The sequence below is a fragment of the Brevundimonas sp. NPDC055311 genome, from assembly GCF_053645695.1.
Map to the genome: position 1 here is coordinate 888,547 of NZ_JBSHMV010000002.1, position 55,731 is coordinate 944,277.

At 68.6% G+C, this 55,731-nt stretch carries 52 protein-coding genes, 1 tRNA gene, 1 other RNA gene and 1 pseudogene (2 of these 55 cut by a window edge); 37 read left to right on the forward strand and 18 right to left on the reverse strand.

The genetic code is table 11. From position 1 onward, the window contains the following. Positions 1-309, reverse strand: the 5' portion of a protein-coding gene (locus tag ACWIDZ_RS10065) for a chromosomal replication initiator DnaA (RefSeq protein WP_125899924.1). The gene continues 63 nt to the left of window position 1, outside the view; only the first 309 of its 372 coding nucleotides appear in the window; the start codon lies at positions 307-309; the stop codon falls past the left edge of the window. Between the two features lie 373 nt (positions 310-682). On the opposite strand from ACWIDZ_RS10065, the gene ctrA reads away from it, so the two are divergent. The 4 genes from ctrA (at position 683) to ACWIDZ_RS10085 (ending at position 6,016) form a co-directional block, all read left to right on the forward strand. After that, positions 683-1,384: a response regulator transcription factor CtrA gene (ctrA, locus tag ACWIDZ_RS10070; protein ID WP_003165857.1), complete on the forward strand. Its 702-nt coding sequence runs from the start codon at positions 683-685 to the stop codon at positions 1,382-1,384. Positions 1,385-1,833: 449 nt separating this feature from the next. Then, entirely contained in the window at positions 1,834-4,524 is a 2,691-nt protein-coding gene (gene ppdK, locus ACWIDZ_RS10075; RefSeq protein ID WP_453989532.1) for a pyruvate, phosphate dikinase, read from the forward strand. A gap of 219 nt (positions 4,525-4,743) precedes the next feature. Further along, entirely contained in the window at positions 4,744-5,277 is a 534-nt protein-coding gene (locus ACWIDZ_RS10080) for a porin family protein (protein ID WP_453989533.1), read from the forward strand. Between the two features lie 211 nt (positions 5,278-5,488). Further along, a complete protein-coding gene (locus ACWIDZ_RS10085; RefSeq protein WP_453989534.1) occupies positions 5,489-6,016 on the forward strand; it encodes a porin family protein in 528 nt (175 codons plus the stop codon). Between the two features lie 75 nt (positions 6,017-6,091). Here the strand turns inward: ACWIDZ_RS10085 and ACWIDZ_RS10090 are convergent, their stop codons facing one another. The 10 genes from ACWIDZ_RS10090 to ACWIDZ_RS10135 all read right to left on the reverse strand — a co-directional run bounded on the left by ACWIDZ_RS10090 (position 6,092) and on the right by ACWIDZ_RS10135 (position 14,225). Next, on the reverse strand, positions 6,092-6,358 hold the full coding sequence (locus tag ACWIDZ_RS10090) for a hypothetical protein (protein WP_291777814.1): 267 nt from the start codon (positions 6,356-6,358) through the stop codon (positions 6,092-6,094). A gap of 98 nt (positions 6,359-6,456) precedes the next feature. Continuing rightward, positions 6,457-7,602: a beta-ketoacyl-ACP synthase III gene (locus tag ACWIDZ_RS10095; protein ID WP_453989535.1), complete on the reverse strand. Its 1,146-nt coding sequence runs from the start codon at positions 7,600-7,602 to the stop codon at positions 6,457-6,459. 149 nt (positions 7,603-7,751) lie between these two features. Beyond that, on the reverse strand, positions 7,752-9,815 hold the full coding sequence (locus tag ACWIDZ_RS10100; protein ID WP_453989536.1) for a capsular polysaccharide biosynthesis protein: 2,064 nt from the start codon (positions 9,813-9,815) through the stop codon (positions 7,752-7,754). 70 nt (positions 9,816-9,885) lie between these two features. Further along, complete coding sequence (locus ACWIDZ_RS10105; RefSeq protein WP_453989537.1) at positions 9,886-10,704, reverse strand: HpcH/HpaI aldolase/citrate lyase family protein; 819 nt, start codon at positions 10,702-10,704, stop codon at positions 9,886-9,888. Beyond that, complete coding sequence (locus ACWIDZ_RS10110) at positions 10,704-11,381, reverse strand: SDR family NAD(P)-dependent oxidoreductase (RefSeq protein ID WP_453989538.1); 678 nt, start codon at positions 11,379-11,381, stop codon at positions 10,704-10,706. Before ACWIDZ_RS10110 ends, ACWIDZ_RS10105 begins: the two co-directional genes overlap by 1 nt. 63 nt (positions 11,382-11,444) lie before the next feature. Next, positions 11,445-12,341: an ROK family protein gene (locus ACWIDZ_RS10115; RefSeq protein WP_453989644.1), complete on the reverse strand. Its 897-nt coding sequence runs from the start codon at positions 12,339-12,341 to the stop codon at positions 11,445-11,447. Further along, positions 12,338-12,832: a GAF domain-containing protein gene (locus tag ACWIDZ_RS10120; RefSeq protein WP_453989539.1), complete on the reverse strand. Its 495-nt coding sequence runs from the start codon at positions 12,830-12,832 to the stop codon at positions 12,338-12,340. Before ACWIDZ_RS10120 ends, ACWIDZ_RS10115 begins: the two co-directional genes overlap by 4 nt. A gap of 18 nt (positions 12,833-12,850) precedes the next feature. After that, entirely contained in the window at positions 12,851-13,606 is a 756-nt protein-coding gene (locus ACWIDZ_RS10125; RefSeq protein ID WP_453989540.1) for a hypothetical protein, read from the reverse strand. Positions 13,607-13,797: 191 nt separating this feature from the next. Beyond that, the gene (locus ACWIDZ_RS10130) at positions 13,798-14,070 is read right to left on the reverse strand and encodes a hypothetical protein (RefSeq protein WP_343830858.1); all 273 of its coding nucleotides are present in this window, start codon (positions 14,068-14,070) and stop codon (positions 13,798-13,800) included. An 82-nt stretch (positions 14,071-14,152) separates the two neighbouring features. Next, positions 14,153-14,225 (reverse strand) — tRNA-Ile (locus ACWIDZ_RS10135). A gap of 189 nt (positions 14,226-14,414) precedes the next feature. Here ACWIDZ_RS10135 and ACWIDZ_RS10140 point away from each other — a divergent pair. The 5 genes from ACWIDZ_RS10140 to rnpB all read left to right on the forward strand — a co-directional run bounded on the left by ACWIDZ_RS10140 (position 14,415) and on the right by rnpB (position 19,004). Next, a complete protein-coding gene (locus ACWIDZ_RS10140; protein ID WP_338576500.1) occupies positions 14,415-15,185 on the forward strand; it encodes an SIMPL domain-containing protein in 771 nt (256 codons plus the stop codon). Between the two features lie 152 nt (positions 15,186-15,337). Beyond that, positions 15,338-17,137, forward strand: a complete 1,800-nt coding sequence (sppA, locus tag ACWIDZ_RS10145) for a signal peptide peptidase SppA (RefSeq protein ID WP_453989541.1) — start codon at positions 15,338-15,340, stop codon at positions 17,135-17,137. 121 nt (positions 17,138-17,258) lie between these two features. After that, a complete protein-coding gene (locus tag ACWIDZ_RS10150) occupies positions 17,259-17,582 on the forward strand; it encodes a hypothetical protein (RefSeq protein WP_291777845.1) in 324 nt (107 codons plus the stop codon). Positions 17,583-17,592: 10 nt separating this feature from the next. Next, positions 17,593-18,354: an N-acetylmuramoyl-L-alanine amidase gene (locus ACWIDZ_RS10155; RefSeq protein ID WP_453989542.1), complete on the forward strand. Its 762-nt coding sequence runs from the start codon at positions 17,593-17,595 to the stop codon at positions 18,352-18,354. A gap of 259 nt (positions 18,355-18,613) precedes the next feature. Then, positions 18,614-19,004, forward strand: an RNA gene (gene rnpB, locus ACWIDZ_RS10160) — RNase P RNA component class A. A gap of 28 nt (positions 19,005-19,032) precedes the next feature. Here the strand turns inward: rnpB and ACWIDZ_RS10165 are convergent. Further along, entirely contained in the window at positions 19,033-20,124 is a 1,092-nt protein-coding gene (locus ACWIDZ_RS10165; RefSeq protein WP_453989543.1) for an FkbM family methyltransferase, read from the reverse strand. 305 nt (positions 20,125-20,429) lie between these two features. On the opposite strand from ACWIDZ_RS10165, the gene ACWIDZ_RS10170 reads away from it, so the two are divergent. From ACWIDZ_RS10170 to ACWIDZ_RS10220, 11 genes are all read left to right on the forward strand, one after another. Continuing rightward, positions 20,430-20,906, forward strand: coding sequence for a division/cell wall cluster transcriptional repressor MraZ (locus ACWIDZ_RS10170; protein ID WP_291777851.1), 477 nt, complete (start codon positions 20,430-20,432; stop codon positions 20,904-20,906). Next, on the forward strand, positions 20,903-21,865 hold the full coding sequence (gene rsmH, locus ACWIDZ_RS10175; RefSeq protein ID WP_453989544.1) for a 16S rRNA (cytosine(1402)-N(4))-methyltransferase RsmH: 963 nt from the start codon (positions 20,903-20,905) through the stop codon (positions 21,863-21,865). The genes ACWIDZ_RS10170 and rsmH overlap by 4 nt, the downstream gene beginning before the upstream one ends. After that, complete coding sequence (gene ftsL / locus ACWIDZ_RS10180) at positions 21,862-22,260, forward strand: cell division protein FtsL (RefSeq protein WP_338576488.1); 399 nt, start codon at positions 21,862-21,864, stop codon at positions 22,258-22,260. The genes rsmH and ftsL overlap by 4 nt, the downstream gene beginning before the upstream one ends. Beyond that, a complete protein-coding gene (locus tag ACWIDZ_RS10185; protein WP_453989545.1) occupies positions 22,257-24,035 on the forward strand; it encodes a peptidoglycan D,D-transpeptidase FtsI family protein in 1,779 nt (592 codons plus the stop codon). The genes ftsL and ACWIDZ_RS10185 overlap by 4 nt, the downstream gene beginning before the upstream one ends. Beyond that, on the forward strand, positions 24,032-25,489 hold the full coding sequence (locus tag ACWIDZ_RS10190; protein ID WP_453989546.1) for a UDP-N-acetylmuramoyl-L-alanyl-D-glutamate--2,6-diaminopimelate ligase: 1,458 nt from the start codon (positions 24,032-24,034) through the stop codon (positions 25,487-25,489). The genes ACWIDZ_RS10185 and ACWIDZ_RS10190 overlap by 4 nt, the downstream gene beginning before the upstream one ends. Further along, positions 25,482-26,921 (forward strand): UDP-N-acetylmuramoyl-tripeptide--D-alanyl-D-alanine ligase, encoded by a 1,440-nt coding sequence (locus tag ACWIDZ_RS10195; protein WP_453989547.1) that lies wholly within the window; start codon positions 25,482-25,484, stop codon positions 26,919-26,921. Before ACWIDZ_RS10190 ends, ACWIDZ_RS10195 begins: the two co-directional genes overlap by 8 nt. Continuing rightward, positions 26,921-28,030 carry a phospho-N-acetylmuramoyl-pentapeptide-transferase gene (mraY, locus tag ACWIDZ_RS10200; RefSeq protein WP_286949962.1) on the forward strand — a complete coding sequence of 370 codons (1,110 nt, stop codon included), beginning with the start codon at positions 26,921-26,923 and terminating at the stop codon, positions 28,028-28,030. Before ACWIDZ_RS10195 ends, mraY begins: the two co-directional genes overlap by 1 nt. A gap of 4 nt (positions 28,031-28,034) precedes the next feature. Then, positions 28,035-29,513: a UDP-N-acetylmuramoyl-L-alanine--D-glutamate ligase gene (gene murD / locus ACWIDZ_RS10205; protein WP_453989548.1), complete on the forward strand. Its 1,479-nt coding sequence runs from the start codon at positions 28,035-28,037 to the stop codon at positions 29,511-29,513. Next, positions 29,510-30,691: a putative lipid II flippase FtsW gene (ftsW, locus tag ACWIDZ_RS10210; RefSeq protein WP_291777877.1), complete on the forward strand. Its 1,182-nt coding sequence runs from the start codon at positions 29,510-29,512 to the stop codon at positions 30,689-30,691. The genes murD and ftsW overlap by 4 nt, the downstream gene beginning before the upstream one ends. Positions 30,692-30,704: 13 nt before the next feature. Next, entirely contained in the window at positions 30,705-31,790 is a 1,086-nt protein-coding gene (murG, locus tag ACWIDZ_RS10215) for an undecaprenyldiphospho-muramoylpentapeptide beta-N-acetylglucosaminyltransferase (RefSeq protein WP_453989549.1), read from the forward strand. Positions 31,791-32,038: 248 nt separating this feature from the next. Next, positions 32,039-33,169, forward strand: a complete 1,131-nt coding sequence (locus ACWIDZ_RS10220; protein WP_453989550.1) for a mechanosensitive ion channel family protein — start codon at positions 32,039-32,041, stop codon at positions 33,167-33,169. A 1-nt stretch (position 33,170) separates the two neighbouring features. Here the strand turns inward: ACWIDZ_RS10220 and ACWIDZ_RS10225 are convergent, their stop codons facing one another. The 5 genes from ACWIDZ_RS10225 to ACWIDZ_RS10245 form a co-directional block, all read right to left on the reverse strand. Continuing rightward, positions 33,171-34,301, reverse strand: coding sequence for a DUF2336 domain-containing protein (locus ACWIDZ_RS10225; protein WP_453989551.1), 1,131 nt, complete (start codon positions 34,299-34,301; stop codon positions 33,171-33,173). Continuing rightward, on the reverse strand, positions 34,298-35,731 hold the full coding sequence (locus ACWIDZ_RS10230; protein ID WP_453989552.1) for a hypothetical protein: 1,434 nt from the start codon (positions 35,729-35,731) through the stop codon (positions 34,298-34,300). The genes ACWIDZ_RS10225 and ACWIDZ_RS10230 overlap by 4 nt, the downstream gene beginning before the upstream one ends. Before the next feature lie 172 nt (positions 35,732-35,903). Beyond that, the gene (locus ACWIDZ_RS10235) at positions 35,904-36,899 is read right to left on the reverse strand and encodes an ABC transporter substrate-binding protein (RefSeq protein WP_453989553.1); all 996 of its coding nucleotides are present in this window, start codon (positions 36,897-36,899) and stop codon (positions 35,904-35,906) included. A 751-nt stretch (positions 36,900-37,650) separates the two neighbouring features. Further along, a complete protein-coding gene (locus ACWIDZ_RS10240) occupies positions 37,651-39,192 on the reverse strand; it encodes a S10 family peptidase (RefSeq protein ID WP_291777896.1) in 1,542 nt (513 codons plus the stop codon). 187 nt (positions 39,193-39,379) lie between these two features. Continuing rightward, positions 39,380-41,197: an ABC-F family ATP-binding cassette domain-containing protein gene (locus ACWIDZ_RS10245; RefSeq protein ID WP_453989554.1), complete on the reverse strand. Its 1,818-nt coding sequence runs from the start codon at positions 41,195-41,197 to the stop codon at positions 39,380-39,382. A 97-nt stretch (positions 41,198-41,294) separates the two neighbouring features. On the opposite strand from ACWIDZ_RS10245, the gene ACWIDZ_RS10250 reads away from it, so the two are divergent. The 7 genes from ACWIDZ_RS10250 to ACWIDZ_RS10280 all read left to right on the forward strand — a co-directional run bounded on the left by ACWIDZ_RS10250 (position 41,295) and on the right by ACWIDZ_RS10280 (position 47,582). Next, the gene (locus ACWIDZ_RS10250) at positions 41,295-41,888 is read left to right on the forward strand and encodes a hypothetical protein (protein ID WP_453989555.1); all 594 of its coding nucleotides are present in this window, start codon (positions 41,295-41,297) and stop codon (positions 41,886-41,888) included. A gap of 47 nt (positions 41,889-41,935) precedes the next feature. Continuing rightward, positions 41,936-42,526: a TetR/AcrR family transcriptional regulator gene (locus ACWIDZ_RS10255; RefSeq protein WP_312220329.1), complete on the forward strand. Its 591-nt coding sequence runs from the start codon at positions 41,936-41,938 to the stop codon at positions 42,524-42,526. Then, on the forward strand, positions 42,523-42,861 hold the full coding sequence (locus ACWIDZ_RS10260) for a DMT family transporter (protein ID WP_453989556.1): 339 nt from the start codon (positions 42,523-42,525) through the stop codon (positions 42,859-42,861). Before ACWIDZ_RS10255 ends, ACWIDZ_RS10260 begins: the two co-directional genes overlap by 4 nt. Positions 42,862-42,905: 44 nt before the next feature. After that, on the forward strand, positions 42,906-43,391 hold the full coding sequence (locus tag ACWIDZ_RS10265; RefSeq protein ID WP_291777912.1) for a YcgN family cysteine cluster protein: 486 nt from the start codon (positions 42,906-42,908) through the stop codon (positions 43,389-43,391). Positions 43,392-43,458: 67 nt separating this feature from the next. Then, positions 43,459-45,867: an ATP-binding protein gene (locus ACWIDZ_RS10270; protein ID WP_453989557.1), complete on the forward strand. Its 2,409-nt coding sequence runs from the start codon at positions 43,459-43,461 to the stop codon at positions 45,865-45,867. 121 nt (positions 45,868-45,988) lie between these two features. After that, on the forward strand, positions 45,989-46,444 hold the full coding sequence (locus ACWIDZ_RS10275) for a hypothetical protein (protein WP_453989558.1): 456 nt from the start codon (positions 45,989-45,991) through the stop codon (positions 46,442-46,444). Further along, complete coding sequence (locus ACWIDZ_RS10280) at positions 46,344-47,582, forward strand: DNA-packaging protein (protein WP_453989559.1); 1,239 nt, start codon at positions 46,344-46,346, stop codon at positions 47,580-47,582. The genes ACWIDZ_RS10275 and ACWIDZ_RS10280 overlap by 101 nt, the downstream gene beginning before the upstream one ends. Positions 47,583-47,815: 233 nt before the next feature. On the opposite strand, the gene ACWIDZ_RS10285 is transcribed toward ACWIDZ_RS10280, so the two are convergent. After that, on the reverse strand, positions 47,816-48,517 hold the full coding sequence (locus tag ACWIDZ_RS10285) for a DUF805 domain-containing protein (protein ID WP_291777964.1): 702 nt from the start codon (positions 48,515-48,517) through the stop codon (positions 47,816-47,818). A gap of 163 nt (positions 48,518-48,680) precedes the next feature. Between ACWIDZ_RS10285 and ACWIDZ_RS10290 the strand changes: the two genes are divergently transcribed. The 10 genes and pseudogenes from ACWIDZ_RS10290 to ACWIDZ_RS10335 form a co-directional block, all read left to right on the forward strand. Then, positions 48,681-49,292 (forward strand): DUF2460 domain-containing protein, encoded by a 612-nt coding sequence (locus ACWIDZ_RS10290; RefSeq protein ID WP_338576430.1) that lies wholly within the window; start codon positions 48,681-48,683, stop codon positions 49,290-49,292. Positions 49,293-49,295: 3 nt separating this feature from the next. Continuing rightward, on the forward strand, positions 49,296-49,979 hold the full coding sequence (locus ACWIDZ_RS10295) for a baseplate hub domain-containing protein (protein WP_453989560.1): 684 nt from the start codon (positions 49,296-49,298) through the stop codon (positions 49,977-49,979). Positions 49,980-50,010: 31 nt separating this feature from the next. After that, positions 50,011-50,394 (forward strand): peptidase P60, encoded by a 384-nt coding sequence (locus ACWIDZ_RS10300; RefSeq protein ID WP_453989645.1) that lies wholly within the window; start codon positions 50,011-50,013, stop codon positions 50,392-50,394. Further along, positions 50,391-50,638, forward strand: a pseudogene (locus tag ACWIDZ_RS10305) (baseplate megatron protein TIM-barrel domain-containing protein). The gene ACWIDZ_RS10300 and the pseudogene ACWIDZ_RS10305 overlap by 4 nt, the downstream one beginning before the upstream one ends. Positions 50,639-50,677: 39 nt before the next feature. Then, complete coding sequence (locus ACWIDZ_RS10310; RefSeq protein WP_453989561.1) at positions 50,678-51,004, forward strand: hypothetical protein; 327 nt, start codon at positions 50,678-50,680, stop codon at positions 51,002-51,004. Between the two features lie 17 nt (positions 51,005-51,021). Further along, positions 51,022-51,540: a hypothetical protein gene (locus tag ACWIDZ_RS10315; RefSeq protein ID WP_453989562.1), complete on the forward strand. Its 519-nt coding sequence runs from the start codon at positions 51,022-51,024 to the stop codon at positions 51,538-51,540. Between the two features lie 166 nt (positions 51,541-51,706). Beyond that, positions 51,707-52,645, forward strand: coding sequence for a DnaJ C-terminal domain-containing protein (locus ACWIDZ_RS10320; protein WP_453989563.1), 939 nt, complete (start codon positions 51,707-51,709; stop codon positions 52,643-52,645). Positions 52,646-52,696: 51 nt separating this feature from the next. Then, positions 52,697-53,857 carry a phosphoserine transaminase gene (locus ACWIDZ_RS10325; protein ID WP_453989564.1) on the forward strand — a complete coding sequence of 387 codons (1,161 nt, stop codon included), beginning with the start codon at positions 52,697-52,699 and terminating at the stop codon, positions 53,855-53,857. A gap of 90 nt (positions 53,858-53,947) precedes the next feature. Beyond that, the gene (locus ACWIDZ_RS10330) at positions 53,948-55,243 is read left to right on the forward strand and encodes an adenylosuccinate synthase (RefSeq protein ID WP_291777984.1); all 1,296 of its coding nucleotides are present in this window, start codon (positions 53,948-53,950) and stop codon (positions 55,241-55,243) included. 76 nt (positions 55,244-55,319) lie between these two features. Then, positions 55,320-55,731 carry the 5' portion of a response regulator gene (locus ACWIDZ_RS10335; RefSeq protein WP_346485685.1) on the forward strand. Its footprint extends 395 nt past the window's final position, so the window shows 412 of its 807 coding nt (coding positions 1-412); its start codon is at positions 55,320-55,322; its stop codon lies beyond the right edge, outside the window.

Here is a 55,731-nt window from a genome sequence, read left to right on the forward strand (position 1 = left end):
CGACCCCTCCAGGCCGTCCATCAGGGCGTCGTAGTCGGGCCGGTCGCGCTCGTCCTCGGCCCAGCGGCAGGCGGCGCCGGCCGTCGCCCGGTTCAGGCCGAAGGCGTGGGCCACCCGCTCCAGCGGCCAGCCGAAGGAGACGTGCGCCAGATACATGGCCGACCAGCGCGCGCGACACGCCCTGGGCCGCACCCGCTCGCGCCGCGTCATCTCGGCGACAGGCACGCCCAGGGCCAGACCCGACAGCGACAGGGCCGCGTCCGCCCGGATGCGGTCGCCCTCCGTCACCGGCACGCGATAGGGTTCCATGATCTGCGCTTCCTCCCGCCATTCCTGTGGATGCCGCCATTATGAGTGCGTCGGGCGGTTGGGTTAGGAATGTTGTCCTATGAAACGTCAGAAACGGTCGCTTCGACAGGCGGGGCACGGCATTGACGGAGGCGGTTGTGCACGCCCCCTGTGGAAGACGCGTCAGACGTCAACAGGGGAATGAGGGGGTGGAGCCGAATAAATTAACGAATCCTTGACTCGGGACTCTGGACGGCGATTCGCAAATCACCTTAGGCGTTTCATATCGGGATGCGTTAACCCTTCTTAAGGTTTTGGCCCGTTAACGTTGGAACAAGGTTACCCGGCCGCATGCCATGTGCGGCCATCCTAAGCTTTGCCTGGAGGGGCATGAATGCGCGTCCTGTTGATCGAAGACGACCACGCGACGGCTCAAAGCATCGAACTGATGCTGAAGTCGGAAGGGTTTAACGTCTACACCACCGACCTGGGTGAGGAAGGCATCGATCTGGGCAAGATCTATGACTACGACCTCATTCTGCTGGACCTGAACCTACCGGACATGAGCGGCCTCGAGGTTCTGCGTCAGCTGCGCAACGGCAAGATCAATACGCCGGTGATGATCCTCTCGGGCAGCCATGAGATCGACACCAAGGTCAAGACCTTCGGCGGCGGCGCCGACGACTATCTGACCAAGCCCTTCCACAAGGACGAACTGATCGCGCGCACCCACGCCGTGGTCCGCCGCTCCAAGGGCCACGCCCAGGCCATCATCCACACCGGCGAGATCGCGGTGAACCTGGACGCCAAGACCGTCGAGGTGAATGGCCACCGCGTGCATCTGACCGGCAAGGAATATCAAATGCTGGAGCTGCTCTCCCTGCGCAAGGGCACGACCCTGACCAAGGAGATGTTCCTGAACCACCTGTATGGCGGCATGGACGAGCCCGAGCTGAAGATCATCGACGTCTTCATCTGCAAGCTGCGCAAGAAGCTGGCGACGGCTGCGGGCGGCAAGCACTACATCGAGACCGTCTGGGGCCGCGGCTATGTCCTGCGCGACCCGGCCGAAGGCGCGATCACCGTCGCCGCCTGAACGGATCCGGCCTGAGCCTCCACTCAGGACGCACGGAATGCAAACGCCCGCCGGGAAACCGGCGGGCGTTTTCCTTTGGCTGAATTCACCTTGTGTGTTGGCGCAGATGCCTGATTTCCGCTCATCCCGGCGGACGCCGGGATCCAGTGCTTTGGCTTCAGGCTCCGGGCTCCGCTGTCAGGCCTCAGTTTGGCTTACTCACTGGGTCCCGGCGTCCGCCGGGATGAGCGGGGATGAAAAGGGCAAGACCCGCATCTGATATGGAGCCGGCATTTTTCTTTGGCCGCTCCGGGGCTTGGACGAGGTTAGGGCAGGGCAGGGGCGCCAAACGATACATCCCCTCACGGATTGTTACGCCTTCGGCCTCGCCTTCGCAGGTGCAGCGCGCTAGTGAAACCCCGCATAAGGCGGGACTCAACCTCGCAAAACCACGGTTCAGGAACTACGAAATGACCAAGTGGGTGTACGGCTTCGGCGGCGGATCCGCCGATGGCGACGCGTCGATGAAGAACCTTCTGGGCGGCAAGGGGGCGAACCTGGCCGAGATGTCGTCCCTCGGCCTGCCGGTGCCGCCCGGCTTCACCATCACCACTGAGGTCTGCACCTGGTATTACGCCAACCAGGAAACCTATCCGTCCGACCTGACCGATCAGGTCAAGGCGGCCCTGGCCCACGTCGAGGGCGTGGTGGGCAAGACCTTCGGCGACGCGGCCAACCCCCTGCTGGTGTCGGTGCGCTCGGGCGCCCGCGCCTCCATGCCGGGCATGATGGACACGGTCCTGAACCTGGGCCTGAACGATGAGACGGTCGAGGGCCTGGCCAAGCTGTCGGGCGACCGCCGCTTCGCCTTCGATTCCTACCGCCGCTTCATCACCATGTATTCCAACGTGGTGCTGGGTCTGGGTCACGACTATTTCGAAGAGGTGCTGGACGACCATAAGGATCGTCTGGGCGTCTCGGTCGACACCGAACTGACCGCCGAGAACTGGGAGAAGGTGGTCGCGGACTACAAGGCCCTGGTCGAGCGTGAGCTGGGCAAGCCCTTCCCGCAGGACCCGCAGGCCCAGCTGTGGGGCGCCGTCGGCGCCGTCTTCGAAAGCTGGATGAACGACCGGGCGAAATTCTATCGCCGCATGCACGACATCCCCGAAAGCTGGGGCACGGCCGTCAACGTCCAGTCGATGGTGTTCGGCAACATGGGCGAGACCTCGGCCACGGGCGTCGCCTTCACCCGCAACCCCTCGACCGGCGAGAACAAGCTGTATGGCGAGTTCCTGATCAACGCCCAGGGCGAGGACGTGGTGGCGGGCATCCGCACGCCGCAGTCCCTGACCAAGGCGGGCCGCGAGGAAATGGACGAAACGGCTCCCTCGATGGAAGAGGCTATGCCCGAGGTCTTCGCCCAGTTCGTCGACGTGGTGGGGCGGCTGGAAAGCCACTACCGCGACATGCAGGACATCGAGTTCACGGTCGAACAGGGCCGTCTGTGGATGCTGCAGACCCGCAACGGCAAGCGCACGGCCAAGTCGGCGCTGAAGATCGCCGTGGACCTGGCCTCCGAGGGCGTCATCTCTCAGGACGAGGCGGTCAGCCGCGTCGAACCGGCCGCGCTGGACCAGCTGCTGCACCCGACGCTGGACCCCAAGGCGGCGCGCACCGTGGTCGCGGCGGGTCTGCCTGCCTCGCCGGGCGCGGCGACCGGCAAGATCGTCTTCGACGCTGACGAGGCTGAACGTCTGGGCCAGCAGGGCGACGCCGTCATCCTGGTCCGTGACGAGACCTCGCCGGAAGACATCCACGGCATGCACGCGGCGCGCGGCATCGTCACGGCGCGCGGCGGCATGACCAGCCACGCGGCGGTGGTGGCGCGCGGCATGGGGCGCCCCTGCGTCTCGGGCGCGGGCGAGATCGCCATCAATGAGAAGGCCGGAACCTTCACCGCGCGCGGCCGCACCTTCAAGGCGGGCGAGGTCATCACCATCGACGGCGGCAAGGGCGAGGTGCTGGACGGCGCCGTGCCCATGATCGAGCCGGAGCTGACGGGCGACTTCCAGACCCTGATGGGCTGGGCCGACGGCATTCGTCGCCTGAAGGTCCGCGCCAACGCCGAGACGCCGCTGGACGCCAAGACGGCGCGCGGCTTCGGCGCCGAGGGCATCGGCCTGTCGCGCACCGAGCACATGTTCTTCGACGAGGCCCGCATCGCCGCCGTGCGCGAGATGATCCTGGCCGACGACGAGGCGGGCCGCCGCGTGGCCCTGGCCAAGATCGCCCCGTTCCAGAAGGCCGATTTCGTCGAGCTGTTCACCATCATGAGCGGCCTGCCGGTGACGGTGCGTCTGCTGGACCCGCCGCTGCACGAGTTCATTCCGCACACCGACGCCGACATCGACGCCCTGGCGGCGACGCAAGGTCTGGATGCGGCCAAGCTGAAGCGCCGCGCCCGCGAACTGCATGAGACCAACCCCATGCTGGGCCACCGCGGCTGCCGCCTGGGCGTGGCCTATCCTGAAATCTACGAGATGCAGGTCCGCGCCATCCTCGAGGCGGCGCTGCAGGTGAAGGCGTCTTCGGGCGTCGCCCCGATCCCGGAGATCATGCACCCGCTGGTCGCCCTGGGTCTGGAGATGAAGTATCTGCGCGAACTGACCGACCGCACGGCCAAGGCCGTCTTCGCGGACGCCGGCGACAGCGTGGACTACCTGGTCGGCACCATGGTCGAGCTGCCCCGCGCCGCCCTGCGCGCCGCCGATCTGGCCGAACACGCCGAGTTCTTCAGCTTCGGCACCAACGACCTGACGCAGACGACCTTCGGCATCAGCCGCGACGATTCCGGCCACTTCCTGCAGGCCTATCTGGACAAGGGCATCTTCGAGAACGACCCCTTCGTCCGTTTGGACCAGAGCGGCGTGGGCGACCTGATCCGCATCGCCGAGGAGCGCGGCCGTGCGGTCAAGCCGGGCATGAAGATGGGCATCTGCGGCGAACATGGCGGCGATCCCGCCTCCATCGCCTTCTGCGAGACGGTCGGCCTCGACTACGTCTCCTGCTCGCCCTACCGCGTGCCGATCGCGCGTCTGGCGGCGGCCCAGGCCGCCCTGAGCGCTCGCTCGGGCGAGGAGCGTGAAAAGGACCGCTGAGGCCCCTTCAATCGTCGACAAGAGAAGGGCGACCCGAAAGGGTCGCCTTTTTCATGCCCTGAAATAGTCGCCCTTGACGGAACGCGGTGTGTGCTTTCTCTCGCACAGTTCTCGCTCCCTCGTTCAAGCACAGGGAACGGCTATGGGCGCTTGAGATTTGTTTCTCCGCAAGGTGGTCAGGCTGGTCCTGCTCATCGCAATAAGGAGTGATTGAAGCTCATGCGTAACGTTATTCTCGCCGCCGCCGCCCTTTCTGTATTCGCCTTTCCCGCTGCGGCCCAGGTCGTGCAGCCGGGCGGTCCCACCTACTACGGCACGCTCGGCTATTCGCAGCTGGACCATTCGGATGGCGATCTCGGCGCCGTCACCGGCCGCCTGGGCGCCAAGCTCAACCCCTATTTCGGCGTCGAGGGCGAAGGCTCGATCGGGGTGAAGGACGATGACTTCACCATCGCCGGGGCCCAGGGCAAGATCGAGCACGACTATGACCTCGCCGCATATGCGGTCGGCACGTTTCCGGTCACGCCCAATTTCGAGCTTTTCGCACGCGGCGGCTACGGCACCACCCAGATGAAGGCCGAACTGGCCGGGGTCGAGCGCAAGGCCGACGGCGAAAGCTGGAACTACGGCGTCGGCGCCAACTACTACTTCGACGGCCAGAACGGCCTGCGCGGCGACTGGACCCGTCGCGACTTCACCGACGACGGCGGCGAAGTGGATGTCTACTCGGTCAACTACGTTCGTCGTTTCTGATCCGATTCCCGGCGGATCGGCTGGGCGCGCTCCCCGGCGGGGCGCGCCTTTCTTTTTGCGCCATTTAGGTAACGACGTATGTGTCTTTCGCGTAACTTTCGTCGTTCGTGGTTGGTGCGCCTATGGAACGGGGATGCAGGCGCAACCATTTAAGCTTCGTTGGATGGGGCATGTGATCAAAGAAGTCACATCATCTAAGGAGTATGAAATAATGCGTAACGTTCTTCTCGCCGCCGCCGCTATTTCTGTTCTCGCCGTTCCGGCGTTTGCTCAATCGAACCCTGAACCGCGCGGTTATGGTTCGCTGGGTTACACGCACATGGAAGGCGATGCGGCCCAGACCGGCGCCGTGTCCGGCCGCCTGGGCGTCAACTTGAATCGCTACCTGGCCGTGGAGACCGAGGTCGGCGTGGGGGTCAAGGACAAGGACATCACCGTCGCCGGCGCCGACGGCCAGATCAAGCATGAGTGGGACGCCGCCGGCTATGTCGTCGGCAAGTATCCCGTCGGCGACAAGCTGGAGCTGTTCGCGCGCGGCGGCTACGGCCACACGGAGCTGAAGCAGGAACTGGCCGGCGCCGAGAGCAAGGTCGGCGGCGACAGCTGGAACTACGGCGTCGGCGCCAACTACTACCTGGACGGGGTCAACGGCGTCCGCGCCGACTGGACCCGTCGCGACTTCCGCGACGATCGCGGCGAGGCTGACGCCTATTCGGTCAGCTACATCCGACGCTTCTAAGCGCGGATGGTCTGAAACGACGAAGGCCCGTTCCGGTCGGAGCGGGCCTTTTTCGTTGGTCGATTTTTGAGGCGGTCAGGCGACGCCCGGCGCCAGGGCCCAGCGCAAGGAGCCCTCGCCGAAGGGGCGGATGAAGAAGTCGCGATAGCGTTCGAACACCTCGATGATCTTCATCTTGAGGTCTTGAGTCACCGACTCGCCGCGTTGGCGTTTCAGCGCCGCGACGCAGTTGATCACCATATCCTGATGGGCCGAACCGCCCATGCGTTGCAGCACCGTCGCCACGTCGTGCGCCAGCGGATCACTGAGTTTTTCAGCCCAAGGCAAAGCTGTCTGAGTCATTCGGGCGTCGTCCCCCCTGTTTCTCGACGCGTAACGGTTTGCAAAATTTTCCGAACAGTGCAAGCGGCGCTGGAAATATTGATTCCTATTCGGGGCGATCAGGGGCGCTTTTGCACAAAAACCGTGCCCGCCGAATAACCTGCGCCGAAGCTGCAGATCAGACCCGTATCGCCCGGCGCGAAGCCGTCGTGGTGCAGGTGGAAGGCGATGATCGATCCGGCCGAGGAGGTGTTGGCGTAGTCGTCCAGGATGATGACGTTCTCGCTCGGCTCGGGGTCGCGGCCCAGCACCTTCTTGCCGATCAGGGTGTTCATGTTGATGTTGGCCTGGTGCAGCCACAGGCGCTTCAGCCCGTGCGTGTCCAGCTTCAGCTCGGCGGCGTGATCCAGGATCATGGTCGAGACCATCGGCACCACCTCCTTGAACACCTTGCGGCCCTGCTGGACGAACATCTTGTCGGTCAGGCCGTCCGACGAGACCGGCTCGTTCGCGTCGGTCGGCAGGGCGGCGCGGTTCAGGAAGCCGAAGTTGTTGCGGATGTTGTTCGAGAAGCTGGTCTGAAGCTTGGTGCCCAGAATGTTCCAACCGCCCGGACCGGCCTGATCCTCGGCCTCGATAATGACGGCGGTGGCGACGTCGCCGAAGATGAAGTGGCTGTCGCGATCCTTGAAGTTCAGGTGCGCCGAGCAGATTTCCGGGTTCACCATCAGCACGGCCTTGACTGAGCCGGAGGCCACGAAGTCCGCCGCCGTCTTGATGCCGAAGGTGGCGGAACTGCACGCCACGTTCATGTCGAAGGCGAAGCCCTCGATGCCCAGCGCCTGCTGCACCTCGATAGCCATGGCGGGGTAGGGGCGCTGCATGTTGGACGCGGCGCAGATGACGGCGCCGATCTCGCTGACCGGCTTGCCCCAGGCCTTGATGGCGTCCTGCGCGGCCTTCACGGCCATCTCGGCCAGGATGGACAGCTCGTCGTCGCCGCGCGCCGCAAGGTGCGGCAACATCCGCTCGGGGTCGATGATGCCCGACTTGTCCATGACGAAGCGCGCCTTGATGCCCGAGGCCTTCTCGATGAAGGCTTCGGACGAAGGCGTCTTGGCCTCGATCTCTCCGGCGGCGATGGCCTCGGCGTTGGCGGCGTTCCAGCCCTCGGCCCAGGCGTTGTAGGCGCCGACCAGTTCCTCGTTCGAGATCGACTGTTCCGGGGTGAACAGGCCGGTGGCGGAGATGACGGCTTTTTGCACTGTGTAGTTCCCTGACGCTCGGCGCGCGGCGCCTCGCTGCATGAGGGAACATGGAGTCCCCGACGCTCGACAAGCCTTATGTCGGCGCCTCGCGGCGAAGTTCGGGCGCCTCGCGGGCCGGACTCAGTCCGTTGCGATGACGAACCTCCTCAATAGGCCGGGGGAAGGCTGCGGTCGAGACTGGCCTTTATCCCGCGCCACCAGCGATTGATGCGTCCGCGCGGCGGGGCGGGCAGAGGATGGTCGCGCGCGGCGATCAGGGCCTCGACCAGATCCTCGGCCTCGCATGGCCAGCCGTCCGGCGTGACATAGACCGGATAGCCGATCAGGGCGGCGTGGATGACGCTTTGCAGACTGGCGCGGCGGGTGCGGCGCTCGAACGTCAGGCGGTCATCGGTCAGGCCCCAGCCGGCATAGAAGGGGCGGCCATAGACGCTGACCGGCTTGCCCCGCATCAGGGCCTCGAACCCGGTCAGGGAGGTCAGGGTCGCCAGCCGGTCGCAGGCGTTCAGGCAGTCGATGATGTCCAGATCGTCAGCCGAGGCGTCGACCTCCTCCATCGCCGCATGGTCCAGCAGGCCGGGGCGGTTGCCCGCCGTCACGTCCGGGTGGTTGCGATAGATCAGGAAGGCGTCGGGATGATCCGCCCGTGCCGCCTTCACCAGCCCGGAGTTGGTGCGCAGGTCCGGCCCGCAGCCCATCAGGATCGAACGGTCGTTCTCGACCTGCCCCACGACCAGCAGGATCGGCCTGTCCTTGGGCCAGTGCGCCGGGACGCCCGCTCCCTTCAGATTGTATTTCGACAGGCCCGCCTCGACCACCCGAACACGAAGGGCTTCGGCGCGCGCGGCCTGATCCGGCGACGGCTCGCCCGCCTCGATCAGGCTTTCCAGACGGCTGGGCCGGGTCGGGTCGTAATAGACGCCCTGATCGTCCAGCGCGACCGACAGGGCGCCGAAGAAGTCCGACCCCAGCCCACGCGAGCGGATGAAGCCGTCCTCCATCCGCACGACCGGCCCCTCGAAGGCGTCGGCGGCGGCGCGGATCTGCGGCGTCTCCTTGCCGGCCCACCAGATCAGCCTGCCGCCCGTCGCCCGCGCATGGGCGACGGCGGCGGACGAGCGCCAGAAATAGCGGACGCGGCCCTTGGGCGAGTTGAGCAGGCGGCGCACCGGCGGCCGCTTGGCCGGGGCGAAGCCGACCGCCGCCCAGTCGCCCGCCAGCCGATCGGCCCGGTCGCGCAGGGCGATCAGCCGCTCCAGCGCCTGTTCGGCTTCACACCGCTGGCCGGTGACCGGATCGACATAGCGGGTGTAGGCGATCAGGGCCGCCGCCGCGACTTGTTCCAGATCGCGCGGGGCGCCGCGCCGTCCGGTCTGGACGGCGTCCGTCGTCAGACCCCAGCCCGAATAGAAGGGCGCGCCGAAACAGCGCACCGGCAGGCCGCGCAGCAGGGCCTCGAACCCCAGCGCCGAGGTCACGACATAGACCGCATCCACCGCCGCCAGCAGATCGGCGGGCCGCACGTCCGTATCGATCAGGGTGACGCCCTGAAGCTGGTCCGCCGGGATGCAGCCCTGCTTGCGCCCTGCGGCCACGGCGGGGTGGCGCTTGACGATCAACTGGGCGTCCGGTTCGTCGCGCCGGGCGGTCGCCAGCATGTCGGAGAAGCTCTGCTCGCTGGCCAGTCCATAGCCGATGGAGGCGTCGCCGAAGGTCTGGTCCACGATCAGCACCCGGCGGCCGGGTTTCAGCTGGTCTGCGTCCAGCGGCCCGCCCATATTGGTCTTGGACACGCCCGAGGCGACGATGCGGTCGATCAACGCGCGCGACCGACCGCGCATCGCATCGTCGCACCAGTCGGGGGCGGTCTGGATCAGATGCTCCAGCCGACTGGGCCGGGTGGCGTCGTAATAGACGCCCAGATCATCGACGATCAGGCTGAGGCTGGTCGCGCCGCCCTCGCCGATCCCGACCGAGCGCAGGAAGCCGTCTTCCAGCGCGATATAGGGTTTGCCGTGCTTCGCCGCCCAGCGCCGGCCTGCTTCCGCCGTCGGCTTCATGCCCCAGCCGAGGACGGCCTCGTTCGACGATCCGGGCAGGGCCGACAGCGTGTAGTCGGGCAGGAAGGCGGACAGGAACGGCACCTTCAGCACCCCCGGCGCACAGACCCAGGCGCGGGTTTTCGACGAGGGCGGAAGCGGTGCGGTCATGGGGTCGTGTCTACGGTTTGTAGAGTCAGGGCGCCACCCCATGCTTCCTTCTCCCACAAGGGGAGAAGGGTCAGAGGTCGGCCAGAAGCGTTTCGGCTGCGTGCAGATGCAGCCGCTCCACCATCTCGCCTTCTACGCGGATGACGCCCAGTCCGGCGGCATCGGGCGCGGCGAAGGCGGCGACGACCTTGCGCACCCATTCGATCTCATCGGCTGAGGGGCCGAACGCCGCATTCGCGCCCTCGATCTGCGAGGGGTGGATCAGGCTCTTGCCGTCGAAGCCATACAGCCGCCCTTGCGCGCATTCAGCCGCGAACCCGGCCTCGTCCTTGATGCGGTTGAACACGCCGTCGATGACGTTCAGGCCGTTGGCGCGGGCGTGGGCGACGACCGCCGCCAGCCACGGTTTCAGCGGCTCCCGGTCGGGCGAGGGGCCGGTCTTCAGGTCCTTGGCCAGATCGTTGACGCCCAGCATCAGGCCGCTCAAGGCTCCGTCCGCCCCGGCGATCTCGCTGAGATCCAGCAGCGCGCGCGGCGTCTCGATCATGGCCCACAGATCGACGCCGGGGCGCAGCGCCGCCGACAGGGCGTGGACCATGGCCGCGCTCTCGACCTTGGGCGCGACGATCAACTCGACCGGGGCGCCTTGCAGTGCTTTCAGGTCGTCGGCGCCCCACGGCGTGTCCAGCCCGTTGATCCGCACGCCGAGGCGCGGGCCGAAGCCGCCCTCGTGCGCCGCCGCGACGGCGGCCGCGCGGGCCTCAAGCTTCATCTCGGGCGCGACGGCGTCCTCCAGGTCCAGCACCGCCACGTCGCAGGGCAGAGTGCGGGCCTTCGTCACCGCTCTTTCATTCGAGGCGGGCAGGTAGAGGACGCTGCGCGCGCGCATCAGACCTTGCCCGTGACGGGGATCAGGGCCCCCGTCACCGCCCGCGCCTCGGGCGAGGCCAGGAACAGGATGACGGCGGCCACATCGGCGGGCGCGACCCACTTCGACGGATCGGCGTCGGGCATGTCGGCGCGGTTGGCCGCAGTGTCGATGATGGAGGGCAGGACGGCGTTGACCGTCACCGGGGTCGACTTCAGCTCCTCGGCCAGAGCCTCGGTCAGGCGGTGGACCCCAGCCTTGGAGGCGGCGTAGGCGCCCATGCCGTGCCCGGCCTTGATTGCGCCATTGGCGCCGATGTTGACGATACGGCCCTCAGGCGAGGCTTTCAGATGGGGCAGGGCGGCGCGGCTGGCGTTCAGCGTCGTCTTGACGTTGAGGGCGTGCATCCGGTCGAACGCGTCGCCGTCGCCCTCGACCGGGCTCCAGACGAAGCCGCCGGCGATGTTCAGCAGGGCGTCCAGACGGCCGAAATGGGCGACGACGGACTCGATCGCGGTCTTCGCCTGCGCGGGGTCGGTCAGATCGACGCCGTTGATCTCGAACACGTCGGGATTCGGCTGGCGCGGCGGGGTGCGGCCGATGACGGCGACTGACAGGCCGCGCGCCTGCGCCGCCTCGACGACGGCCCGGCCAAGGGCGCCGTATCCGCCGGTGATCGCGACGACTCTCTGGCTCATGCTTCCTGCTCCTGTCGGTTCGGCGCGGACCATAGCGGGGCGCGCGGCCCAATCAATCGGGGATCAGGCGTCCCACAGACGCGCGGCGCCGCGCACGCCCGAGGAATCGCCCCACTTCGCCGGGACGATCTGCCCGTCCCAGTGGTCGGAGAAGACATGGCGGGCTACGACCTGCGGTAGGCGGTCGTAAAGCTCGGCCACGTTAGACATGCCGCCGCCCAGCACGAAGACCTCCGGGTCGGTCAGGTTGACGACCATGGCCAGGGCTCGCCCCAGCCGGTCGATGTAGCGGTCCAGGGCGCAGGCGGCTTCCGCGTCGCCCGCGCGCGCGGCCTCGACCACGGCCTGCGCTTTCCAGTCCCGGCCAGTCGCCGCCTGATGGTCGCGCTGGAAGCCGGTTCCGGAGATCCAGGTCTCGAGGCAGCCTCGCAGGCCGCACCAGCAGGCGGGGCCGGGCGCCTCGTCCGCCGAGGGCCACGGCAGGGAGATGTGGCCGACCTCGGCGGCGACGGCGTGCGCGCCCTCGATCAGCTGACCGTCGATGACCAGGCCGCCGCCGCAGCCGGTGCCCAGGATGACGCCGAACAGGCTGGCCGCGCCCGCGCCTGCGCCGTCGGCGGCCTCGGACAGGGCCAGACAGTTGGCGTCATTGGCCAGCCGCACCGGGCGGCCTAGCGCGGCCTCCAGATCAGCGCCGAAGCGGGCGCCGTTCAGATAGGTGGAGTTGGCGTTGCGGATCAGGCCGGTGCGCGGCGAGGGCGACCCCGGAATGGCCAGACCGACCGCTTGCGCAGGGCCCGCTTCGGCCTCGACCCGCGCGACCAGATCGGCGACCAGGCGGATGGCGGCGTCATAGCCTCCGGGGTTCGGTTCACGGATTCGCGCCGCGAAGGCGCCCGCCGCGTCCAGCGCCGCCGCCTCGATCTTGGTGCCGCCGAAGTCGACGCCGATCCGCATCAGGCGCCGAACACCCTGGCCATCAGCCGCTCCAGCGCCTCGGCGTCCACGGCGTCGAAGGCGGCCTTTTCGGTTGCGTCCACATCCAGCACGGCGATCAACCCGCCCGAGGCGTCCAGCACGGGAACCACGATCTCGCTGGCTGAGCGGCTGTCGCAGGCGATGTGGCCGGGGAAGGCGTCGACGTCCTCGACCACCTGGGTCTGGCGCGTCTTCGCCGCCGCGCCGCAGACGCCGCGCCCGAACGGGATGCGCAGGCAGCCCAGCGTGCCCTGATAGGGGCCGACCACCAGTTCATCGCCCTTGGCCGCGTCCACGACGTAGAAGCCGGTCCAGAAGAAGGCGGGGAAGGCGTCCGCCAGCATGGAGGCCACGGTGGCCATGCGCGCCGTCAGGTTCGGCTCGCCGTCCAGCACGGCCAGGATTTCGGCCTCGACCTCGGCGTAGCGTTCGGCCTTGTCGGCGGGGCGGTCGTCACGGGCGACATAGGACATCGGGCGGGCTCGGAGAAACTAGGGAACGGTGTAGGCGCTGCAATCGGGCATGGGCGCGTCTGCAACATAGGCCTTTGCGGCCCGATCGAAAGTGAAGACGCGCTGCACCGTGCATTCGACGTCTACGGCCTTGACCAGGTCCTCGGGCTTCAGCGGCGGCTTGGCCAGGGAGTCCTCGTCTCGCGATACCCGGCCGGGGAAGGTGGCGGCGGTCGAGGCGTAGGTCAGGCGCGGCGGGAAGGCGTCGCCCTCGGCCTTCAGCTCGGCGGCGAACTCGTATTCGTCGTGGCAGGCGCCGGCGCGCTGTTTCATGTCCTCTTCGCCGAAGCAGGCGCGGATCATCAGCGAGCCGGACATCGGGACGGTCAGGATTTCCTGCGGCGTCTCGCCGGGCGTGAACCGCACCAGGGTCCGGTAGGAGGACATCCCGCCGCCGCCCGAATACATGGCCTGCAGCTCCATGTCGGCGCCGAGGATGACGTCGTCGCTTCCGGCGCGACGCAGAATGACGCCGGGCTTCCAGAAGCCTTCGGAGGCCTCGCTTTCGATGAGGTGGGAGGCCGCGGGCGCACGGCCGTCCGGCGTTCCGTCATACAGGCGCAGCACCAGCTGTTCGTCCGTCTCGTCCGTCTCGATCAGGGCGCACCAGCGGCGATCGGCGGTGCAGGCGGGGACGGCCTCGCCCTGAGCCGCCGCCGGAATCGGCTCCAGCGTCTCGAAGGCGGGCGTCTGAACGATAGCGGCCAAGGCGGCGCTGAGGAGAGGGAAGATCATGAAACGGAACTCGACGTTGGGCAGTCACGGCGATGGTAGACTGCCGCGTTCGACGATGGCGAGCGATCATCGTCGATGCGGCCCGCAAGGTTCGCCGTCCTGCTCCTGGATCAACGCGCCCGAGCCGGCCCGCCTGGGAGCGACTTCGATGCCCTTCGGCATCGAAGTCGCTCAGCCGATGGCCGCCGGGATCAAGGTGTGCCGGGAAGACCTTCGCAGATCGCATCGCGGCGAGCATCAACACATTGCATCTTCGCCAGCGGATCGTCGGGATGTTGAGCCGTGCAGATGGTCAGGCTTTCTCGCATGCACTCTTGGTAGGTGTAGCGAACCTTCTTCACCAAGGTCCGCTTGGCTGAAAATTCGGGCGAGGGTTGGGGCGTCTTGGACACGTGAGCCGAGACAGCGCCGCCAATACCCATGAGCGTGATCGCAGTGATTGCGCCAAGTAATTGCAACTTCATCGTTTTCCTCCCGCGCGGACGAAAGCGCCGCCGATCGAACGATAACGATGGTTTTTGAATTCACAAGCCGAATGGAACTCGGTAGGCCCGGAGGGACTCGAACCCCCAACCAGACCGTTATGAGCGGTCGGCTCTAACCATTGAGCTACGGGCCCCCGAAGCACACGAAGGCGTGCCTAGCAGGCGGCGCGGCGGCTGCAAAGCCGCCTTGGACCTGTCGCGCTTTTCACGCCGATGAACGGAACCTGCACAGGGGTCTTTTGCGTTCGTTCAGCTTGAAACGGTCAAGTTAGGCCGTGGCTGGCGAACACGTCCGCCCGAATGAATTCGACGGAGACCTCGTAATGACCCGCACCGCACGCGCCCTGATGCTGGGCACGGCCCTGATGACTCTGGCGGCGCCGGCCGTCGCGTCCGCCGCTTCTGGCGCTCAATCCCAGCCCGGCGGCTCTTCCCCGATGCAGGTGCACGCCATGGCTCAACAACCCGCCCTGAACCTGTCGGCCTACGGCGAGGTCAAGGTCGCGCCGGATCAGGCCACGATCAACTTCGGCGTGGTGACCGAGGCTCCGACGGCCCAGGAAGCCATGGCCCAGAACGCCCAGCAGATGACCCGCGTCGTCGCCGCCCTGCGTCGCGCAGGGATCGCCGAGCGCGACATCCAGACCTCGGGTCTGAACCTGTCGGCCCAGTACGACTATCAGCAGAACGAGCCGCCCAAGCTGCGCGGCTACCAGGCCTCGAACCGGGTTACGGTGACGATCCAGGATCTGAGCAAGGTCGGAACGACCGCCGACGCCGTGGTCACGGCCGGCGTCAATCAGATCGACGGTATCGCCTTTGGCTTGAAGGACCCAAAGGCGGCCGAGGACCAGGCTCGCGTGCTGGCCGTGCGCGCCCTGCAGGACAAGGCGCGTCTGTACGCCCAGGCCCTGGGCGTCGACCTGGGGCCGGTGCGTTCGCTGACCGAGGGCGGCGGTTATGCGCCTGAGGTGCGGCCGCAGGCCATGTACGCTCGCGCCGCCATGGATGCGGGCGGCGCCTCGACCCCGGTCTCGGCCGGCGAGCTGACGGTCCGCATCGACATCAGCGGAACCTACGACATCGGCCGCTGATCGCGATCCGGCGATGAAACGAGAAGGGCCCGCCGGAAACGGCGGGTCCTTTTTCGTGAGTTTATTACCGTCCGTTCATTTGACGCGCGGGGCGCGGCCTCTATCCTCACGCTTGGCCGCCTCTGGCCGCGATCCTGGACGCCCGCCTTCCCATGAAGCAGTTCTTCCTCACCATGCTGGGCGTCTTCGCCGGGCTTGTGGCCTTCTTCGTCGTCCTGCCCGTGGTGGCGCTGATCTTCTTCGCCATGGCGGCCGGGGCCTCCAAGCCGACCACGCCCGCCCATACGGTGCTGGAGCTGGACCTGCGCAGCGGTCTGACGGATCAGACGCCGGTCAATCCCTTTGCGGCGTTCAGCGGCCCCAGCCTGTCGGTGGTCCAGGTCGTGGACGTGCTGGCTCAGGCGACCGCTGACGACAACGTCAAGGTGCTGCTGCTGCGTGCGCCGGAAGCCGGCATGACGCCCGCCTCGGCCGACGAGGTGCGTCAAGCGATCGCCCGCTTCCGCGCCTCGGGCAAGACAGTCATCGCCCACAGCCAGGGCTTCATGCCCGTGGGCGCGGTGATGTCCAGCTATATGGTCGCCTCAAGCGCCGATCAGCTGTGGCTGCAGAACACGGCGAACTTCCAGGCCGTGGGCCTGTCGGCGGACAGCGTCTTCCTGGGCCGCGCCTTCCAGAAGTACGGCGTCAAGGCCGACTTCGAGCAGCGCTACGAATACAAGAACGCCGTCAACGAATATACGCAGAGCGATTTCACCGCCCCGCACCGTGAAGCCATGCTGGCCTGGATGGGCTCCATCTACGACAGCGCCGTCGCCAACATCGCCCGCGATCGCAAGACCACGCCCGAGGCCTTGAAGGCCGTCATCGAGGCCGGCCCCTATTCGGCCGATCAGGCCCTGTCGCTGAAGCTGGTCGACAAGATCGGCCAGGTCGAGGAAGCCGAGGCCGCCGCCAAGGAAAAGGCGGGCAAGAACGCCAAGATCGTCAAGTTCGGCGACTACGCCTCGCTGAAGGGGACGCGCACGACCTCGGGCTCGGGCTCGGCCAAGTCGGCGATCGCCATCGTCGGCGGCGAAGGCGCGATCATGACCGGCCGCGGCTCCAACGACTCGCCCTTCGGCGGCGGCTCCAACATCCGGTCGGACGATACGGCCAAGGCCATCTATCAGGCCATCGAGGACAAGGACGTGAAGGCCATCGTCTTCCGCGTCTCCTCGCCGGGCGGCTCGCCGGAAGCGTCGGAACAGGTTCTGGCCGCCGTGCGCGCGGCCAAGGCGGCGGGCAAGCCGGTGGTGGTGTCCATGGGCGCCTACGCCGCCTCGGGCGGCTACTGGATCAGTTCGGAAGCCGACTGGATCGTCGCCCAGCCCTCGACCCTGACCGGCTCGATCGGCGTGTTCGGCGGCAAGTTCGTGCTGGCTGACGCCCTGAGCCGCTTCGGCGTCGACATGCGCGGCCTGTCGGTCGGCGGCGACTATGCCGACGCCTTCTCGCCGGTGCAGGGCTTCGATCAGGGCCAGCGCGCCGCCTTCGCCGCCTCGATGGACCGCATCTACGAAGAGTTCGTCGCCCGCGTGGCCAAGGGCCGCAAGCTGCCGGTCGAGCGCGTGCGCGAGATCGCCAAGGGCCGCGTCTGGACCGGCGCCCAGGCCCACGGCCTGGGTCTGGTCGATCAGCTCGGCGGTCTGGAAGAGGCCGTGGCCAAGGCGCGCCAACTGGCCAAGATTCCTTCGTCCGAGACCGTCCGCTTCAAGCGCTTCCCGCAGCCGCAGTCGCCGTGGGAGGCCCTGGCGACGGCCTTCGGCGCTTCGGGTCAGGCCGCCGAGGCCATGGTCAGGGTCGGCCAGGTCATGGGCGATCCCGCCGCCCAGGCCATGCTGAACCGCGTTGAGACCGACCGGATGCGCAGCCGCGGTTCCGTCGTTCTGGCGGACCAGCCGGCCTTCTGAGACGCGGCGGGATCAGCAAATGTGACTGGCGCGTGATGTCGCAGTGCATTGACCGTTCAGGTCGATGGACCGACATTACGCCTCAGGCGTTCATCAGGACGCTGAGAGAGGCTTTGAGTTCATGATCAACTCCGACCCGATGGGCCAGCTGGGTTTCAATGCGCGCCGTCGGCCCGGTTCCGGCCTGCTGGCGCCCTTCGTCTGGGCCGCCGGTCTGATCGCCACCGCCTTGGCTGTGACGGTCGGCGCCTTGCTGGCCGTCTTCACCGCCGCCGCCGTGGCCATGATCGCCGTGGTCGGGGGCGTGCTGGTCTTCTTCGCCGGTTTCGCCCTGCGCGCCCGCCGCGCCATGACCGCGCGCCGCCGTCGCGACGACGGGGTCATCGACGCCAGGAAGGTCGGCGACACCTGGGTGGCCTACGGCTGGGAAAAGGAAGGGCGCTGACAGGCCCCTCATGATCGCCTTCACCGACGCGCCGTCCCCGAACTTCGACGCCCGGCGCGGCCCGCCGGACATTCTGGTGCTGCACTACACAGGCATGGAGACCGCCGAGGCGGCGGTCGAGCGCCTGCGGGATCCAGAGGCCAAGGTTTCAGCCCACTATGTCGTCGACGAGGACGGCGCCGTCCTGCGTCTGGTGGCTGAAGAGCGCCGGGCCTGGCACGCCGGGCGCGGCGCCTGGCAAGGCGAGACCGACGTCAACGCCGCCTCCATCGGCGTCGAGATCGTCAATCCGGGCCATGAGTTCGGCTACCGCCCCTTTCCCGAGGCCCAGGTCCGGGCGGTGATCGCCCTGGCGGCGGACATCCGCACCCGCTGGTCCATTCCCGACGCCCGCATCATCGCCCATTCCGACCTGGCGCCCGAGCGCAAGCAGGACCCCGGCGAGCTCTTCCCGTGGAAGCGGCTGGCCGAGGCCGGGCACGGTCTGTGGTTCGAACCGGCGCCGGAGCGCGTCGGCGCCCTGGGCGCGCCTCTATCGCCGGGCGACGAGGGACTGGGCGTCATCGTCCTGCGCTCGGGTCTGCATCGTCTGGGCTATGGGCTGCAGCCGGGCGGCGCCTATGACGAGGAGACCAGCCTGACGGTCGAGGCCTTCCAGCGCCACTGGCGACCGGATCGGGTCGACGGCGTGGCCGACGGCGAGACGCGGGCGCGTCTGGTCGGCCTGCTCCAACTGGCTTCGGTCGAGAGCGTCACGGGCGTTCTGGACTAAAAACATGACCCTCTCCCGGCGGGAGAGGGCTTGAGCGCACGAGAGCGCAGCGATCGTTCTTGCGCGAAAGGGTGAGGGGCTTGTCCTGTCCGTCGGCGTAAGCCGTCGCGCAACGGTCTTCGGCCGACTTCGCTGGCGAACCCTCACCCTTTCGCCTTAGCCAATCGCTTCGCTCTTGGAGGCTCAAGCCCTCTCCCACCGGGAGAGGGGCGTTTCATTCACATTGACCTTCCGCTCATTCGCGCGCATCTAGCGCTCGCCAGACGGCCGGGCGGTCGCGGCGGGGGCTTGCTCCCGTCGAGGAAAGTCCGGGCTCCACGGTGAAAAGGCGGCGGGTAACGCCCGCCCGGGGCGACCCGAGGGACAGCGCCACAGAAAGCAAACCGCCCCGGTCCGCTGGGGCAAGGGTGAAAGGGTGGGGTAAGAGCCCACCGCGTCGGCGGCAACGTCGACGGCATGGCAAGCCCCGCCTGGAGCAAGACCAAATAGGGACATCGCGCGGGGCTCGCCCCGCAGGGTTCACCGCCCCAGATGTCCGGGTAGGTCGCGAGAGCCGTCCAGCAATGGGCGGCCCAGAGGAATGATCGTCGCCGCCCCATGCTTCGGTATCGGGGGCGGAACAGAACCCGGCTTACAGGCCGTCTGGCACTTAAATCTCTCCGGATGCCCGCGGCTCCCTCATGCCGGGAGGCGTTCCCTCGGTATGGCGTAGATATCTGTTTCCGTATGATAGGATTCGTGATGTCCCATGAAGAACGCATAATCCGGCAGGGTGTCCCGAACCCAAAATGCGAGCGAGTGCAAGTCGGGGACCTTGTGATAGGCGCTTATCTGGAGTTTTGGTCTGAGATTCCTTATGAGGTTTACACCGCCATCCAGGGCTTGATGCTCGAAACCCTCGACATCGAAACTGATGACGCCTGGGCCGCTCAGGGAAGTCGATTGCGCGAAGTCGTCAAGCGTGCGGACGGCGACTTCGATGTTGCCGTCGGGCGAAATGCGTGATGAGCCGCCCTGGTCTCCGGCGAAACGGATCACGCCGTTCTCATTGGATACGGCGGCGTTGACGACGACCAGATTGTCGATCCCCTTGGGGGTCTTCGCAACAGTCTCTTCGATCTTCCGCACGTTCGTCGGGTCGGGCTCGAACGCATAGACTGCGCCCTTGGGTCCCACGCGTTTGGCGAACCGGAATGAGGTGGCTCCATTCGAGGCGCCGCAGTCGATGACCCATTCGCCGGGTTCGGCCTTGACGATGGGGTGTTCGTATTCCGGATAGGCGGCCATCCTCAGGTAGCCATGATCGCCTGTTAAGCGGTACTTGATGACGGACGCTAGGGTCAGGCGGCTTTCCTCATCGGCAAGCAGATGGAAAAGGCTCTCCATCTCGTCTCTGTATTTATTCAGAAAATTCGGATCGAACTTGACTTTCTTATAGGCGGGGTCGTGCGAGAAGCGGAGCGTTTGAACGCCGTGACGGGCCAGTTTCAGGACCGGGCGTCGGCAGTTCCGCCAATAGACCAATGGATAGGCCCCCGCGTGCTTTCGCACCTCCTTGAAGGCGATGCGCGGGGCGGCGGTTTCGAGGTCGAACGGCTTGTCGGAGACGATGAAGTCCGGGTCTCTGCCGTGGCTTTCACGGAACCACGCCAACGCCTCCAGGGCGTCCTGCGGAGCGAAGACGAAGGCGGTCGGCTTGTCGACCAGATCGTCCGTCCACACTGTTCGCGACAGTGGCGTCCGCTCTATGTAGGGCAGCAGAACAGACATGGCTTCGCAACCTTTACCGCAAGCTTCGGCGGTGACCTTTCAACGGATTCTGAATGTCCGCAAGGGAGACGAAATAGAAAAGCCCACAGGCTGTGAATACTCATTTTGTTCTGTTTATGTTCCGATTTTACAGTCGTGATAACGTCGTCGGAACCGCAAATTAGGTTAAAGGGCGTCAACTAATCCCATTGAGGCCCATTCTGTCCCATGCTATCCCAATGGCTCATGAGTGAGGGCCAAGGCCCGACGCGTGGGCTTTTTCATCGGATTTCAGGGACGGGCCGCAGGGTTCGATAGGGCAGGGCGTGTTTCTCTCGACCTACGAGAAGCAGCTGGACGGCAAGCGCCGTCTCCTGATCCCTCAGGAATTCCGCACGGCTGAAAACGGCGCCGAGCACGGCGTCTTCTGCTTCCCCTCCATCGAAGCCGATTGCCTGGAAGCCGGCGGCGACAAGCTGTTCGCCGAATATCGCGCGGTGATCGAAAGCCTGCCGTTCGGCGATCCGTATCGCTCGGCGCTGGAAGCTTCGATCTTCGGCGAGCAGAAGCCGCTGGCCTATGACTCGGGCGGGCGCATCACCCTGCCGGAGCATCTGTGCGCCGAGGTCGACCTGTCCGACACGGTCGTCATCTACGGCGTCGGCGAGCGCTTCCAGATCTGGAACAAGGACAAGTGGGCCGCGCACCGCGCCGAGCAGCGCCGCATGGCGCGCGAGGGCTTGAAGCAGTTCGGCGAGATGCGCCGCCAGGCGATGGCCGCCAAGAACGGAGGGGCGGCATGACCTCTCCGCACGCGCCCGTTCTGCTGGCCGAGGTGATCAAGGCGCTGACGCCCGGGGCGGGCGATGTGATCATCGACGCCACCTTCGGCGCGGGCGGCTATACGCGCGCCATTCTGGAGCGCGGCGCGGATGTGGTGGCGCTGGATCGCGACCCGACGGTGCAGCCGTTCGCGGACGCCGTGGCGCGCGACTTTCCCGATCGCTTCCAGCTGATCCGCACGCCGTTCTCGGGGCTGGTCGAGGCGTTCGAGGAGAGCGGCAAGGCGAAGCTGGACGGCGCCGTCTTCGACATCGGGGTCTCGTCGATGCAGCTGGATCAGGCCGAGCGCGGCTTTTCCTTCATGCGCGACGGGCCGCTGGACATGCGGATGTCGGATGAGGGCGAAACCGCCGCCGACATCGTCAACACCTGGGACCACGGGCCGCTGGCCCATATCTTCAAGCTGTATGGCGACGAGCGCCAGTCGGGCCGGGTCGCCACCGCCATCCTGCGTCGCCGGGTCGAGCAGCCCTTCACCCGCACCCTCGATCTGGCCGAGGTGGTGGAGAAGGCCCTGGGCGGGCGTCGCGGCGCCGCCATCCATCCGGCCACCCGCGTGTTTCAGGCCCTGCGCATCGCCGTCAACGACGAGCTGGGCGAGCTGGAGCGCGGGCTGGAGGCGGCCGAGGCGACGCTGGCGCCCGGCGGGCGGCTGGTCGTCGTCACCTTCCATTCCCTGGAAGACCGTATGGTCAAGGCCTTCCTGACCGAACGCACCGGCAATGCGCCGGGCGGTTCACGCCACGCGCCGGTCGCGGTCGAGACGCGCAAGCCCAGCTTCGACCTGCTGTTCAAGGGCGCGCGCGAGGCGGGCGAGGCCGAACTGGCCGCCAACCCCCGCGCCCGCTCGGCCAAGATCCGCGCTGCGGTGCGGACCGACGCCCCGGCGTGGGGCGCGATGAAGGGGAGGGGCGCATGATCGCCATGCCCGCCCCCGTCAAACGCCTGTTCGAGTGGAAGGTGCGCGGCGTGCGCTGCGTCGAGATCATCGGCGTGGCCTGCGTGCTGGCGCTGGTCTTCTCGGTCTATATCGCCAAGGCGGCCGCCGCCCGCGAAAGCGCCGAGATCAGCCGCATCGAGCGCGACATCCGCGAAAACCGCGAGCGGGTCCGCCTGCTGCGCGCCGAGGTCACGCGGCTGGAGCAGCCCGCGCGGCTGGAGGCCCTGTCGCGCGAGATCGGCCTGGGGCCGGTCGATGTGAAGAAGCAGGCGGGCGAGGCGGCCTTGACCGAGATCGCCCCGCCGCCGGTCGAGAAGCCGGTTGAAAAGGCCCCTGCTGCGCCGCCCGCCGCCGCTGCGGAGGCCGTGCAATGAGCGTGCATGACCACCACGGGATGGGCTATCGCGGCCGCCCGCAGGCGACCTTCGGCGGCGCCGTCTCGGCCTGGGGGCGGTGGGTCGCCTCCCTGGTGTGGAACCTGGAGCACTCGTTCGAGCGCGCCCGCGCCGATGCGCGCCCGGAAGAAGACACCCGCGTCCGCATCTTCCTGATCGTGGCGGTCTTCTGCGCCGTCTTCGCCTGCCTGGCGCTGGGCGCGGCGCACGCGGCGCTGCTGACGCCGCGCGGCGGGGCGGGGGCGGGCTTCCATCCCGGCGCCCTGACGCGCGCCGACCTGGTGGACCGCAACGGCCAGCTGCTGGCGACCAACATCACCCACTACGGCCTCTATATCGACCCGCGCGAGGTCTGGGACATTCCTGCCGCCAAGGCGCAGTTGCGCCGCGCCCTGCCGCGCATTTCCGCTGCGCGTCTGGACCGGGTGATGAGCGGCGAGCGCCGCCTGATCGCGCTGACGGGTCTGACGCCGTCGGAGCGCCGGGCGGTTCATGCGCTGGCGCTGGGCGGGGTGACGTTCGAGCCGGAGGACCGCCGCGTCTATCCGCTGGGGACCTCCGCCGTGCATCTGATCGGCCGTTCGGATACGGGCGGCGAAGGCGTGGCGGGCGCCGAGCTGGCCTTCAACCAGGAAATCCGCGCGGCGGGCGTCGCGGGCGAGGACTTCCCCCTGTCGATCGACCTGCGCATTCAGGGCGTGGTCGAGAACGAGCTGGCCATCGCCGCCGAGGAGCACAAGGCCAAGGGCGCCGTCGCCGTGGTCGCCGATGTGCAGACGGGCGAGATCCTGGCCATGGCCTCGTGGCCGACCTATGACGCCAACCGTCGCAACGCTGCGCCGGAAGAGGCGACGCTGAACCGCGTCACCTCGGCCCACTACGAGATGGGCTCGGTGTTCAAGAGCTTCACCGTCGCCGCCGGCATCGACACCGGCCGGGCCGACATGAACACCCTGTTCGACGCCTCTCAGGCCCTGCAGATCGGCAAGCGCCGCATCACCGACTTCCACGCCACCAACAAGGTGCTGACGCTAGAGGAGGTTTATCTGCATTCGTCCAACATCGGCACCTCGCGACTGGCGGTCGAGATGGGCGGCGATGTGATGCGCGACTATTTCCGCCGCCTGGGCCTGCTGGACGCCGCGCCGATCGAACTGAAGGAATCGGCCGCTCCGCCCAAGGTCAGGAAGTGGGACGACAGCACCCTGGCGTCGCTGTCCTTCGGCTACGGCATCATGGTCACGCCGATCCAGTATGTGGCGGCCTATGGGGCGCTGAGCAACGGCGGGCGTTATGTGGCGCCGACCCTGCGCAAGGGCGGCCGTCCGAACGCCCAGACGCATCAGGTCGTCTCGGCCGAGACGTCGGCGACCATGCTGGACCTGATGCGCCGCAACGTCACGCGCGGCTCGGGCCGGTTCGCCGATGCGCCGGGCTTGCGCATGGGCGGCAAGACGGGTTCGGCCAACAAGCTGGTCAACGGCCGCTATAATCCGGCAGTGGCCGTCGGCTCCTTCGCCGGGGTCTTCCCCGCCGACGGGCCGGTGGACGCCAAGCGCTACACCGTCTTCGTCCTGATGGACGAGCCGGGCGTCTATCCGCGCACCGGCGGCTATGTCGCTGCGCCCGCCGTGGGCCGCATCGCGAACCGCATCGCCGGCTTCCTGGGCGTCGAGCGCAAGGCCGACCGCTGGTCCACCGCTCTGGGCGAAAAGATCCCCGAGTTCCAGGACGTGGAGGGCGACGGCCGATGAGCCAGTTGCGCCTTTCCGAACTGCTGCGCCGGGACGTGGCCTCGGACCCTGAGATCACCGCCGTCACCGCCGACAGCCGTCAGGTCGTGCCCGGCGCCCTGTTCGTCGCCCTGCCGGGAACGCAGGCGGACGGCCGCGCCTTCATCCCGCAGGCCCTGGCCAAGGGCGCGGCGGCTGTTCTGGCGCCGTCGGATACGCCTGAGGGCGCGGCGCCGGTGCTGGTCGGATCGGGCGACGTGCATCGGGCCTACGCCATCGCCGCGCGCGCCTTCTACGGCGCCCAGCCGCGCACCTGCGTCGCCGTGACCGGCACCAACGGCAAGACCTCGGTCGCCAACTTCTGCCGACAGATCTGGGCTGGCATGGGCCTGAAGTCGGCCAGCATGGGCACGCTGGGCGTTGTCGGCCAGAAGGGCGACAAGACCTACGCCCTGACCGGCCCCGGTCTGACCAGCCCCGACGCCGCCGAGGCCGCGCGCCTGCTGGCCGAACTGGCCCGCAAGGAGGTCACCCATCTGGCGCTGGAAGCCTCGTCTCACGGCATCGACCAGCGGCGTCTGGACGGGGTGGCGATCAAGGCGGCGGGCTTCACCAATCTGACGCAGGATCACCTCGACTATCACGGCACGATGGAGGACTACCGCGCCGCCAAGATGCGCCTGTTCGAGGCCCTGCTGCCGCGCGGGCGCACGGCGGTTCTGAACGCGGATTCCGACGCCTATTCGGCCTTCGCCTCGGCCTCGATCATGGCGGGGCTGGGCGTGATGGGCGTCGGCGAACGCGGGCGCGACCTGACGCTGCTGGCGCGCCGCGCGACGCCGGAAGGCCAGCGCCTGACCCTCGACGCGCGCGGCCGGGTGCATGACATTCTGCTGCCTCTCGCGGGCGCCTTCCAGGCGTCCAACGCCCTGGTGGCCGCTGGTCTGTGCATCGCGGGCGGCGAGGACCCGGACCGCGTGATCCCGGCGCTGGAGCTGATCCAGGGCGCGCAAGGCCGCCTGCAACGCATCCCCGGCGGCGCGCGCGGCGGCGAGGTCTATGTCGACTACGCCCACACCCCCGACGGGCTGGAGACAGTTCTGAACGCCCTGCGTCCGCACGCGACGGGCCGCCTGATCGTCGTCTTCGGCGCGGGCGGCGACCGCGACCGGGCCAAGCGTCCCCTGATGGGCGAGATCGCTGGGCGTCTGGCCGATACGGCCATCGTCACCGACGACAATCCGCGTTCCGAAGACCCCGCCGCCATCCGCGCTCAGGTGCGCGCAGGCTGCCCCGACGCGCTGGAGATCGGCGACCGCCGCGAGGCCATCCGCCACGCCGTCTCCTTGATGCGCGAAGGAGATGTGGTCGTGATCGCCGGAAAAGGGCATGAACAGGGTCAGATCGTCGGCGGGGTCGTGCATCCCTTCGACGACGCCGCCGAAGCGACCGAAGCCCTGAAAGACCATGCCTGACGCACACACGCCGCTCTGGACCGCCGAAGCCATCGCCTCGGCGACCGGGGGACGGCTTCATGGACCCGACGCTGAAGTCGCGGGCCTGACCTACAACAGCCGCGAGATCCAGCCGGGCGATCTGTTCCTGGCCCTGCACGGCGCGCGCGACGGGCATGAGTTCGCCGAGGGCGCCTTTGCGGCGGGCGCGACGGTTGCGCTGGTCGACCGGCCGGTCGAGGGCGGGTCTTATGTGCTGGTCCCCGACACCCTGAAGGGCTTGGAGGCGCTGGGCGTCGCCGCCCGCGATCGCGCCCGCCTGCGCGGCGCCGTCACCGGCAGCGTCGGCAAGACCAGCGTGACCCAGGCCATCAAGGCGGGCCTTGATCTGGCGGGATCGAGCCACGCCTCGATCAAGAGCTACAACAACCATATCGGCGTGCCGCTGACGCTGGCGCGGATGCCGCAGGGGACGGACCGCGCCGTGTTCGAGATCGGCATGAACCATCCGGGCGAGATCGGGCCGCTGTCGCAGTTCGTGCGTCCGCACGCCGCCTGCGTCACCACGGTCGGGCCGGTGCATATCGAGGCCTTCGCCGACGGCGAGGCGGGCGTGGCGCGCGAAAAGGCCGCCATCTTCGAGGGGCTGGCGCCGGGCGGGATCGCCGTGGTCAACGCCGCCGACGCCCATGCCGACATCGTGCGTCAGGGCGCGGAAAAGGCCGGGGCCGTGGTGCGGACCTTCGGCCATGATGCGGGCTGCGACGCGCGCCTGCTGGACTTCGTCGCCGATAGCGAGGGCGCGACCGTCACGGCCGAGTTGGACGGACAGCGCATCGAATATCGCCTCGCGCAATCGGGTGTCCACTGGGGGCTGAACAGCCTGTGCGTCATCCTGATGCTGCAGGCGCTGGACGTGTCGCTGGAGACGGCGTTGCAGGCGCTGGCAGGCTTCCAGCCTCTGGCCGGGCGCGGGCAGATGAAGGCTGTCAAAGTCCCTGGCGGGACGTTCACCCTGATCGACGAGAGCTACAACGCCAACCCGCTGTCGATGAAGGCGGGCTTCGTCAGCCTGGGCGCCAAGCCGGTGGGGCAGGGCGGCCGTCGCGTCGTGGTGCTGACCGACATGCTGGAACTGGGCGAACACAGCCGCGCCCTGCACGAGGGGCTGGCCCCCGCCATCGTCGCCGCCGGGCTGGACCTGGTGCATACGGCCGGGCCGCAGATGCGCCTGCTGCATGAGGCCCTGTCGCCTGCGCTGCGCGGAGAATGGCGCGAGACCGCTGCCGAACTGGCCGCCGAGGCCGCCCTGCTGGTGCAGCCGGGCGATGTGGTCATGGTCAAGGGTTCGAACGGATCGAAGGCGTCGCTCGTTGCGGCCGCGCTTGCAAATCTCGGCGTGGCCGAACAAGAGGCGCGCGTCGCCGCCGAGGCCCAAGGGAAGCCTGCCTGATGTTCTACCTGCTCTATCTCTATTACGCGGACATCGCTCAGGAATATCCGCTGCTGCACCTGATCCAGTATCAGACGGTGCGCGTGGCCCTGGCCATGGCCACGGCCATGATCGTGGCGGTCGCCATGGGCAGCCGCTTCATCAACTGGATCCGCGCCAAGCAGGGACGCGGCCAGCCGATCCGCGACGACGGCCCGGTGTCCCACCTGTCCAAGGTCGGCACCCCGACCATGGGCGGGCTGATGATCCTGGCGGGCATCGGCGTGGCCGTGCTGCTGTGGGGCGACCTGACCAACCCCTATATCTGGATCGTCTCGGGCGTGACGGCGGCGTTCGGCGTGCTGGGCTTCATCGACGACTACGCCAAGGTGACGAAGCAGACCTCGGCCGGGCTGACGTCCAAGCAGAAGCTGCTGGCCCAGACGGTCGTCGCCGTGATCGCCGGCGTGCTGACCGTGCTGTGGATGACCCAGTCGCCGACCTCGCCGGGGCTTGAGACCTCGATCGCCTTCCCCTTCCTGAAGGCGGTGCTGCTGAACATCGGCTGGTTCTATGTGGCGTTTGCGGCCTTCACCATCATCGGCTTCTCCAACGCGGTGAACCTGACGGACGGGCTGGACGGGCTGGCCATCGTGCCGGTGATGATGGCGGCGGGCGCCTTCGGCATCATCAGCTATCTGGTCGGCAACTTCCTGTTCGCCGACTATCTGCAGGTCCACCATGTGCCCGGCGCGGGCGAACTGGCCATCTTCTGCGCCGCCATCATCGGCGGGGGCATGGGCTTCCTGTGGTACAATGCGCCCCCCGCCAAGATCTTCATGGGCGACACCGGCTCGCTGGCTCTGGGCGGCGCCCTCGGCTCGATGGCCGTGGCGACCAAGCACGAGCTGGTGCTGGGCATCGTCGGCGGCCTGTTCGTGGTCGAGGCGGCCTCGGTCATGATCCAGGTCGGCTACTTCAAGCTGACGGGCAAGCGCATCTTCCTGATGGCCCCCATCCACCACCATTTCGAGAAGATGGGCTGGCCGGAATCCACCGTGGTGATCCGCTTCTGGATCGTCGCCGCCATGCTGGCCCTGGCCGGTCTGGCCACGCTGAAGCTGCGTTGAGCCGATGATCCCCGTTCCCGGCTTCGAGGGGCGTCGCGTTGCGGTCTTCGGCCTGGGGCGGTCGGGGATCACGGCGGCGCGCGCGCTTCAGGCCGGGGGCGCGATCCCTGTGCTGTGGGACGACGGCGTCTCGGGCCGGATGCAGGCCGAGGCCGAAGGCTTTGTCGTAGAGGATCTGACCCGCGCCGACTGGTTGGGCTTCGCCGCCCTGGTGCTGTCGCCGGGCGCGCCGCTGACCCATCCCAAGCCGCACTGGACGGTCGAGCGCGCTCATGAGGCGGGCGTGCCGGTCATCGGCGACGTGGAGCTGTTCGCGCGGGCGCTGGCCGCCCTGCCGCAAGGGGAACGGCCGCGCGTGGTCGCCATCACCGGCACCAACGGCAAGTCAACGACCACGGCTCTGATCGGCTGGGTGCTGAAGCAGGCGGGCCTGACCGTTCATATCGGCGGCAATATCGGCATCGGGGTGCTGGCCCTGCCGGAGCCGACGGCGGATGCGGTCTATGTGATCGAGGTGTCGTCCTATCAGTTGGACCTGACGACGAGTTTCGCGCCGGATGTGGCGATCCTGACCAATGTGTCGCCGGACCATCTGGACCGTCATGGCGGGATGGAGGGCTATGTCGCCGCCAAGCGCCGGATCTTCCAGGCGCAGGATGGTGAGGCGCTGGCGCTGATCGGCGTGGATGAAGAATGGGGCCGGAAGGCTGCGGCGGACCTGCGGGCGCAGGGGCGGCGGGTTTGCACCGTCTCTACATCCGCTCATCCCCGCGGAGGCGGGGAGCCAGAAAGAGCCGCCTCCACGACGCCGACCGGGGGGCTGCAGCCAAAGAACTGGGTCCCCGCCTCCGCGGGGATGAGCGGGATAGGGGCTGAGCCCGGCGCCTTGATCGTTGAGGACGCCGTGCTGGCCGATTTGACCGCCGCGCGGTCCTTGCCCGGCCGTCACAACGCACAGAATGCAGCCTTCGCCTATGCGACCGCGCGGGCCCTGGGCGTGTCGCATGAGGCGGCGGTCGAGGGCCTGCTGAGCTTCCCTGGCCTGTCGCACCGGATGGAGGCCGTGGGCCGTCTCGGCGCCGTGCGCTTCATCAACGACTCCAAGGCCACCAACGCCGATGCGGCGCGGCAGGCGCTGGCCTCCTACCCCTCCGTCTTCTGGATCGCGGGGGGCAGGGCCAAGGACGGCGGCATCGACAGCTTGAGCGATCTCTTCCCGCGCGTGACCAAGGCCTATCTGATCGGAGAGGCGGCGGACGCCTTCGCCGTCACTCTGGCCGATACGCCGCACGTCGTCGCCCATACGATGGAGCGGGCCGTCGAATTGGCCGCCGCTGACGCCGTTGCGGCCGGGGGCGAGCAGGTGGTCCTGCTGTCGCCTGCCTGCGCCAGCTTTGATCAGTTCCCTGATTTCGAGGTCCGGGGCGAGGCGTTCCGCGCCGCCGTCCTGAGCCTGGGCGCACGGCCGGAGCCCGCCGCATGACCCACAACAGCTACAGCCATCCCTTCTCGCGCAACGATCAGAGCCTGATCGCGCGCTGGTTCTGGACGGTGGATCGCGGCCTGCTGGGCGCGGCGCTGACGCTGGTGGCGCTGGGCGTGGCGCTGAGCTTCGCCTCCAGCCCGGCGGCGATCGCGGCGGACGAATCCATCACCGATCCGTTCCACTATTCGTGGCGGATGATGGTCTTCTCGACCATGGGGCTGTTCGTCATGCTGAGCGCCTCGCTGCTGTCGCCGCGGGGGGTCAGACGGATCGCGGTGCTGGCCTTGCTGTGCGCCATCGTGGTCATGGCGGCCCTGCCCTTCATCGGCGACACGGTGAAGGGGGCGGCGCGCTGGATCAATCTGGGGCCGTTCAGCCTGCAGCCGTCCGAGTTCGCCAAGCCCGGCCTGATCGTCTTCGCCGCCTGGATGTTCGCCGAGGCCCAGAAGGGCGAGGGCGTGCCCGGCGTCAGCATCGCCTTCGGCTTGTGGGCGCTGACGGTCGGCCTGCTGCTGATCCAGCCGGACATCGGCCAGACCCTGTTGATCACCACCACCTTCATGGCCGTCTTCTTCATGGCGGGAGTGCCGCTGAAATGGGTGGCGGCGCTGGCGGCGGTCGGCGCTGGCGGGGTGGTGTCGCTGTATTTCATGTTCAGCCACATGCGTGACCGCCTGAGCCGCTTCCTGTCGCCCGAGACGACCGACACCCACCAGATCGACCGCGCGTCCGAGGCGATCCGCGCCGGGGGGCTGGTCGGGCGCGGCATCGGCGAGGGGGTGATGAAGCGCCACGTCCCCGACCTGCACACCGACTTCATCTATTCCGTCGGGGCCGAGGAGTTCGGCCTGGTGCTGTCGCTGATCATGATCGGGCTTTACGCCTTCATCGTCATTCGCGGGATGCGGCGGGCGATGAAGCTGAACGACTCCTTCGAACAGACGGCGGCGGCGGGGCTGTTCATGCTGATCGGGCTGCAGGCCTGCATCAACATCGCGGTGAACCTGAACCTGATCCCCACCAAGGGGATGACGTTGCCCTTCATCAGCTATGGCGGGTCGTCCATGATGGCCATGGGGCTGACGATGGGGTTCGCCCTGGCCCTGACCCGGCGTCGTCCGGGCGCCTATGAACTGGGGTCGAACGTCGCCCCGCGTCGTCGCCTGCTGCCGTAAGAGAGTACCGCCCATGACCAAGGTCTGCGTCGTCGCCGCCGGGGGCACCGGCGGCCATATGTTTCCCGCCGAGGCCCTGGCCCGCGAGATGGCGGCGCGCGGCTGGCGCGTGGTGCTGGCCACCGACAGGCGCGGCGAGCAATACGCCCACGCCTTCCCCGCCGAAGAACGTCTGGCGCTGGACGCGGCGACCGGGCGCGGTCCGATCGGCCTGCTGAAGGCGGGCGTCGCCATCCTGAAAGGCGTGGGGCAGGCCAAGGCCGCCTTCGACAGGCTGGGGGCGGACGTGGTGGTCGGGTTCGGCGGCTATCCGTCGGCGCCCGCCCTGGTCGCGGCGGTGGCGACGCGGCGGCCGACGGTGATCCATGAGCAGAACGCCGTCCTGGGCCGCACCAACCGGATGCTGGCCTCGACCGTCGGCACGGTGGCGGCGGCCTTTCCGACGCTGTGGCGGGCGCCGGCCAGGGTCGGCGCCCGCGCGCGCCTCGTGGGCAATCCGGTGCGGCCGGACATCCGCGCCCTGTTCGACCGGGCCTATGTCGCGCCGGTCGAGGATGGGCCGATCCATGTGCTGGTGACGGGCGGCAGTCAGGGCGCGCGCATCCTGTCCGAGACCGCGCCGCGCGCGCTGGCGGCCCTGCCCGAGGCCATCCGCAACCGGCTGAAGGTGCAGCAGCAGTCGCGGCCGGAGACGCTGGAGGCCGCGCGCCAGATCTATCTGGACGCCGGGATCGAGGCCGAGGTCGCGCCCTTCTTCCGCGACATGGCCGACCGGCTGTCGAAGGCGCATCTGGTGATCGGGCGGGCGGGGGCCTCGACCTGTTCGGAACTGGCCGTGGCGGCCCTGCCGTCGGTGCTGATCCCGCTGAAGATCGCCATGGACGACCACCAGACCCTGAACGCGCGGGCCCTGTCCGAGGCGGGCGCGGCGAAGGTGATCGCCGAGGATGATCTGACCGTCCAGAGCCTGACGGCGGCCTTGGGAGAGATGCTGTCCGATCCGTCGGGGCTGGCGGCCATGTCGGCGGCGGCGCGCTCGGTGGCGATCCCGGATGCGGCGCAAAGGCTGGCCGATCTGGTGGAGGCGGCGGCGTCCTGAACCCTCTCCCGGCGGGAGAGGGCTTGAGCCTCCAAGAGCCGAAGGCGATTGGCTGAGGCGAAAGGGTGAGGGGCTTGTCCCGTCAGTCGGCGTCAGCCGTCACGCCGCTGCCTTTCGGTCGACTTCACCCGCGAACCCTCACCCTTTCGCGCAAGAACGATCGCTGACGCTCTCGTGCGCTCAAGCCCTCTCCCATCGGGAGAGGGAAGCGGGATGACGTAGCCGTTTACCGCGTCTAGGCTCCGCCCATGCCCCAGTTCGTCGTCGATCTGACCAACACCGTCTTCGCGCTCTGGCGCCAGTTCCACTGGCTGCCGGAATGGGCCGTGGTGTCGATCATCACCGTGGTCTTCGTCTTCATCGGCTGGGCGGCCAATCAGGTGGTGTTCGCCCTGCTGAAACTGGCGGTGCGCAACCGCGACGAATTCTGGAAGGGGATGCTGAAGCGCGCCCGGCTGAAGGTGCGGATCGCGGTGATGATTATCGCCCTGGCCCTGGCCGTGACCGTGTCGCCGCTGGATCCGGAGCCGTCGCTGTTCATCCGGCGAACCCTGCTGTTCGGCTTCATCCTGGTGTGCGGCTGGATGCTGGCGGGAGCGGTGGACGCGGGGGCGGTGGTTCACCTCAAGAAGTTCAACATGGAGGCGGAGGACAACCTCTACGCCCGCAAGCACGTCACCCAGACGCGCATCCTGCAGCGGGTGGCCGCCATCCTGATCGGCCTGATCACCCTGGGGCTGGCGCTGCTGACCATTCCCGGCGTCAAGCAGTGGGGCCTGTCGCTGCTGGCCTCGGCCGGGGTGGTCGGCATCGTCGCCGGTCTGGCGCTGCAGCCCTTCCTGACCAATCTGATCGCGGGCATCCAGATCGCCACCTCCCAGCCGATCCGGCTGGACGACGCCGTCATCGTCGAGGGCGAATGGGGCCGGGTCGAGGAGATCACCTCGACCTATGTGGTGGTCAAGCTGTGGGACTGGCGGCGCATGATCCTGCCGCTGACCTACTTCATCCAGAAGCCGTTCCAGAACTGGACCCGCGAGGATTCGCGCCTGATCGGCGTGTCCTTCCTCTATGTGGATTACGAGGCGCCCATAGACCGGCTGCGGATCAAGCTGGAGCAGATCGCCCACGCCTCGCCGCACTGGGACGGCGACGTGGTGGCCTTGCAGGTCACGGACGTCACCGAGCGGACGGCCCAGGTGCGCTGCCTGACCAGCGCGCGCAACGCCTCGGTCGCCTTCGACCTGCGGGCCGAGGTGCGCGAGAAGATGCTGGCCTTCATGCGGGACGAATGCCCCGAGGCCCTGCCACGCGACCGGATGGATCTTGACCGCGAGCGCCGCCGTCCGGCGCCGCGCCCGACCGGCTACGACGAGTAGATCAGGCCGCCTGCATCGCCTTGCGGGCGCGCCAGAAGCGCAGGGTGCGCAGGGCCGCCTCGCGCGTCAGTTCGTTGTACATCCCGGCGTAGGCCCGGGCCTTGCCCATGGCGTTGTCGTCGGTGTTCAGCAGCACCACGGCGTAGGTCAGGAACAGGGCGCGATTCAGGTCCGCCGCCTTGCAGATCACGGCCAGGGCGTCCAGCTCTCGCCGCTCGATGATCTGGCGGGCGGTGTGGAAGTCGACGTCGGCCAGTTGCGACAGGGCGATCAGGAAGGCGGTCTGGCCGCCCGAGCGCAGGAAGCGGGCCAGCACCTGGGGCGTCAGCTGGCCGGCGGCGCGCAGTTCCTCGACATAGGCCAGGCTCTCGGCGTAGTCGGCGGGCAGGGCGCCGTCCTCGGCGGCGACGCGCGTGCGGCCCGCGGCCAGGGCGCTTTCCAGCAGGGCCGGGTCCAGGCGGGCGTTCTGCTCCAGGATGCGCTGACGCAGCCGGGCCTCGACGTCGAAATAGAGGTCGTTCAGCAGGTCGGGCGGCAGGCTGGCGCGTTCGACCGTGACGGCGTGCAGGGCCGGGTTGGCGCGGGCGCGCTCGACGGCGGTCTCGGAGGCGGCGCGCGACAGGCTGGCGCCTTCGTTGCCGAGCAGGACGCCCAGGGTCTCGTCGTCGCCGCGTTCGACGATGGCGTCGGACACGGCCTCGGACACGGCGGCGCGGCGGCTGACGGCGCGCATATGGCCCTGGCCGCGCGAGCGCACCACGCCGATCAGATCGGCCTCGGTCAGCACCGGCGAGGCGGTGAGGACAGGGGCGGCGACGGTCTCGGCCTCATCATTGGCCAGGCGGCGGATGAGCTGATGCGGGGCGTCCGGCGCCTCGGCGAAACGCTCGGCCAGCTCGGCGCGCACGGCCGTCTCCATGGCGTCGGTCAGGTCGGACAGGACGGCGCCGTAGAGGGCGGTCTCGGACTTCGTGCGCTCGGCGGCGCCGAAGAAGCAGTCGGTCAGCTCGCGCAACAGGGCGCGGCGCTTGGGGCTGGACGCTTCCTGCGCCAGGGCGATCAGGTCGGGCAGGCGCGAGCCGGTCTCGGCCGGGGCGGCGGCGACGGGAGAGGAGGCGGCGCCGTCGCTCATGGCAGCATCGGCCCGTCGGTCACGGGATCGTCGGCCATGGGGGCCGCGCGCAGGCGGCCCTGGGCGTCGCGCATGACGGCGGGCGCTTCGGGCGGCTGGGCGAGGTCGTCCGAGGCGATCGGTTGATCCAGCTCGACCGGCAGGGCGTCCAGGTAGTTGGGCGCGGGCAGGGGCGTGGCGTCCGGCTGACGGCCCGCCTGGCGGTGGACGGAATAGTAGCGGGCGCCGCCTTGAGCCGGAGCGTCATCCGACACGGGTTGGGGTGCAGGTTGGGGCGCGGGTTGCGTCGCGGGCGCCGCGTTCGGAGCGGGAGGCGCAGGAGCGGGAGCAGGCGTCGGGGCGGCCGGTTGGGGCGTGTTCCGCTGCAGCTGGAAGATCGGCGCGTCGCGTCGAGGGGCCATCGGATCGAAGGCCGGGTCAGCCGGGACAGGCGCCGGCATGGGTTGCGGCGCCGGCTGGACGGGCGGTTGAACCGGAGGTTGAACAGGCGGCGCAGGTTCGAGAATCGGCGCGGGCGCGGGCGCGGGCTGCCGGACCGACTCTGGCGCGGGCTGGGGGGCCGGTTGGAGCGCGGGCGCAGGCGCGACAGCGCGCGGGGCGGGCTGGACCGGCGCGGGCGGCGTCGGCATCGGCCGCACGGGTTCGGGCATCGGCGCGGGCGTCGGCTCAGGGGCGGGCGTGCGCTGGACCGGCGGCGCGGGTTGCGGCTCCGGCTGGGGTTGCGGGCGCGTCCAGGGGACGTGGCTGGGCGCCGGGGCGCGCTCCATCGGCTGAGGCTGAGGCTGGGCCTCGGGCATGTAGGGCGCCGGGGCGTCGTCCGTCGGCGGCGGCGCGACGGGTTGCGGTTGAGCCGAGAGGGGCTGACGCGCCCAGGGCGCGGGTTGATAGGTCGGCTGATACGGCGCCGGGGGCGTGTAGGCAGGCGCGGGGGGCTCGCCCGGGGGCGCGACATAGGGGCCCCAGGTCGCATCGGGATGGCTGGTCACCGGGCGGAAGTCCGGCGCGGGCGTCAGGGCGTTGGCTGAGGGCGGCGGGGCCGGGATCGGCGGCGGCGCGCCCCAGGTCTGGGCGGGCGTCAGCTGGCGGCTGTAGCCGGGCGCTCCGGCGCGCCAGGGATAGCCGCCATGCGGGATGACAGGCGGGCGCGCGACCGATGACGGGGCGTAAGGACGGACGACGGGCGCCGCCGCATAGGCCGCGTCCTGCGGCGGGGCGAAGCTGTCGGCGGCGGCGGTCGGATAGGCGGGGACGGACTGGACGGACGGGTGGTTCTGGGCGCGGCCAGGCCAGGACAAAGGGCGTCCATAGGCGGCCGACGGATAGGGCGATTGGACGGTCTGGGAGGCGTCTTGCGGGACGCCCTGCGCCCAGGCGGCCGTGGCCGCGCCGAGCGCGGGCAGAAGGGCGGCTATGGTCAGGGGGCGGGGCACCGGCGCCTCGTGAAAGGTGAAGAGGTTCAGCCGATCAGCCTAGACGGCGCGGCTTAATCCTCGCCTAACGCCGGGCGGTCTTAGGGCGAAATCGGTTCACATGCGATCGCGTATGAACCCGGATAATCGCTCAAGGGATTGATCTGGACCGACAATGGCCTCGGGCGAAGGCCTAGCCGCGCGAGGGCAGGTATTGGCTGGTGAAGGCCTCGCGCCAGTCCGGGACGGACGAATAGGCGCTCTGGGTCTGTTCGGCGAAGGCTTGCCAGCGTTCGGGCGTCATGGCCCCCAGGCCGTAGAGCGCCGCATCGCCGCCGTCGACCATGGCCTGAGCGCGCAGGGCCGTACGCGCGGCGTCCAGAACCCGTTGGGGCAGGTCGGGATTGGCGCGGCGGATCAGGGCGTCGCCCCTGGCCCCGTCGCCGTGAACGTAGTCGCGCCAGCCCTCGACCGAGGCGGCGATGAAGTCGCGCAGGGCCTGGCCGTTGTCGCGGGCGAAGGCGTTGGGCGCCAGCACCAGGCCGGAGTAGGAGGGGTAGCCGTCCTCGGCCGGGATCAGGACCAGGGGCTGGAAGCCGACCTCGCGCGCGATCGCCTCGGGCGCGCCGTCGGTCAGCCGCGCGATCAGGACGCTCTCGCGATCCTCGCGGAAGGCCTTCAGATTGTCCTCGGCCGCGCCCGCACGGGCCTGGTCGGACGCCAGGTCGAAGCGGGCGCGCAGCCATAACCAGAAACTGTCCTGGTCGCCGGGCTCCATCAGGATGCGGCGGCCGCGCAGGACGGTCAGATCCTCCAGCTCCTGGTCCGGATGGGCCAGCAGGACGACGGGATCTTTCTGCAGGAAGGCGGCCACGGCCTTGACCGGCGCCCGCTCGGCGACCAGCCGCAGGGGCAGGAAGCTGTCGCGCCCGACGGCCAGTTCGACCGCGCTGGCGGCCAGAAGGGCGGGGATGTCGGCGCCCGACGGCCCGCTCAGGATCTCGACGTTGAGGCCGCGCCGCTCATAGGCCCCGGTCGCGACGGCCTGATAGAAGCCGCCGTGCAGGGCGCCCGCCGGACCGCCCGCGGCCACCCGCAGCCGCACCCGCCCGGCCTCGTCTGTCTGGGCCGGCGTGCGGCCGCATGCGGTCAGGACGCCCAGGGCGGTCAGGCCGAGGGCGCCGGCCATCAGGCCGCGTCTGTGCAGGCGGGGGCGAGTCATCACGTCTAGGGTGTAGGGGGGCGGGCCGCGCTTGGAAAGGCGGCGGGCGTCGCCGGGACCGATTCCGACCCGGAAATCGAGCGCCTGGCCCCGCAAGGCCGGCGCCGGAATTGAGCGAGGGGACGTAACCCTTGAACCAGACCGTCGCCGGTCGGATCGCGGATCGCGTCCCCTCGCCAAGTCCGGGTTGGACTTGGCCGCTATCGGGTCGGAACTCGGCCTCAGCGTCGACGGGCGAACCCGGCGTCGTTCGGCAACCCTTCCGTCGGCTCCTGGTCTTCGGCGTTCCGCAAGGCGAACCTCGCGCCGTCCGTCAATCCCGGCCTGGTTCTCCGTGATCCCTGCGCCGAAGCGCTAGAGGATCGGGAGCCTTGGCCCTGCGTCGGTGTTTCCGCGTCCTCCGAAGAGGCTTGGAACCCTGGGTCAGAGAGCCGGACCGGTCCGCTTGATCTCCGGGTCTCCCCGGATTTCCGCGCCGCCGTGTCCCTCGGCCTGTTGACGTTCCCGCGAAATCCGTTATTGGGCAAGCGCCCAAATCAGAGCGTCTGTGCGGAATTCTCCCGGACCCGGTGGGCAAGTCTGTGGATATCTGTGGGCGGATGAAATTCGCGAAGGCGGATCAGCGCCTTGTGTTGTCCACAGCAAAAAGGGGCCGCCGTGAGGCAGCCCCTGGATAGGCGACCGCCACCCGCTCGCAGGAGCGGATGGCGGCGGATCATCAGCGATTGCGGATGAAGGTGCGGATGTCGTTCGACAGCTTCTTCAGGTCGTCGTCGCGGACGTACATCATGTGGCCGGCGTGGTAGTAGTGCCACTCGATGCGGCCGTCGGTCGGGAAGCCCGGACGGTTCAGCGAATATTCGGCGCCGAAGAAGGGCGTGGCGAAATCGTAGTAGCCCTGACCGACCCAGACGCGCAGGCCGCTGTTCTCACGCAGGGCGCGGCCGATATAGGGGGCCACGTTCAGATACTCTGCGCCGCCGCGCCCGGCGGACGGGAGGTTCCAGTCCCAGTTCCGGGTGCCGCCGATCGAGGAATAGACCACGTCGGGCGAATATTTCAGGCCCTCGCGCGACCAGGCGTTCATGGCGGCGGTATAGGCGCCGTCGATGCCGTAGAAGCTGGGATCATTGTCCGGGCGGTCGCCGGCGTTGTCGTAGTCGACGCCGGTGTAGCGGGTGTCCAGGCGGCCGATGGTCAGGCCGCGATCCCGCAGCAGCTCCTTGTAGAAGCGGCTGGGCGACAGGCGCAGGTTGGCGTTGCTCAGATAGGTCTGCGACACGCCGGTGTAGCGCGACAGCTGCTGCAGGATGGTCGCCCGCTCGTCGGCCGTCAGGTCGTTGCCCTTCAACAGAGCCGTGGCGTAGGGGCCGATGGCCCAGGCGCGGGCCTCGGCGACGAACTCCTCGACCGTGGCGGGCTTGTTGGGGACCTTGTCGTGATACCAGGCCGTTGCGGCCATGGAGGGCAGGTTGGTGACGTAGCCCAACTCATTGCCCTGGGAGTCGGCGGCCAGGCTGAAGTCGAGGATCGACGAGATCAGCAGGATGCCGTTGATGGCGACGTCTGTGTATGTGCCTTCCAGCTCATTGATGACGGCGGCCGAGCGGGTGGTGCCGTAGCTTTCGCCGCCGATGAACTTCGGCGCGTTCCAGCGGCCGTGCTCGTTCAGCCACAGGCGGATGAACTCGGCCATGGACTTGGCGTCCTTGGTCACGCCCCAGTAGTCGGCCGGGTCCTTGTCGCCCAGGGCGCGGCTGAAGCCGGTGCCGATCGGGTCGATGAAGACGATGTCGGTGACGTCCAGCAGGGAGTCGACGTTGTCGATGATCGGATAGGGGGCGGCGCCGTCGTCCTTGGCGTCCGAAGGCACGACCACGCGCTTGGGTCCGAAGGCGCCCATGTGCAGCCACAGGGAGCCTGAGCCGGGGCCGCCGTTCCACAGGAAGGTGACGGGACGGTTGGGGTCCGTCGGGCCTTCCTTGATGTAGCTGTAGGAGACCATGGCCGCGAGCGGCTTGCCGTCCTTGTCCTTCAGATAGGTCTCGCCGGCGATGGCGCGGTAGGCGATGCGCTGACCGCCGAAGACGCCGGTGTGGCGGGTCTCGGACATGACGGGCGGCGGAATGGCGGCTTCGGTGCGGTTCGCGGCGGCGTCGGCGCGCGGCGCGCCCTGAGGCCCGCTCTGGCCCCCGCTTTGCGCCATGGCCGGCCCGGCCAGGGCCAGCGCCGAAGCGGCGACGACAAGCAGTCTCTTCATGGATAAACCCCCAGTTGGTCTACGCGGCTCCCCCTCGAGAGCCGGGCGCGCGAACGACGCCGCCCAGCTTGAGATGAGGCGGCAAGCCGGGCCGAATGTAAACCGTGGGTTCCGGCCTAATCGCAGGAGAGTTGGCTGGACGCGGAGCAATTCCGCGAAGAATGTCCGGATAGGGCGAGGGCTGCCTCTAGCCCGCCAGGGCGGCTTTCTTTTCTTCCAGCTCCAGCCAGTCCAGTTCGGCGGCCTCCAGCTCGGCGCGGGCCTTTTCGGCGGCCTTCATGGCGCGGTCGAAGGCGGCGGAGTCGCGCGAATAGAGGTCGGGATCGGCCAGGAGGGCGTCCTGTCGGGCGATCTCGACCGGCAGGGTCTCCATCAGTTTCTCGACCTCCTCCAGACGGCGGGCGTCCTTGTAGGAGAGCTTGGCCTGTTTCTTGGGGGCGCGGTCGGAAGGCTCCGCCTTCTCGACCCGACGCGTCCCTGACGGCGCGCTGTCGGCGTGGGTCGGGGGCGGGGCGAGGAAGCCGGGGTTCTGGCGCAGGAAGTCCTGCCAGCCGCCGGGGGTCTCGACCACGTCGCCGCGGCCGTTCAGGGCGATGGTCGAGGTGGCCAGGCGGTCGACGAAATCGCGGTCGTGCGACACCAGGATCAGGGTGCCGTCGTAGGCTTCGAGCAGCTCTTCCAGCTTCTCCAGCGTGTCCATGTCGAGGTCGTTGGTCGGCTCGTCGAGGATCAGCAGATTGGCGGGCTGGGCCAGCGCCCGCGCCAGCAGAAGCCGGTTGCGCTCGCCGCCCGACAGGGTGGAGATGGGCTGTTTCAGCTGGGCTTCCTGGAACAGGAAGTCCTTGGCGTAGGCGGCGACGTGCATGGAGCGGCCGCGCACCAGAATAGAGTCGCCGCCGCCCGGCGTCAGGGCGTCCCACAGGGTCATGTCCGACTTCAGCCCCTCGCGCGACTGGTCGAGGTAGAGGGGTTCGAGGTTGGCGCCCATGCGGACGGTTCCCTCGTCCGGGGCCAGTTCGCCCAGCAGCACCTTGACCAGGGTGGTCTTGCCCGCGCCGTTGGGGCCGACGATGGCCAGCCGGTCGCCGCGGATGATGCGGGTGGTCAGGTTCCTGAAGATGGTCCGGTCGCCGAACGCCTTGCTGACGCCCTTGATGTCGGCGACCAGCTTGCCCGAGACGGCGCCGGAATCGACGCCCAGGTTCAGTTCGCGCGGCAGATCCTTGACCCGTTCGGCCCGGTCCAGCCGCATCTGCTGCAGGGCGCGGGCGCGACCCTCGTTGCGGGTGCGCTGGGCGGTGATGGAGCGGTAGAAGGTGTAGGTCTCGGCCTCGATGCGCTTGGTCAGACGGCGCAGGGATTCGGCCTCTTCGTCCATGACCTTGGCGGCCCAGTCGTCGAACTCGACGAAGCCCTTGTTCAATGTGCGGACCTTGCGGCCTTCCAGCCAGTGGACGGTGTCGGTGACGCGGTTCAGGAAGGCGCGGTCGTGGCTGACCACCAGCAGGGCGAACCGGGCCTGGATCAGCTCGTTCTCCAGCAGTTCGATGGCCAGGATGTCGAGGTGGTTGGTCGGCTCGTCCAGCAGCAGCAGATCCGGCTCTTCGGCGAAGGCCTTGGCGAGGGCGGCGCGGCGGATCTCGCCGCCCGACAGGCCTTGGGTGGACTTGTTCGGGTTGAGGCCGAAGGTCTCCAGCCAGCTTTCGGCGGTCCAGCGCTCGGCCTCGCCCGAGGCGGCGTAGTCGGCCAGCGTCTCGCCGGTAATGACCGGCTCTTGCGGGACATAGGCGAAGCGGGTGCCGGCCTGGACCGAGCGGTCGCCCGAGTCCGGCTCGATCAGGCCCATGACCACCTTCATCAGGGTGGATTTTCCCGCCCCGTTGCGGCCGACCAGGGCGGCGCGGCTGCGCGGCTCCATCGCCATGTCGACGCCGTCGAACAGCGGGCGGGGACCGTCCTGAAGGCGGACGTCTTTGAGAGCGACAAGGGGGGGTCTGGCGGCCATGGGGGCGCATATAGCGACTGACCGCCGCTTCGGCCATCGGCGTTGACGCTTCCCTGACGGCGGGCTGTAGTCGCGGGCGATGATGACGGAGGGTGGAATGGATCTGAGCGCCTCGGCGGGAGATAGTCGCGCCGCGAGGAAGGGGCCGGGCCGGGGCTGGTACGCCTTGGCGGCGCTGCCCATGATCTGCGGGTTCGCGGCCATGGGCGCGGTGCTGTTCACGCAACTGCCGAAGCTGGATGACGGGCTGGAGCAGATCGTCGTGCCGGGCGCGCGCGAACTGCGGCTGGATCCGGGCCGGCACACGGTCTTTCTGGAGTACCGCAGCGTCGTTGACGGCCGGGTCTATGCGGTCGATCAAGTGCCCGGTCTGGCCGTTCATGTCGAGGCGGCGGACGGCGCGCCGGTGGCGGTGAGCGCGCCCATGGGAAGCTCCACCTATTCAATGGGCGGACGTCAGGGCGAGGCGATCAATGTGTTCAGCGTCGAACGGGCCGGAACCTACAGGATCTCGGCCGACTATGACGGGCAGGTCGGGCCGCAGACGGTGATCGCCGTGGGACAGGGCTTCATGGGGCAGTTGTTCGCCACGGTCTTCCTGGGGCTGGGGGCTGTCTTCCTGGGCATGATCCTGACGGTGGCGACTGTGGTCGGGGTCTATCTGGCGCGGCGGAGAGCGAGACAGGCCTGAGCAAGTCTCGGCTTGACGCATACCGTCCAGTTGGTATGTAAAGCGTCATGGACACGCAGACCCTCCGCCGCACGCCCGAAGACACCCGCCGCCAGATCATCGAGGCGGCCATCGAACTCGCCGCCGAAGAGGGGGCGATGGCGGTGACGCTGGACGCCGTGGTGGCGCGGCTGCCGTTCAGCAAGGGCGCCCTGCTGCATCACTTTCCGAACAAGCTGGCCCTGCTGGAAGGGGTGATCGACTATCTCGCCACCGAGATGGCGGCCGCGGTGCTGGCCGAGGCGGCGCGCGACCCCAATCCCTATGGCCGCAACGCCCGGGCCTATCTGCGGGCGGTCGTCAATGAGCCGGCCACGGAGCGGGACGTCAGCATCGGTCGGGCGGCCCTGGCCGCCTGCGCCATAGAGCCGAGCCTGATCCCGCGTTGGCGTGCGGCGATGAAGACCCTGGCCGCCGATGACCCGGAAGACCTGGCAGGCAAGGACGACGCCCTGATGCTGCGGCTGATCGCGGACGGCCTGTGGATGACCGACCTGTTCGGTACGCATGAGGTGTCGCCGGAGCAGCGCAAGGCTCTGCTGTCGCTGCTGACGCCGGGCAGCCTGTTGACGGACGCCTATGGGGGAGCGGCCGCGTGAACCCGACCACCTGGCTGGCCCTGCTGGGCGCGATCGGCTTCGAGGTGATGGGGACGACCCTGTTGCAGCAGTCGCAACAGTTCACCAGGCCCTGGCCCACGGCGGGCCTGGCGGTGTGTTACGGCGTCGCCTTCTATCTGTTGACCCTGGCGCTGAAGCAGATGCCGGTGGGGTTGGCCTACGCCATCTGGAGCGGGCTGGGGGTGGTGCTGATCTCGGTGATCGGCCTGTTCCTGTTCAAGCAGAAGCTGGATGCGCCCGCGATCATCGGCCTGGTGCTGATCATCGGCGGGGTGGTGGTGATCAACGTCTTCTCCAAGAGCGTGACGCACTAGGCAGAGGGCGACAGATGCGCCCTGGAGGGGTATAGGGCGCGGCCATGAAATCCACGCCTGCCAAGCCGTTCTGGGAAACCAAGACGCTCGCCGAGATGTCTCCGGCCGAGTGGGAGAGCCTGTGCGACGGCTGCGGCCTGTGCTGCGTCATCCGTTTCGAGGATGAGGACACGGGCCAGATCATTCCGACGCACGTCCACTGCAAGCTGTTCGACCCGGACCGCTGCACCTGCACCGATTACGCCCAGCGCCAGGCCGAGGTGCCGGACTGCGTGCAACTGACGCCGGACAATATCGAACGGCTGAAGTGGATGCCCCTGTCGTGCGCCTATCGCCGCTTGCACGAGGGACGGCCGCTGGCCTGGTGGCATCCGCTGGTGTCGGGCGACCCGGAGACGGTGCACGCGGCGGGGGTGTCGGTGCGCCGCCAGACGGTGTGCGAGACGGCGCTGAGGGAAGCCGAGGACGCTCTCGATTTCGAGGCGCCGGAGTGGATGGCCGAGCGGGGAACGCAGCCCCGGCCGGCCTGATCGGGTCCGCTAACGAATATTTCGGGGTTAGGCGCGACAAGGAACAACCGAGCGGGGGGAACGCGAGTTGTCATTCACCAAGAGCATAGAGGCGTTGGAAGGCCCCGGCGGGCCGTTTCAGCGCCTGGTGGATTTCGCCGCGACCCTGTTCGATTGCCGGGCGGCGGTGGTGACCCTGCTGACCGAGCGGGACGCGGTCATCCGCTCGAGCGCGGGCGTGTGCATGCAGCGCATTCCGCAGGAGGACAGCCTGGCGCCCATCCTGACGGCGATGGGGCCGGGGGCCACGCTGGTGTCGACCGATCCCCAGGGCGACCCGCGTCTGAAGAACCACGCCCTCGTCCGCAAGACGCCGCATCTGAGGTTCGTCGTGGTCGCGACCCTGTGCCATCCGGCCGGGCGGCCGGTCGGCGCCTTCAGCATCCTGGACGACCGGGAGCGGCCGGAGCCGACCTCGAAGCAGATGGAGCAACTGGCCAGTCTGGTGGGCATGGCGGAGGACATCATCGCCGGTCTGGACGCCGCGCGCATCCGGGACGAGCGGCTGGAGACGCTGCGCCTAGTCGAGCAGATGTCGGGCGTCGGCCACTGGCGGCTGGAACGGAAGCGGCGGGTGATGGAATGGTCCGATGAGGTCTATCGCATTCACGGCGTCGAACGCGGCCGGTTCGTCACGGATCTGGACCAGACGCTGGCCTTCTATGGGGAAGAGGACAAGGCGCGGCTGGGCGAGCTGATCGAGACGGCCCTGACCGAGGGGCGTCCCTATATGGCCAAGCTGATCCTGATCCGGGCCGACGGCGAGGAGCGGCGTGTTCTGACCCACGCCGAGACCGAGCGCGGAGAGGACGGCCAGGTCTCGGCCATCTTCGGCGTCTTCCAGGACGTGACCGACCAGGAAAAGGTGCTGGAGCGGGCGCGCCGCGACGAGGGGCGTTATCGCCTGCTGGCCGAGAACGTCGGCGACGTCATCACCCGCGTGAAGATGGACGGGTCGAGCAAATACATCTCGCCCGCGATCAAGCAGCTTCTGGGCTGGACGCTGGAAGAGATGAGCGGCCAGTCGACCGACTATGTGCACCCTGAGGACAAGCACCTGGTCCTCAAGGCCATCGGCGAGGCGGTGAAGACCGGAACGCCCACCCGCCTGGAGCATCGCGCGGTGCACCGGGACGGCCATACGGTCTGGGTGGAATGCACCTTCAAGGCGCTGAAGGACGAGCACGGCCACGTGGACGACGTGGTGGTGGTGATCCGCGACATGACCCAGCGCAAGCTGCTGGAGGACGAGGTCATCGAGGCCAAGGAGCGCGCCGAGAAGGCGGCCCGGGCCAAGAGCGAATTCCTGGCCAATATGAGCCATGAGCTGCGGACGCCGCTGACCAGCGTCATCGGCTTTTCGGGTCTGCTGCACGGTTCGGAGCACCTGCCGCCGGAAGAGCGCATCTATGTCGAGCGCATCGCCACGGCGTCGGAGGCCCTGCTGGGCGTCATCAACGACATCCTCGACTATTCCAAGCTGGAAGCCGACGCCATCGAGATGGACCCCGAGCCGTTCGACACGCGGGCCCTGGTGGACGGCGCCGCCGCCATCATCGAGAGCCAGTGCTCGCTCAAGGGGTTGATCCTGCGCGTCGTGGTCGCCGCCGACACGCCCGAGCGGCTGACCGGCGACAAGGGGCGGCTGAGGCAGGTGATCCTCAACTTCCTGTCCAATGCGGTGAAGTTCACGGCGCGCGGCGAGGTGACGCTGGAGCTGGGCGGCCGGTTGGACGAGAACGGCCAATGGCGGATGCGGGCGGCGGTCCGCGACACCGGCATCGGCATTCCGGCCGAGAAGATCGAGGAGCTGTTCCACCGCTTCACCCAGGCCGATGCCTCGACGACGCGGGTCTACGGCGGGACGGGGCTGGGGCTGGCCATCTCGCGCCGTCTGGTCGAGCTGATGGGCGGAGAGATCGGCGTCGACAGCACGCCGGGCCAGGGCTCGACCTTCTGGTTCGAGGCGCCGTTGGCCGTGGCCGCCGCCGGTGATCAGGTGATCGAGACACGCCAGGGACGAGCGGCCGAGCAAACGATCCGGGGCCGGGTGCTGATGGCCGACGACGCGGCGGCCAACCGCGAACTGGTCAGCGCCATCCTGCGGAATCTGGGGCTGGAGATCGACACGGTCGCCGACGGCGCGGAGGCGGTCCATGCGGTCCAGTCGGGCGCCTATGACCTGGTGCTGATGGACGTGCATATGCCGGTCATGGACGGGCTGAAGGCGACCCGCGAAATTCGCCGGATGCAGGCGGGGAGCGGACGCCGGACGCCGATTCTGGCCCTGACCGCCAATGTCCAGGCCGAGCAGGTTACCCGCTGCCTGGAGGCGGGCATGGACGGCCATCTGGCCAAACCCATCCAGATCGCGGAGCTGGCCGCGGCCCTGACCCGGTGGCTGTCGGGCGGCGATCCGGCGGCGATGGCGGTCTAGGCGTCGGCCATGGCGTCGCGGCTATCGCAGCCGAGGGCGCGGATCCCTGTGATTTCCCGGCTTTGGGAGGTTCTGGAGGCTGTTCGCCAGCCTGAGGACGCTGGTCCGCTATGGTTCGGTCATGGCGGGAAAAGGGGACGAGGCGGAGCGGGCGGCGGCGGTCGCGCAGTGGCTGGACGGAGCGCTGGGGCGGCTGATGCAGCTGACCGATGAAGCGATCGCCGTGGTGGCCGCCGCAGAGCCTCCGGCCGACGTGGCCGAGGCCGAGAAGCGGGGGCGCGCCATCGGCGTGCTGGCCCGCACGGCCAAGGTGGTGGCCGCGCTGGCGGCGGCGTCTCCTCGCAGGATCCGCGATCCCGAAGAGGACGGAATGAGCGAAGACGATCGTGAACTCAGCAACGATGAAGAACGGGCGGTGCGGGCAGAGCTCGAGTCTCGTCTCGATCATCTTCTCGGGGTCGCCGAGCGCAAGGGATTTGGCGCGACGGCGGCTGGAACAGGCGACGCGCGAGGAACTGCTGCGGCTGCTGAAGGCGACGCCGAGGCTGAACGACGACCAGGTCTGGCCGCCGCCTGATACGGATTGGCGGACCTGGGTGCTGCTGGGCGGGCGAGGGTCGGGCAAGACCTTCGCGGGCGGCTTCTGGATGAACGAACTGGCCAAGGCGAAGGATCGCACCTTCGCCCTGGTCGGACCGGCGCTGCACGACGTGCGCGAGGTGATGGTCGAGGGGCCGTCGGGGCTGAAGGCGCAGGCTCCGGGCGACAACCGGCCGCGCTGGGAGGCGGGGCGGCGCAGGCTGGTCTGGCCCTCGGGCGCGGCGGCCTATGCGTTTTCGACGGAAGACCCGGACAGCCTGCGCGGGCCGCAGTTTCATGCGGCGTGGGCGGATGAGTTCTGCGCCTGGAGGAATATCGAGGCGACGCTGTCGAATCTGAGGTTCGGGCTGCGGTTGGGGGCGGACCCCAAGCTGGCGATCACGACGACGCCGCGACCGATTCCGGCGCTGAGGCGGTTGCTGGCCGAGCCGGGGGTGGTGAAGGCGCGGCTGGCGACCAAGGGTAATGCAGCTCATCTGGCGCCAGGGTTTCTGGGTCATCTGCAGGCGCTCTACGCCGGGACGCGGCTGGAGGCGCAAGAGATGGAGGGGCTGGTGGTCGAGGCCGACGGCGCCCTGTTCCGGGCCGAGGATCTGGCGCGGGGAAGCCGACCAACGAAATTCGAGCGGGTGGAGGTGGCGGTCGATCCGCCCGCCAGCGCCCACGGCGACGCCTGCGGGATCGTGGCGGCGGGGCGCAAGGATCGGACGGGCTATGTGCTGGCGGATCGTTCGGCGCGGGGGCTGTCGCCCGCCGGATGGGCGCGGCGCGTGGCCGAGACGGCGCGAGAGTTCGACGCCGACCTGGTGCTGGCCGAGGCCAATCAGGGCGGGGAGATGGTGCGGGCCCTGCTGGGGCAGGCGGACTGTCCGGCGCAGGTGAAACTGGTTCACGCCAGCAGGAGCAAGAAGGCGCGGGCGGAGCCGGTGGCGGCGCTCTACGAGCAGGGGCGGGTCGTCCACTGCGGGGCGTTTCCGGCGCTGGAGGAAGAGATGATGGCGCTGGGGAGCGAGACGCCGGGGGCGAAGAGCCCGGATCGGGCGGATGCGCTGGTCTGGGCGCTGACGCATCTGTTGCTGGCCGGGAAGACGCAGCCGAGGTTGCGGGCGTTGTGATCGGATACTTCTCCCTCAAGGGGAGAAGGGTTTGGACATGGAGAATCATATGGATTGGCGACGACCGTTCGGTCGGCGGCGCGTTGCTGCGCCTGAAATCAAGGATAGTCGCACGGGGCCGCTGATCGCCTTGACCGGCGCGGGGCGGGCGCGGTGGACGTAGCGAGGCGTCGCGCGATAGCGCAAAAAGAAAGGGACGCCCGGAGGCGTCCCTTTACAGACCGGTGGGTCGATTACTCGCCCTTGGGGTTGGGGCCGAACTTGTTGTCGCCCTTCTGGCTGTCGACGATGCCGATCCAGAGGAGGAAGCCGAGGCCGACCAGCAGCATGATGCTGAGGCCGCCCATCATCGAGCCCAGCATGGACAGGGCCACGGAGGGGTCTTCGCTCTCGAAGGCTTGCGGATTGGTGATGATGGCGGTGCCGACGGCGCCGATGATCATGAAGAAGCCGATGATGTTGGCGACCCAGGGGATGACGGCGAACCAGCCGGACTTGCCCATGTCGTGCAGGCGCTTCACCGTGATGGCCAGGTTCGGCCAGATCAGCGCGAGCGAGATCAGGCCGCCGAGGATGGGAATCCAGCCCAGCACCACGCCGGCGCCGAGCAGGATCAGCCAGCTGATCCAGAAATGCTGGCGGCGCAGGCGGCCGTTGAAGGACAGCATGGCCGTGGCGAAGTCATAGGCGCCGAGCGGGGCGCCGCCCGTCGACGAGGCGGCGGCCTGGCCGAAGGCCGCAGCGGGGGCGGTGGAGGCCAGGATCATGATCTGGGTCGCCTCCATGCCTTCCGGCACGAAGTCGACGCGGGCGCCGACGGCGACGGTTCCGCCAGCCTGGATGTCAGCGCGCGTGAAGCCGTAGCGGATGCTGTCGTCGCCGCTGATCAGGCCCGTGCCCGAGACGTCGTCATAGCTGAGAATTTCGCCGCGCACGCGGATCTCCTGTCTTGTTTCCGGCTTGGCCGTGTTGTGACGAAAGCATGGCTGAGCCTGGCCGTTCGGACAACCCGAAGACTGCCGTCGGGTGAAGTTTTTCGCGAAACGTTCGCAATCTGTCCCGCGACGGGACGCAATCCACATCAAGTAGCGAGGACGTATGGCCTTTCATGAGGTGCGCCTGCCTGCGCGGCTGGCGTTCGGCTCGACCGGCGGGGTCGAGCGGAGGACGGAAATCACGACGCTGGCGTCAGGGTTCGAGCGGCGCTCGACGCCCTGGGCGGACGGGCGCAGGCGCTATCTGATCGGGGCAGGGTTGCGGTCGCTGGACGACATGGCGGCGCTGACCGCGTTTTTCGAGGCGCGGCGCGGGCGACTGCACGGGTTCCGGTTTCGCGACTTTGCGGACTTCAGGAGCGGGGCGCCGGGGGCGGCCGTGGCGCCGCTGGATCAGGGGATCGGGACGGGAGACGGGCAGGCGCGCGTCTTTCAGTTGAGCAAGGCTTACGGCGATCACCGACGCCTGATCGCCAAGCCGGTCGAGGGATCGGTGCGGGTCGCGGTGGCGGGCGTGGAGACGGCGGCCTTCTCGCTGGAGGCGACGACGGGGCGGGTGACGCTGGCGACGGCGCCGCCGGATGGCGCGGCGGTGACGGCGGGCTTCGCCTTCGACGTGCCGGTCCGCTTCGACGCGGACCGGATGGAGGTGACGCTGGAGAGCTTCGGCGCCGGGCGGATGGTCGCCATGCCTCTGATCGAGGTGCGGGTCTGAGCCATGCGGAATGTTCCGGACGAACTGGCCGCCCGCATCGAGAGCGGGGCGGCGACGCTGTGTCATGTCTGGCTGCTGAGGCGGGCTGACGGGCGGGCGATGGGCTTCACCGACCATGACCGCGATCTGGAGGTTGAGGGCGTGGCGTGCCGGGCGGCCAGCGGCTGGACCGGCGGGGCGGGCGACGGCGAGGTCGGGCTGTCGGCGGGTGCGCTGTCGGCGTCGGGCGGGTTGGATGATGCGGCGATCACCGAAGAGGACATAGCGGCGGGGCGATATGACGCCGCCGAGGTCGAGCTGTGGCGCGTGGACTGGATGCGGCCGGACCTGAGGGTGCGGCTGTGGAAGGGGCGGCTGGCGCGGATCCGGCGCGAGAGCGGGCGCTTCGTCGCCGATCTGGACGGGCCGATGGCGGCGCTGGAGCGAGTGGTCGGACGGACCTACGGCCGGGGCTGCGACGCGGTGCTGGGCGACGGGCGTTGCCGATTGGGCGCGGCGGCGGTCGCGGGGCGCAGTTGCGACAAGCGGTGGGCGACCTGCGTGGGGGTCTTCGGGAACGGGGTCAACTTCCAGGGCTTTCCAGACATTCCGGGCGAGGACTTCCTGACGACACGGCCTGTGGCGGGGCGCAATGACGGCCGGAGCCGCAGGCGATGGGATGGGGCACAGGATTCTCCCTCCCCATGAAGGGGAGGGAGAGGCGCGGCGTGCGTTGATTGTGGCGGCGGCGCGGGGGTGGCTGGGGACGCCCTATCGGCATCATGCCAGCGTGAAGGGCGAGGGGGCGGATTGCCTGGGCCTGGTGCGTGGAGTGTGGCGCGAGGTGGTCGGCGAGGAGCCGGAGGCGCCGCCGCCCTATCGCCCCGACTGGGCCGAGGTCGGGGGCGAGGAGACGCTGTGGGCCGCCGCGCGGCGGCGTTTGGTGGAGATCGCGCCGGAGCGGGCGGGGCTGGGCGATGTGCTGCTGTTCCGCATGGCGGCGGGGTGTCCGGCCAAGCATTGCGCGATCCTGAGCGCCGTCGAGGGGCCGGAGCGGCGCATGGTCCACGCCTATGGGGGGGCGGTGGTCGAGAGCTGGATGGGGGCGTGGTTCCGGGGATGAAGCCGATCCGGTTGACCGAGTTCGGCTGTGCGGCGGTGGATCGCGGGGGCAATGCGCCGAACCTGTCCAGGATCCCAAGAGTAGCGAGAACGCTCTGCCGCCGTACTCTACGGGCACCCGCGACGACCGGATGCAGCGGCAGCTGATCGAGGCGGTGCTGGGGCATTATGCGCAGCCGGCGAACAACCCGATCTCGGGCATCTATGGCGGGCGGATGCTGGAAGGGGCGGACGTTTGGTGCTGAGACGCCCGGCCCTATCCGGCGTTTCCGGCGCTGGATCAGGTGTGGGCGGACGCGGGCGCCTGGCGCACGGGGCACTGGCTGAACGGAAGGATGGGCGGCGATGGGCGCGGTCTGATTGAGGCGATCCTGAAGCGAGGAGGGCTGTCCGAAGCGGACTTTACGGTCGAGGCGGTAGACGGCGGGGTGACTGGCTATGTCATCGACCGGCCGATGGCGACGAAGGACGCGTTGGCGCCGCTGGTTCAGGCGTTGGGGGCGACGACGGCCGAGCGCGGCGGCAAGGCAGCCGTGCTGGGCGAGACGGTGCGGGAGATGACGCTGGATCAGGCGGCGCTGGCCCTGCCGGACAAGGGCGGGAGGCGCTGAGGCTGGAGCCGGGCGATGTGACGGCGGTGGAGGGCCGCGCGGGCGACTGGCGCGTGGAGCGGCTGGACTGGGACGAGACGCCCAGCGCGGTGCTGACGCCGGTGGTCGAGGTGGCGGTCCTGGATGCGCCGGAAGACTGGCGCGGAGAGGGCGGCGGGGCGGCGACTGTGGGGGTGCCGTTCCTGATGCTGCTGGACCTGCCGCCGTTGCCGGGAGAGGAGGCGGACGGGCGGCCGGTGGTCGCGGCGGCGGCCGAGCCCTGGACGCCGATGGCGCTGCATGGCGGGGGCTCGGTCGACAGCCTGACGCAGAGGGCGGTGGTGGAGACGCCCGCGACGGTGGGAACGCTGGCGGCGCCGCTGCGGCCCGGCGTGGTCGGGCGCTGGGACGGGCGGGCGATCCGATCGAGGTCGATCCGAGACGGTTCCGGGTGCGGGTGCTGGACGGCGCCGTCGTGCGTCGGGTCTGGGAGGTCGAGGGGCTGGCGGCCGTCTATGGCGGGGCAGAGGCGGGGGTGGATTTTCCGGATGGGGTAAGCAACGCCCGCGTCGCCGTGGCCCAGTGGGGCGAGGCTTTCGGCTGGGGGGCGGAGGCGGTGGCGCCGTTGATGCCGCCGATCTAAACCATGTCCGCCCCTTTCGGCGAGCGGGCGCATGGCTTAACTGACGCTCTGGTCTGTGTTGATCCGGAGTGGAGCGAAAATTGGCTGGCGATCCCTATCAGGAACTGGGCGTTTCCAAGGGCGCGAGCGCGGAGGAGATCAAGAAGGCGTTCCGCAAACTGGCCAAGGAACTGCACCCCGACAAGAACCCCGGCGACAAGGCGGCCGAGGAGCGGTTCAAGCACATTACCGCCGCCTTCGACCTGCTGGGCGACGCCGAGAAACGCGCGAAATATGATCGCGGCGAGATCGACGCTGACGGACGCGAGCAGTTCCGCGGCTTCGGCGGCGCAGGGCAGGGCGGACGTCCGGGCGGCGGCGGGTTCGGCGGCTTTGGTTTCGGCGGGCGCGGCGAAGGCGGTCCTGGCGGACGGGCCGGGTTCGAAGATATCGATCTGGAAGAGATTTTTGGCGCCTTCGGCGGCGGCGGGGCCCGCAACGCCGGGCGCGGGTTCGGCGGTGGGCGAGGGCAGGATGTGCGCGCCACGCTGGATATCAGCCTTGAGGACGCCATCGCCGGGACCACGCGCCGTATCCAGTTCTCGGATGGACGGATGCTGGACGTGACCATCCCCAAGGGGGCGTCTGAAGGCCAGACCATCCGGTTGAAGGGGCAGGGCGCGCCGGGGCGGGGCGGTCAGTCAGGCGACGCCCTGATCGAACTGCGCATCCAGCCGCATCCGGTGTTCAAGCGCGACGGGGCCGATCTGACGATGGATCTGCCGGTGTCGGTTCCGGACGCGGTGCTGGGCGGCAAGATCCAGGTGCCGACGCCCGAGGGCGCGGTGATGATGACCATTCCCAAGGGCTCGAACTCGGGCAAGGTGCTGCGGCTGAAGGGGCGCGGCGCCTATGCGAACGGCAGGCGCGGCGACCTGATGGCGAAGCTGGTGGTGACGCTGCCCGAGACGCCGGACGACGAACTGGTCCGGTTTGCGACCGAATGGCGTGAACGCCGGCCCTACAAGCCCGGCCGTTGATGGCCTAAAGGCTTGGCCTTCCTCCTCTCCTGCGAGACTTCAGAGACTGACATGACGCCCAAGCCTGCCGTCAAGCCCGCTCGCCCCTGGTTCTCTGCCGGGCCGACGGCCAAGCGTCCGGGCTGGGAGCTGGCGAACCTGCCGACGAACCTGATGGGGCGGGGCATCCGCGCGCCGGAGGTGGTCGAGCGGTTCGCGCATGGACTGCGGCTGACGCGCGAGGTGCTGAGCCCGCCGGACGACTATGTCATGCTCTATACGCCGGGATCGGACACGGGGGCGGTCGAAGCGGCGTTGTGGTGCATGTTGGGCGAGCGGCCGGTGCAGGTGGTCGCCTATGAGAATTTCGGCCTGACCTGGCTGGCCGACGTCAAGGATCATCTGGGACTGGAGCCCGAGGCCCTGACGGCGCCGTGGGGCGATCTGCCGGACCTGGCGAGGGTCGACCCGAAGAAGGATGTGGTGTTCCCTTGGAACGGCACGACCTCGGGCGTGCGCGTGCCGAACGGCGACTGGATCGCCGATGACCGCGAGGGGCTGACGATCTGCGATGCGACCTCGGCGGCGTTCGCGATGGACCTGCCGTGGGACAAGCTGGACGTGACCACCTTCAGCTTCCAGAAGGCGCTGGGCGGCGAGGCGGGCATCGGCCTGATGGTGCTGTCGCCGCGCGCCGTGGCGCGGCTGGACGCCTATCGCCCGGATCGGGCCGTGCCCAAGGTGCTGCGGATCGTCGACAAGAAGGGCTTCGATCGGACCCTGGCGGACGGGGTGGCGATGAACACCTTTTCGATCCTGACCATCGAGGACTGGATCGACGCCCTGGACTGGGCGAAGGCCGTGGGCGGCCTGCCCGCGCTGATCGCGCGCACCAACGCCAACTATGCGGCCCTGGCCGAATGGGTGCAGCGGACCGACTGGATCGACTTCCTGCCGGAGCGGGAGGAAATCCGTTCGACCACCTCGGTCTGCCTGAAGTTCGTCGATCCGCGCATCGCAGCGATGGAAGAGGCGGGCCAGAAGGCCTTCGTGAAGCGGTTCAAGGCGCTGCTGGAAGGCGAGGGGGCGGTGTATGACATGGAGCCGCATCGTTACGCCCCGCCGGGCCTGCGCCTGTGGTGCGGCTGCACGATCGAGACGGCGGACGTCGTGGCCGCGACGCCGTGGCTGGAATGGGCGTTCCAGACGGCGGTCGGCGAGTTGGCGGGATAATTCTGCACCTCATTCCGTGCGAGTGGGGCGACTCCGGACGATTCAGGGGTTATAGGCTCCCACCGCATTCTGGATTGCGGAGAAACGGTCTTGGCGAACGTCGCGGTGGTCGGCGCCCAATGGGGCGACGAGGGCAAGGGCAAGATCGTGGACTGGCTGTCCAATCGCGCCGACATGGTGGTGCGGTTCCAGGGCGGCCATAACGCGGGCCACACCCTGGTCGTCGACGGCAAGGTCTACAAGCTGGCGCTGCTGCCCTCGGGCGTGGTGCAGGGCAAGCCCTCGATCATAGGCAACGGCGTGGTCGTCGATCCCTGGCACCTGGTCGGCGAGATCGAGAAGATCCAGGCCCAGGGCGTGGCCATCACCCCCGACATCCTGACCATCGCCGACAACGCCTGCCTGATCCTGCCGATCCATCCGGCGCTGGACGTGGCGCGCGAGGCCGCCGCCAGCGCGCCGGGGGCCAAGATCGGCACGACCGGACGCGGCATCGGCCCGGCCTATGAGGACAAGGTCGGCCGCCGCGCCATCCGCGTCTGCGACCTGGCCAATGAAGAGGATCTGAAGGTCAAGATCGACCGCCTGCGCTCGCACCACGATCCGCTTCGCGCCGGTCTGGGGCTGGAGCCGATCGACCCGGCGGCCCTGCTGGCGCAACTGCTGGAGATCGCGCCGAAGATCCTGCCCTACGTCAAGCCGGCGTGGCGCGTGCTGGATCAGGCCCAGAAGGCGGGCAAGCGCGTGCTGTTCGAGGGCGCGCAGGGCGCCTTCCTGGACGTGGACCACGGCACCTATCCCTATGTGACGTCGTCCAACACGGTCGCCGGACAGGCGGCGGCGGGCTCGGGCATCGGTCCGCGCGGCGTCGGTTACGTGCTGGGCATCGTGAAGGCCTATACGACCCGTGTGGGCGAAGGGCCCTTCGCCTGCGAACTGAACGACGAGGTCGGCCAGCACCTGGCGGTGGTGGGGCGTGAGATCGGCGTGAACACGGGCCGGTCGCGCCGCTGCGGCTGGTTCGACGCCGTGCTGGTGCGCCAGTCGGTGGCGATCAACGGCATCGACGGCATCGCCCTGACCAAGCTGGACGTGCTGGACGGGCTAAAGACGCTGAAGATCTGCGTCGGCTATCGCATCAACGGCGAGGTGCTGGACTATCTGCCGTCCAGCCTGAAGGATCAGGCCTCGGCCGAGCCGGTGTTCGAGGAACTGGAAGGCTGGACCGAGAGCACGGGCGGCGTCCGCAGCTTCAAGGATCTGAACGCCCATGCGCTGAAGTATGTGCGGCGGATCGAGGAGCTGATCGGCGCGCCGGTGGCCCTGCTGTCGACCAGTCCCGAGCGTGACGACACCATTCTGATGCGCGATCCCTTCCAGGGCTGAGTTTACATTCTGGCATAAGGCAACGACGCCTTAACCCGTCGAGCATAGGGTCGGGCTCTGGAATGGAGCTCGCCCCGTGTTCGCCCTAGACGCCAAGACGATGCAGAGGATCGCGCCGGTGGTGCGGCGCGTGCTGATCGTCGATCCCAATCCCGCCGCCGCGCGCCTGCTGATGGACCTGCTCAAGGGGTTTGGGTCGCGCGAGGTGGTGGTCGAAGGCGACGAGTCGCGCGTGCTGGACCTGGCGCGGGAGATGGAGCCGGGGCTGATCTGCACCGAGAGGGCGGGGCCGAAGCTGGACGGCGAGGCTCTGGTGCGGCGTATCCGTCGCTCCAGCCTGTCGTGCCGGCGCGCGCCGATCATCATGGTCACAGCCGAGGCGACCGCCAGCGCCATCAAGGGCGCGCGGGACTCCGGCGTGCATGAGTTCCTGAGAAAGCCCTTCACCAGCGGCGACCTGCAGCGGCGGATCGAGAACCTGGCGACCA

What these genes read in the sequence shown, in the direction of transcription:
- ACWIDZ_RS10290 (WP_338576430.1), top strand. Translation starts at nt 48,681, where the DNA reads ATGGCCTTTCATGAGGTGCGCCTGCCTGCGCGGCTGGCGTTCGGCTCG.
- ACWIDZ_RS10220 (WP_453989550.1), top strand. Translation starts at nt 32,039, where the DNA reads ATGCCCCAGTTCGTCGTCGATCTGACCAACACCGTCTTCGCGCTCTGG.
- ACWIDZ_RS10245 (WP_453989554.1), bottom strand. Translation starts at nt 41,197, where the DNA reads ATGGCCGCCAGACCCCCCCTTGTCGCTCTCAAAGACGTCCGCCTTCAG.
- ACWIDZ_RS10155 (WP_453989542.1), top strand. Translation starts at nt 17,593, where the DNA reads ATGATCGCCTTCACCGACGCGCCGTCCCCGAACTTCGACGCCCGGCGC.
- ACWIDZ_RS10165 (WP_453989543.1), bottom strand. Translation starts at nt 20,124, where the DNA reads ATGTCTGTTCTGCTGCCCTACATAGAGCGGACGCCACTGTCGCGAACA.
- ftsW (WP_291777877.1), top strand. Translation starts at nt 29,510, where the DNA reads ATGACCCACAACAGCTACAGCCATCCCTTCTCGCGCAACGATCAGAGC.
- ctrA (WP_003165857.1), top strand. Translation starts at nt 683, where the DNA reads ATGCGCGTCCTGTTGATCGAAGACGACCACGCGACGGCTCAAAGCATC.
- ACWIDZ_RS10085 (WP_453989534.1), top strand. Translation starts at nt 5,489, where the DNA reads ATGCGTAACGTTCTTCTCGCCGCCGCCGCTATTTCTGTTCTCGCCGTT.
- ACWIDZ_RS10185 (WP_453989545.1), top strand. Translation starts at nt 22,257, where the DNA reads ATGAGCGTGCATGACCACCACGGGATGGGCTATCGCGGCCGCCCGCAG.
- ACWIDZ_RS10100 (WP_453989536.1), bottom strand. Translation starts at nt 9,815, where the DNA reads ATGACCGCACCGCTTCCGCCCTCGTCGAAAACCCGCGCCTGGGTCTGT.
- rsmH (WP_453989544.1), top strand. Translation starts at nt 20,903, where the DNA reads ATGACCTCTCCGCACGCGCCCGTTCTGCTGGCCGAGGTGATCAAGGCG.
- ACWIDZ_RS10235 (WP_453989553.1), bottom strand. Translation starts at nt 36,899, where the DNA reads ATGGCCGGCGCCCTCGGCCTGACCGCCCTGGGCGTCCTGACCGCATGC.
- ACWIDZ_RS10225 (WP_453989551.1), bottom strand. Translation starts at nt 34,301, where the DNA reads ATGAGCGACGGCGCCGCCTCCTCTCCCGTCGCCGCCGCCCCGGCCGAG.
- ACWIDZ_RS10110 (WP_453989538.1), bottom strand. Translation starts at nt 11,381, where the DNA reads ATGAGCCAGAGAGTCGTCGCGATCACCGGCGGATACGGCGCCCTTGGC.
- mraY (WP_286949962.1), top strand. Translation starts at nt 26,921, where the DNA reads ATGTTCTACCTGCTCTATCTCTATTACGCGGACATCGCTCAGGAATAT.
- ACWIDZ_RS10080 (WP_453989533.1), top strand. Translation starts at nt 4,744, where the DNA reads ATGCGTAACGTTATTCTCGCCGCCGCCGCCCTTTCTGTATTCGCCTTT.
- ACWIDZ_RS10240 (WP_291777896.1), bottom strand. Translation starts at nt 39,192, where the DNA reads ATGAAGAGACTGCTTGTCGTCGCCGCTTCGGCGCTGGCCCTGGCCGGG.
- ftsL (WP_338576488.1), top strand. Translation starts at nt 21,862, where the DNA reads ATGATCGCCATGCCCGCCCCCGTCAAACGCCTGTTCGAGTGGAAGGTG.
- ACWIDZ_RS10250 (WP_453989555.1), top strand. Translation starts at nt 41,295, where the DNA reads ATGGATCTGAGCGCCTCGGCGGGAGATAGTCGCGCCGCGAGGAAGGGG.
- ACWIDZ_RS10255 (WP_312220329.1), top strand. Translation starts at nt 41,936, where the DNA reads ATGGACACGCAGACCCTCCGCCGCACGCCCGAAGACACCCGCCGCCAG.
- ACWIDZ_RS10130 (WP_343830858.1), bottom strand. Translation starts at nt 14,070, where the DNA reads ATGAAGTTGCAATTACTTGGCGCAATCACTGCGATCACGCTCATGGGT.
- ACWIDZ_RS10105 (WP_453989537.1), bottom strand. Translation starts at nt 10,704, where the DNA reads ATGCGCGCGCGCAGCGTCCTCTACCTGCCCGCCTCGAATGAAAGAGCG.
- ACWIDZ_RS10265 (WP_291777912.1), top strand. Translation starts at nt 42,906, where the DNA reads ATGAAATCCACGCCTGCCAAGCCGTTCTGGGAAACCAAGACGCTCGCC.
- ACWIDZ_RS10090 (WP_291777814.1), bottom strand. Translation starts at nt 6,358, where the DNA reads ATGACTCAGACAGCTTTGCCTTGGGCTGAAAAACTCAGTGATCCGCTG.
- ACWIDZ_RS10275 (WP_453989558.1), top strand. Translation starts at nt 45,989, where the DNA reads ATGGCGGGAAAAGGGGACGAGGCGGAGCGGGCGGCGGCGGTCGCGCAG.
- ACWIDZ_RS10195 (WP_453989547.1), top strand. Translation starts at nt 25,482, where the DNA reads ATGCCTGACGCACACACGCCGCTCTGGACCGCCGAAGCCATCGCCTCG.
- ACWIDZ_RS10140 (WP_338576500.1), top strand. Translation starts at nt 14,415, where the DNA reads ATGACCCGCACCGCACGCGCCCTGATGCTGGGCACGGCCCTGATGACT.
- murD (WP_453989548.1), top strand. Translation starts at nt 28,035, where the DNA reads ATGATCCCCGTTCCCGGCTTCGAGGGGCGTCGCGTTGCGGTCTTCGGC.
- ppdK (WP_453989532.1), top strand. Translation starts at nt 1,834, where the DNA reads ATGACCAAGTGGGTGTACGGCTTCGGCGGCGGATCCGCCGATGGCGAC.
- murG (WP_453989549.1), top strand. Translation starts at nt 30,705, where the DNA reads ATGACCAAGGTCTGCGTCGTCGCCGCCGGGGGCACCGGCGGCCATATG.
- ACWIDZ_RS10325 (WP_453989564.1), top strand. Translation starts at nt 52,697, where the DNA reads ATGACGCCCAAGCCTGCCGTCAAGCCCGCTCGCCCCTGGTTCTCTGCC.
- sppA (WP_453989541.1), top strand. Translation starts at nt 15,338, where the DNA reads ATGAAGCAGTTCTTCCTCACCATGCTGGGCGTCTTCGCCGGGCTTGTG.
- ACWIDZ_RS10295 (WP_453989560.1), top strand. Translation starts at nt 49,296, where the DNA reads ATGCGGAATGTTCCGGACGAACTGGCCGCCCGCATCGAGAGCGGGGCG.
- ACWIDZ_RS10190 (WP_453989546.1), top strand. Translation starts at nt 24,032, where the DNA reads ATGAGCCAGTTGCGCCTTTCCGAACTGCTGCGCCGGGACGTGGCCTCG.
- ACWIDZ_RS10150 (WP_291777845.1), top strand. Translation starts at nt 17,259, where the DNA reads ATGATCAACTCCGACCCGATGGGCCAGCTGGGTTTCAATGCGCGCCGT.
- ACWIDZ_RS10125 (WP_453989540.1), bottom strand. Translation starts at nt 13,606, where the DNA reads ATGATCTTCCCTCTCCTCAGCGCCGCCTTGGCCGCTATCGTTCAGACG.
- ACWIDZ_RS10120 (WP_453989539.1), bottom strand. Translation starts at nt 12,832, where the DNA reads ATGTCCTATGTCGCCCGTGACGACCGCCCCGCCGACAAGGCCGAACGC.